The following is a 57,671-nucleotide window of genomic DNA, read 5'->3' on the forward strand; positions in this document are numbered from 1 at the left end:
AGTTAGAAAACTTTGAGGGTATAGAATTTATTTAAATTTAAAAAATATCATGCTGTTTTACTTCATATTCTGTTCGTCTCGTGCATAACTGAAATAAAGGTCTAACATAATTGATTTATCTTTAGTCGAAATATCATTCAGAGTTTGAACAGCGGTGGCGATCATCAAGTCATCTTCCATCGCTTCTTCAGAATGATAATACTCCTCTTGAATACCGATCGATTCGTCGAACCAATCGCCCATTCTAACAACGAATTTATAAAAATCATTGTCAAAATTTTGATTGATATAGTCAATCTGGGTGTCATTAAAGAGGTTGGCTAAATCAATAACTTCGTTGTACTTCAAGTTATTGACAAATGTTGCAACATTACCAGCTTTCCTAGCCTCATTCAGCAGTTTCTGGTCAATTCCAGTTAGTCGTTGAATTTCTGAGGCTGTAATAGAATCATCTTTCACTAACTCAATTGCGCGATCAATTTCTGATAACATAGTAACTACCTCGCTTTTCTTAAAGCTAGACTTTGTTGCTATCTATATTTTAAAACAAATCATTTTTTTCTGTCTGCAATTAGACTTATTCGAATGTAAAGAAATTATTACAATTGATTATGTTCTTTTAGATAATCATGAGCCCACTTTAAATATTTTTCATCTTCTGCGGCATCTTGGGAAGTCAAAATCTGCGGACCATTTTCAGTGATGGCCAAAGTATGTTCATATTGAGCTGACCATGAACCATCAGCACTGGCATAATAGATCCAGTCATCGTTAGGGTCTTTAAGTGACCGATCGACGATCTCCCAAGTACCTTCGTTGATCATTGGTTCAATAGTGATGGTCATCCCGTTCTTCAAGCGCAAACCTTTACCAGGTTCACCATAGTGCAAAACGTCTGGTTCTTCGTGCATCGTAGGTCCAATTCCGTGTCCACAAAGATCACGGACATCACCATAGCCATGCTCGTCTTCGGTGTAATGTTGAATTGCATAGCCAATATCGCCTAATCGTTTACCTTCAACGCTTTGAGCAATTCCTAAGTACAAAGACTTCTTGGTTACTTCCATCAAATCAGAAGTTTCTTGACTGACTGAACCGACCGCATAACTCCAGCAAGAATCACTTTCATAGCCTTTATAGTTCACCGTCATATCCACTTTGACGATATCGCCTTCTTGCAAAATCAGATCTTTTCTTGGTGTACCGTGAGCTACTTCATCGTTAACATCAACGCAAGTAGCATATTTATAGCCTTCAAACCCTTTTTCTGAAGGAGTTGCTCCATGGGCTTCAATGTAGTCGTTGGCGAACTCTTCAATCGAATAGGCGGAAATACCAGGTTTGATGATATCTCTTAAACCTAAATGAACTCCAGCTAAAATCTTGCCGGATTCACGCATTCCCTCAATCTCTCGTTCTGACTTTAATGTGATCATTAAATCTCTCCCTCTATCCTTTGTGATACTTTTTGTGAAAATCAGTACTTGCTAACGTAATTTTAATCGTCTGAGCCGTTGTCTTAGGAATACCTAAGTCAGTCAATTGCTCTATGGAAGCTTCTTTCATCTTCTTGACAGAACCAAATTTCTTTAATAATTTTGTCCTAGTCTTGGGCCCTACGCCTTGAATATTATCCAATTGTGACGACAAAGCATTCTTACTTCTGGTCTTACGATGGAAAGTAATAGCAAAGCGATGCACTTCATCTTGAATTCTTTGTAATAAGTAAAAGCCTTGACTCTTACGGTCGAGCGGTACTTCCACACCATCTTCTCCCACGATCAAATGTGAAGTATTATGGTGATCATCTTTGACCATTCCGGCCACAGGTATATCGATTCCCAGTTCATTGACTAAAACGTCCATCACAGCACGCAATTCAATGATACCACCATCCATTAGAATTAAATCTGGTAATGGCGACTTTTCTTTCAGCAAACGTGAATAACGTCGATAGATCACTTCTCGAGTATTGGCAGCTTCATCTGCTCCCGATTGATGCTCAACTTCACCTTTGATTTTATACTTCCGGTAACCACTCTTTTCAGGACGGCCATCTTTAAACATTACCATCGCAGAAACGGGATTGGTCCCTTGAATATGCGAATGGTCAAACGATTCAATAATATGACCATAAGGCAAGTCTAAAGCTTCAAAAATTTGCTTCTGGGCACCATAAGTTTGACGATTATCTAACTCCATCAAGCGGAATTTCTCTTGCAAAACTAATTTTGAGTTTTCTGCGGCCATATCCATCAAGTCTTTTTTCTGACCACGTTGCGGTGTTCGGAAAGGAATATTCAAAACTTGAGAAAGCGTCTTTTTATCCAAATTATCTGGAACTAAGATCTCTTTTGGTAAAACTTGGTTCCGGCGATTATAGAATTGCAAAATATAGGTCGATAATTCTTCTTCTGGCGTATTAATACAGGCAAAAACTTTCTTCTCTCGTTTCATTAAACGGGCTTGTCGAATAAAGAAAACTTGAATGGAAATCCAACCTTTTTCGACATAGTAATTAAAGATATCTCGCGGTGTACTATCATTAGAAATGATCTTTTGTTTCTCAACCGTAGTCTCGATATATTTGATCTGGTCACGCAATTCAGCTGCACGTTCGAACTCCATTTTTTTTGAGGCTGTTTCCATTCGCCGTTCTAGTTGATGCTTGATTTCACCAACATTGCCGCCTAGAAACTTCTTGATTTTTTCAATTTGTTTATCATATTTTTCTTGAGGAACAGTTTGGAAACAAGCTCCTAAACATTGTCCCATATGGTAATACAAACAAGGTCTACCTAAATGTCCCTGACAGCGACGCAATGGATAGACTTTTTGTAAGAAATTTAGAGTATTTGATGCAGCCCAAACATTTGGATAAGGTCCAAAATAATAGGCTCCATCTTTTTTGATCAAACCGGTGATCTCCATCTTAGGATCACGCTCGTTAGTGATTTTTATATAAGGATAGCCGGTCCCTCGTTTTAGTTTGATGTTGTAATAAGGTTGATGTTTCTGGATCAAAGTTATTTCCAACAAAAAGGCTTCTTTATCATTGGAAGTAATGATCGTCTCAAAGTCACGGATTTCCGAAACTAGTCGTGCTGTCTTACCTTCATGAGAACTCTTAAAATAAGACCGAACCCGATTCTTAAGATTTTTAGCTTTTCCAACGTAAATTATTTTAGAGTTGATATCTTTCATTAGATAACAACCCGGACGAGGTGGCAGCAGGCTTAGTTTATGTTCTATATATTCAGTCGCCAACAATAAACCTCCCTTTTAATTCAGACTCTGTTAATCATAAGTTATTCTTACTAATTGTCAACTTATATGCAACCATATGTTCTATTATACTTTTCTTTCATTAGAATGGTCTGCTAAAAAGATTATTGCTGATTGTTTGACAATTATTTTTCACCCTTTATGATTGGTTTTGTAAAATTAAATTAAATAAAATCAATCGGAGGTATCGTCATATGAGTCAAAAATATATCGCAGAGATCGTACCATTAAACGCCGAGTTTATCGGCAGCAGTGCTCACGGATCAGCTGAGTTTACTGTTGAAGAGAACAATTTGCACATTAAGATCGAAATGTTTGATACACCAAAGAACACCCAGCATTGGGAACATTTCCATGGTTTTCAGAATGGCCAAGATGCTCAAATTGCTACAATGAGTCAAGACGTAAATCACGACGGCTTAGTCGATTTGCCAGAAACTGAAGCGGTCTCAGGTACAACTATGGTGCCTTTCGACAATGCTCCAGAAAAAATCGATGTTCCAAATGATAATTATCCCGTCTCTGATGAGAACGGTCATTTTGCCTATGAAAAAGACGTTCCTTTGGATCAGTTACAATCTCAATTCAAGTCAGTTTTTGGAACAGACAAATTGGACTTAGATAAGAGAGTAGTCTATGTTCATGGTGTTCCTCAATCACTTGAGCTACCTGCTTCCGTAGGTGGCGTAGTTGGCAATTATGATGCTCATGTGACTTTGCCTATTGCTACTGGTAAAATTAAAAAAGTTAACTAAAAATTGCCTTTTGTGCACTTAGGTTCTATAATATAGTTAATTAAAAATGAAACTTGAAAGGGGCTGGTACCGATGGGCCTAACAGTGAAACGTGAAAGTAATTTTGGCAGTTTATTTGATAAGTTTGCCTCTCTTCCCGATGATGTAAAAGAAAACGTAAAACGCGTAGATTCTGCCGATAAGAAATCTTCAAAAGATCAAAAGAATCTGAAAGATAAAAAATAATTTCTCTTGTTTAATGTCACTTTGTTTAAAAGTGGAAGCCATTTATTTTTACTATTTCTTCAAAAAGAATCCTTTGAATTAGAAAAGCCTAGAACTCAATTGTCCTAGGCTTTTTTGGTATCTAAGTTAAATCGTGTTGGTAGAAAAGCGCTACCCAAATGATAAACTGTTGACCCTGTTTACAACTCATCTTCGTCTTCGAAAGGATTAATTAGCTGATTTTCCTCATTACGCAATTCCACTAATTCTTGATACATTAAATATTCAAAATAATCATCTGAAATATCCCTAAACAATTCCAAATTTCTCTCCTCCGTTTATCTTAGTCTGAATAAAGTCAGCCGATATTACCGGGCGAGAGGTTTTTAGACCTTTCTCACTAATATATCGCTCTGTCGTTTTGACATTGCCGTAAAATTTAATGGGTGTGTTTATTCTTAAATCAACATCGCCACGTTCAAATTTGGATTGTTCATATTTCAATTTGACAATCCTCGACTCGTCATTTCCATCCAACGCCACCAACAAATATTTGTGATTAAGATCGAACCTCTTTATGTGTCCCCATTGGTAAATCTTTGCGCCATAATACAAGCTGGTATTGATGTACAAATTTTCAAATGAAACATAATCATAATTCTTGCGTTCTCTAGAAAACTCCGAAACTGTTCTTTGTCTTGATTGATCGAGCATGGTAATTCTCAATTCTTGCAAATTGTTATTGATTTGAATCTTAAAAATGCCAATATAAAAAGATAAAAACATGATCCCACAGAATAAGACGATAAGGATTTCGCTTGGTACTTTTCTTATCATTTAATTCCCCCAATAACCACAAGATAACAAAGGTCTATACAAATTTCAATTGATTTGAACCATTTAAATATTTAAATTTTTTCATATTAATAAGCTGATACAAAAAGACAGAAATTATTCATATTCGAATAATCTCTGTCTTTTTTAAACGTTGATTGTTTCAACTTTAATGATATTTTCGTTCATCGACAAACCTTCAACAATATCAACGTAGTCTAAGCTTTTGCCAAAATCAATCGAATAAACATTCGTATAAACTTTTTCATTATTCAAACGTTCGACACTGAAACTGACGCCTTCGACAGTAATTTTATTTTTCTGAAAATAATCGTCGATGAATTTCTTCGATTCAATTTTATGAAGATACTCGACTTTCAGTTTGCGCACTGGACTGATGCGAATAATTTTTTTTAAAAATCCTAGAACCGCATAAACGACTAAAAATCCAGCAACTGCTATCAAATAATCTCCCATACCAACTGCTAATCCGATACAGGCAACGACCCACAAACTGGCCGCGGTCGTCAGTCCTCTGATTGAATGGTGCTCGACGATTATAGTTCCGGCACCCAAAAAACCGATTCCACTGACAACTTGGGCAATTAATCTGGCATCATCAGCCCGCAAAACTCCTTTTAATTCGGGATGATGCAGTGCCATCTCTAAAGCATTGAAGCCGATATTTTGCTGAATCATCGCAATAATACAAGCTCCCAAACAAACTAAAATATGTGTTCTCAATCCGGCTGGACGATGTTTGTAGGCCCGGTCGATCCCAATTATTCCTGAAAACAAAACAGAAATCAATAGTCTGATCATGACCGTTAAAACACTTAATTGACTCTGCAAAAAACCACTCCCATTAACATTTTTATTCGTCACCCTCTAGTATAATCCTCAAAAATTTAGCAATCAGGCTTTATCACTGAGAGATTTGTCTAAGAATAATTGAGCTATTCTCTCAGAATCAGCCGCCTTTTTCAGGGTATGGACAAATTTTGGGTCCGACAATAGTCGGGCAATACTCGACAAGTACGAAACATGTTGATAATCCTTTTCAGGATCGGGCATGATCAAGGCTAAAACGATTCGAACCTGATTGCCGTTTCCCCAGTCAAGAGGCTGTTTTAAAGTGACAATTCCCATCGTCAATCTATCAACCGAGCCATCTTGTGCATGAGGAATTGCGATACCTTTTTCCATACCAGTCGAACTTTCTGCTTCACGCTTTAAGTATTTCTGATAAACAGCTTTTGAATCAGTTGTATATCCTAATTTCTCAGCAAAATTTGCAAGATATTTCAATAAATCATCACGTGTATTTGCTTGAACATTTAAGGCAATATTATTGTCATTAATAATGTTACTTAATTCACTTTGAGGTTCTTCAACTGCATCATCACTATCCTCTGAATCTTGGGAATCAGAGACAACTGCACCTTCTGGAGTTACCAAAACTTGATCGTGGCGACTTTGACGTCCCGCTATGATTGATAGTAGGAAACCAGATACCAAAGCACCAATAACAATCCATAAGACCCATAAGAAAGGTTTATTAACTAATGGTAAAACGATGAATCCACCATGTGGGGCTGGTACAGAAATTCTGGTGACATAAGATAAAATTGCTGCAATGGCCGATCCAATCATGAATGATGGAATATTTAACAATGGATTTTTTGCTGCAAATGGAATAGCACCTTCAGTAATATGAGTTGATCCAAGTAAGAAGTTAACATAACCTGCACTACGTTCTTTCGCAGAATAAGCTTTCTTATTCAAAAGAACTGCAAAACCGGTGGCTAAAGGTGGTGCGATACAAGCTGCGGAGACACCTGCCATGAAATAATAATTACCTTGAGCAAGCAAAGCAGTACCTGTCAAATAGGCAGCTTTGTTGATAGGGCCACCCATATCAGCGGCACACATTATACCAACGATTAAACCAAGTAAGATGGGACTGGAATTTTCCATACTCTTTAGAAATGCCATCATACCTTGATTGATATCTTTCATTGGTACTGAAACATACCACATGATGGTTCCAGAAATCAGAACTCCCAAAACTGGAAAAATAAAAATTGATTTCAATCCATCTAATGACTTTGGCAAGGTCTTGAACAACTTTGTCAAAAGAACTGCGATATAACCAGCTAAGAATCCACCGACGATACCACCTAAGAAACCAGTACCATTTGTATAAGCAATCATACCAGTAACAAAGCCAATAACTAATCCAGTTCTTTTACCGATTGCCTCTGCAATATAGGCGCAAAGTACGGGAACCATTAAATTCATTGCAAAACCGCCAATAGTATTCAATAAAGCGGCGATAGCATTATATTCTGCACTTTTGGGATCTGCCGAATTAATTCCCCAGAAAAATGAAACCGCAGTGAGTACACCACCAGCAACAACTAAAGGCAACATATGGGAAACACCGTTCATTAAATAGACATATAATTTATGCCAAAACGATCCAGTTAATTCTGATTCTTCACTAGAGCTGGTAGTTGAACTACCAGAAGCATGATAAACTGGAACATTTTTATCATGTAAGATTTTTTCAATCAATTCATCCGGTTCCTTCATTCCTTTAGTTACCGAAACGTTTATTAAACGCTTACCATCGAAGCGATCAATATCAACATCCTTATCTGCTGCTATGATAACCCCATCGGCTTGTTCGATTTCCGATTTAGTAAAAGCGTGTTCAACACCTGATTGTCCATGAGTTTCAACTTTAATTGACACACCAATTTTTTTAGCTGCTTCTTCAAGCGCTTCTTGTGCCATATAGGTGTGTGCAATTCCGGTTGGACACCCAGTGGCAGCAATAATTTGATACTTTGTCATATTTCATCCCTCCAAATGAGTAATTTTAATCTGTCCTGACAAGTCTTTTACATCATGAAAATCCGTTAACCCAGCTGTAGCGGCAGTGGAACTGGCAGCAGCAATACTTCGTTTCAAGTTATCGTCAACATCTAATTGTTGTTCAATTCCAGCTAAAAAAGTTCCTAACATTGTATCGCCCGAACAAGCTGTATTAACTACTTTGATTTTAGGCGCATTACCAAAAATCACTTGCTGCTTATTAACTAGTAAAGCTCCCTTTGCTCCTAAGGAAACTAATACCTGACTAACCCCTCGATCAACTAATTTTTGGGCATCTTTGATCAAAACATTCATATCATCAGTTTGATCCTGTCCAAACCAACTCAAAAGTTCCGCATCATTTGGTTTGATCAAGTATGGTTGGTACTTAATTGCGTCGACAACTTCGGAATAACTGGTATCAATGATCAAATCAAAACGCTGTTGATGTGCCATCTGAGCGATGGTAACGATAATTTTAGGATCGATTCCTTTGGAAAAGCTTCCTGATACTACTAACTTATCGTCAGTTTTCAATTGTGAAACTTTTTCTAAGAAAGCTTTCACAGCCTCATCATTAACTTCAGGCCCACTGTTAACCTGTTTGAATTCTGTATCGCTATTGACTACTCGAGTGAAAACATTGATTCGGGAGATACCATCGATATGGGTAAAATCTGTTGAAATACCACGATCTCTTAACGACTGTTCGATGAATTCACTCGTAAATCCACCACCGACGCCCCAAGCTGTATTATTAACTCCTAAAGATTTCAGAATGAAAGAAACATTGACCCCTTTTCCGTTCGGTTGAATATCATAACTGTTGGTCCGATTGACGACCTCTGGTAACAAGTCATTTGTTTCAATAAATAAATCTATCGCTGGGTTTAAGGTACAAGTATAAATCATTTAGTTAACCCCTTTTCATTTGCTTAATTCCATGTTAACGCGTGGTATCATGTAAATGTTTACATAAAATAAAATTAAAACTAAATTTATGAAAAAGTTTTACAAAAAGGAGGCCGTCATTTGACAGCTAAGTTAAGCTCTTCCGAACAATATTTGTGGAATTATATTCAGGAAAATCTCAGTGACATCCCCAAACTGTCCATCATCAAACTAAGCGAAGTAGCAAATGTTTCCACTGCAACGATTGTTAGAGCTACTAAAAAAATGGGCTACTCAGGCTATACAGACTTTCGGCAAAGTCTATTAGTTCAAAACAAGGACAACTCACAATATAAGAATCTTGAAAAAGTTGACCGTGACATCAAAAAAGCTGTTCTAAAAAACAAATATGAAGTCGATAATACTCTCCAGGCTTTAAATGTCGGTACGATTGAAGACGCAATTCAAAAAATTCAAAATGCAGAGAACATTTATATTTTTGCACGGGGTTTTTCTGAATTTATTGCTCAGGAAATGCTCGTCAAATTACAACTCTTAGGAAAAAATTGCGTTTTGAGTTCTGATCCGAATATCATCGTCACGATGAGTAAACGAATCAAACGTGAAGATTTAGTAATCATCATCACCCTAAACGGCGAAACGAAGGAATTAGTCCAGGGAGCCAAAAATGCTTTTGAAAATGGTGTCAGTACTATCACCATCACAACGAATGAAAGTAGCTCAATTACAAAGTATTCCGAGATGGTGTTGCTTGGTTATAAATCTCAAACATCATATTTCCCCGATTACGAAGTCAGATCTCGTTTACCATTACAAGTCATCAGTCGCATTTTATTAGATTCATATGTAATTCGGCTTAAAAAATAATCCGACAAAAAAAATCGTCCGAGCACAAAATGTGTTCAGACGATCAAAAGTTTAATTACGTATTTTTAAGATGGAGCTTATTGCACTGAATCGACTGCTTCCCAAGTCCAGTCACTGACATATTTGCCTGGTGTTGAACCATTATTATTTGAACGGAAACTCAATTGGAGATTCTTTACGATATCATTGGTAAAGTCAGTCTTTTGTTGCCATTGTTCATTCTTTGGCCCACTAGTTCTTCCAACCAAGACATTTTTACTGGTAGCATGATGGCCTTCCCAAAAGACATCGTGTAATAATTGTTCTCTGTCTAATCTGAAATCATCATCATTATCACCATCATCATCTTCATCGTCGCCATTATTACCATCTACATTGGGCTTGTCATCTGACTTGTAAAAGGTATTGATAGCTAAACTTACGGCGACTGGATTTGAGCCGGGAGCCCTGAAATCGTCTAAAATTATCCGACCACCTTTTAGATCAGGACTTACTGGGTTACCTGCAGTTTGAGAGACTGATAAGCTACCAAAATCAATTGTCTCAGGAGCGGTCAAGTTTAAACGACCTGCTATATGTTGGAAATAAAATGTATCAGAACTGCTTTGACCCTTTTCATTGACAATGGTCACGACAACCTTATGTTTCTCAAAATCATTATATTCAGAAATGTTAATACTTGGTATCAGCCAGCTGACTGAATTACCAGGTTTTTTATTTTTAATATCAGTTTGAATGATATTGATTGGTTCTTCATCAACTTGATAAGACAGTGAAGTTATCTTATTAGACTTTTTATCTGACCAAGTCCCTGATAAGTGGATCGTGTCCGCAATTGGTGCAAAGGGGGATTCTTCAGTACTACTTGGCGAATTGACATCGATCAGTGGCCCACCATTCTTATCAGCCGTTTTAACTAATTTAAAATAATGTTCTGAAACTACTGACTCATTGCCATCACTGTCAATTGCCACCAAGTATACTTTGTGATTTCCCTTTGATAATCCCGAAAGATCGACTGGTTTTTCAAAACTATGAAAATCACCACGTTGTGCTTCTGCTGTCGTCTGAGTGCCGTGATGGAAAAGTCCCTTGATCATGTCTTCTTCGGCATCACTGTCGATTGCATAGTAAATCGTAACATCCTCACTATCAAAGTCGTACCATTGTCCTTTGAGTTTCAATTCAGGAGTACCTAAATCCAACACTTGAGGATTATCTTCGGTTCCTAAGTTATCATACTCAACGACCGGGTCAAAGGTACTACCAGGTACATCGGTTAAAGTCCCATACTGCATATGCACGGATTCACCGATTTCTAAGGTTTTAGACTTAGTCCGCATTGTCAAACCAGCATCCCAATTGGGATCTGATTCAGAATTAGTACCAAGTCGACCTCCGGCACCTCTCATATTAGCTTTATCGCCAGTATCATTGCGATCTTTAAAAGCATTTGGATAATGTTTGGGCGTCCAAGGAAAATTATAACGATGCTTGTTATCATCGAAATATTTACCAGATGGAGCTTTCCCTTTTTTCCAAGGATAGTAAGTCACACTACGGGCGGCTACTATTCCCAAAAGACCGGGATTATACAAATATCCTTTGTTGGCAACAAACGACTTACCAGCTGAACGTGCTGACCAACCAGCTGGTGCATCATCTTGATTCATATAAAAACTCGTTCGAACTTCATTATTTGGCGATTGGAAATACATGCCTCGATTATCAGACAATGAGCGCATTGGGATATAATTACCAATCTTTTTCCCATTAGTATCCGTCAATTCTTGACCATCTTTATTTAAAGACAAATCATGGTTAGAAAAACCAATGAAGTCCTTGAATGGAAATTGGCCGGTGTTCTTATAAGTAATATCAGTTATCACCCGACCTGTCTTGGTAAATGACATTTTAATGGTGGTGGTAATTTCGGGATTGATTCGACCCTTTTTCTCATCGTAAAAGGCTTTTTGTTTATAAACTAAACGTTGTTCTTCAAACCCAGTTCTCGGATTGAAACGGTAATACAGATTAGGCAAACCATACATCGCATATGACTTACCATTCTTATTTGGTCCTGAAGTACCGGGCTTCTCTGAATTATCAGTTTTTACGACATAATTAAACAGGTTGTTAGAAGTAAAACTGGTTGGTGCACCATATGGTAATAATTCTTCTTCTAACAAACCAGTTCCATAGTCTTTATTCTGAGAATCACCATAATGGATCGTGTAAATATGATTCTTGGGTGCATCTGGACCCGCTTTAACTGAACTACCTTCTTCAGCGTAAATAATGCCACTATTAGGTGCAGTCAAACTATTTTGGCGCGAATTGCCTCGTTCGCCCCAACTACTAGCAATAGTTGCGTTTTCGCGACTGGCTTGTAAGTAATCACCAAAATAAATAATTGGTTGTGTACTGGACCCATCCTCATGTTCGATAATGGGACCTTTTGAGACACGGAGATTAGAAGTCTTAGTCCAAGTTGATTCTTCAGCCATTTCATCATCGTCATCAACGGTTTCGACATATTTCTCAGGTTGATTGAATTGATAATGAAAAATTTCTTGTTCGTTGGCATCTGTTACCGTCAGCAAAAACGGTTTTTCATGATCGACATTCATCTTGAAACTGGCCTTATTTGGATCATCCAAAGTCAATTTGATTTCATTTTTTTCGGAATTTTCTTTGACCTTCTCGGTACCAAGCTCTTTTTCAAGGCTGGATGAATCAATCACGTCCTTTTGATCAGTTTTGAGATGCAATTCTTTTTTATCTTCTAAAAGATAAGTGATAATTACCTCGGCGTTGTCTTTTTTATCAACGATTGAATCTAGACCAGCGTCTGTAATTGGTTCATTTGCAGTTGTTTGAGCATTAATCGTGGTAGGTAAACAAGCTGAAAACAAGACCCAAAGACTGGCCAATATTAAAATTGGTCTCATCCTTCTCATTAAAACAAAACACCCTCCCATAAATTGATTTGGTAATCATATCATGGAGTTAAGTGCTTTCTAGCTCATATTTTCTAAAGTTATTTCTCGTGAAATGACGCAATTAATATTAATTTCACTATGTTTTGCATTAAAGAAAGCCTCATTATTCTTTAATTTATCTCACGACAATTTGGTAGTCATGGTATGTATAGACCATTCTTTAATCAGGGAACAGCTTGAGAATAATTTTCCAACAGATTGGGTAGCGCTTACAAAAAAAGGCTTTGCTTAAAAATATTCAGCTATTATTGATCTAACAACATTTAATTTGTTTAACAATATTTCAAGCCTGACAGCGGGCAAAAAAAATAAACTCAAGTTGAGTCGTAATCTAACTCATCTTAAATTTATCGTCTGCATTTTCTGCTATCGACGATTGAAAGAAATCGTCAAACTTCCATTGTTTTTGCAACTAAATTAACCCTAGTCTCTTCTTAACTTCTAGCAATTGTGCTTCGAGTACCGGATCTTTTCGACTCAATACATCTAGGGCATTCGCCTGCTTTTGAACGTTTTTTTTGGTTGTTTTAGTTGATTTGACGCTCTTTTGGGTGGACACGGTTGAATTCTTTTGGTACTTTCTCACCCAAGCAGCTACTTGCTGATAAGAAATATCGTATTTTTCACCCGTAGCTTTGTAATCCTTTTGATGGTCGATTGCATACTTTGCTATTTCTTTTTGCTGTTTCTCATTGTACTTCATTCTAAAACTCCTAAATGACTTGTTACTGAAAATTATACCATAGAAAAACGGCGGATTATTGCTGTTAATCAGTTTTAACACACTTAAAATCAAATTTTGAAAGAGAAATAGCCGTATTTTTTTAACGATAACTAAAAAAACCTCTGATTCCATTCCAAATCAGAGGTAATTTTGTGTTAAATAATTTTTTAAACTAATTCAAAGATCGTATGTTTTTCAGTATGTAAGAAATTACCACGCACATTTAGAATCGCATTGATGCGATTTTCAGCTAAATGGTCGGCAGCTTCAGCAGTAGTGATATTTTCCTTCTTGGCGATATCAAAGACCTCACCAATTTGATTATATATCATCGAAACTTTTTCCAAAGCACGAGCTTTATTGTAACCTTTCAATTCGTCGGAAACATTGATTACGCCACCAGCATTGGCAATAAAATCAGGGGCATATAAGATGTTTCTGTCTTTCAACATTTGACCATGGCGTTTGACATCTAATAATTGATTATTCGAGCTACCACAGATGGCCTTAACTTTCAGACGGGCAATCGTATCATCGTTCAAGACGCCACCCAAAGCACATGGTGCAAAGATATCAGCTTTAACATCATAAATTTCATCTGGTTCAACCGCCTTAGCGTTATACTGGTGAACCAAATGATCGACTGCTGCTTGATTGATATCAGTGACAATCAGTTTAGCACCATCTTCATTAAGATACTTGGCTAAACCTGTGGCAACATTTCCGGCTCCTTGAATCGAAATGGTTCGATTTCTCAAGTCATCATCGCCAAAAATCTCTTTAGCAGTACGTTTGAGGGCATAGTAAACTCCTAAAGCCGTCACCGGACTTGGATTACCTGAAGCTCCTTTAGCATCAGTCGTACCAGTAACAAAATTTGTTTCCATATAAATTTGATTCATGTCTTGAGTCGTAGTTCCGACATCTTCAGCGGTGATATAACGGCCATTCAAACTTTCAATATAGCGGCCTAAAGCTCTAAACATTGCTTCACTTTTATCGGTTTTGGGATCACCGATAATGACAGTCTTTGCACCACCAAGGTTTAAACCAGCAGCTGCATTCTTATAAGTCATCCCTTTGGCCAATCTCAACGCATCGATCAGGGCTTCTTCTTCTGAAGCATAAGGCCACATACGGCATCCACCAAGGGCTGGACCGAGAGTAGTATCGTGAATAGCAATAATGGCTTTGAGGCCAGAAACATTATCTTGGCAAAAAACCACTTGTTCGTAATCGCTCTTAATCATTTCATCAAATAATTTCATTGTTACACTCCTTAGTATCAGTAAATGTTGGTCGTACTATCGATTGTTTCCAAATTAGTTTTGACTTCATTCAAAAATCTTCCTGCGGCTAGTCCATCTAAAATACGATGGTCGATCGTCAGACAGAGATTAACTACGTCACGAACGGCAATCGCTTCGTCAGGCATAACTTTGACTTCTTTTCTAATTGCCTCGACTTGTAAAATTGCGGCTTGCGGAGGATTAATAATTCCTTTTGATTCTCGCGAGCCAAAACTTCCCGTATTATTGACCGTGAAAGTTCCATCGGCCATATCCGCACTAGTGAGACTATTCGTCTTGACTTTATCAACTAGTCGATTAATTTCACTGGCAATGCCTGCCACGCTTAAATAATTAGAATTTTTGATTACTGGAACAAACAACGCTTCTTCAGTTGCCACCGCAATTGAGGTATTGATGGCATCGTGATAGACAATGGTTTCATCTTGCCAGCTGCTGTTTAATTTCGGATGATTCATCAGCGCTTGATTGACGGCCTTGACAAAGAATGGGAAAAATGACAACTTAAAACCATTTTGTTCGAAAAATGCTTGTTTTAAATTATGGCGCAGTTTAACTAAATTAGTCACGTCGACTTCGATCATTGTCCAAGCTTGAGGAATTTCAGTTACACTCTGAACCAGATTCTTGGCAATCGCTTTGCGCAAAGGACTGATAGTTACGATGTCGTCAGTATTAATTTCAGTCGTTGGCCGGTCAAGCACTGGTTTTTCTGCCACCACTGTTTCAACTGTCTGAGGAATTGATTCACTTGGCTGATAACTTAAAACATCTTTTCTGGTGATCCGACCGCCCGTACCAGTACCTTTAACTTCGTTCAAATCGATTCCTTGTTCGCCAGCGATTTTTAATACTGCTGGTGAAAAACGTAACCGATTATTTGTCTCAGTCTCTGCCGGTTTGACAGCAGGTGTCGAATCGGTCTGCGTTGGTTCAGTCTTTTTCGAGTCGGTCTCCAGAGTTAAAATATCGCTGCCAATCGAAACGACATCTCCTTCAGTGACAAGTAACGTTTGAACGATACCATCTTCACTGGCTGGAATCTCGGTGGTGACTTTATCTGACATAGCTTCTAAAAGTGGTTCATACTTCTTGACGACACTACCTGGTTGAACTAACCACTGACTGACAGTGGCCTCGGTAACGCTTTCACCTAAAGGGGGCATTTTTACCATTATTTCCGACATTGGATTCCCTCCTAAAATTCTGCCAATTCAGTCACGGCTTGGGTGACATCGGCTTGATTTACTAGAAAAGCATCTTCTAAATTCTTGGCGTACGGCATACTTGGCGAATCTGGTCCGGCTAAGATTTTGATTGGTGCGTCAAGTTCAAATAATGCTTCTTCGGCAATGAGAGCGGAAACATTATTCATGACGCTGCCCTCTTTAGTATCTTCCGTGATCAGCAAAACTTTTCCAGTTTTTTTAGCAGCTTGAATGATTGTTGTCTTGTCCAATGGATATAGACTAACTAAGTCAACTACTTCAACTGAGACACCTTGATTAGCTAGTTCTTCACTGGCAGCCAATGCGTACTGCATCATCATGCCATAAGCAAAGATAGTCAGATCAGATCCTTCACGAACAACTTTGGCTTTGTCCAAATCGACTGTATAATCAGTGGTTGGTAATTCAGCCTTCAAAGCTCGATAGAGTCGCTTGTGCTCGTAGAATAAAACTGGATCATCGCTTCTGATAGCTGCTTTCAACAAACCTTTTGCATCGTAGACGGTTGAAGGTGTCACCACTCTTAACCCAGGCTGACCGACAAAAATCTTTTCGGTAGATTGGGAATGATAAAAGCCGCCACGAACTCCACCACCATACGGAGTCCGAAAGACTACCGGTACGGTATAATCACCAGCTGTCCGATAACGCATCTTGGCCGCTTCCGACATAATTTGATTGACTGCGGGCAAAATGTAATCAGCAAACTGAAATTCGGCAATTGCCCGATGACCCATTATGCCTAAACCGACGGCCAATCCAGCAATTTCAGATTCTCCTAAAGGTGAATTGAAAACTCTGTGATCACCGAATTGTTCAGCTAATTCCTTGGTAGCACCAAAGACGCCACCTTTATCGCCACCAACATCCTCGCCAAAGATAACTGTCTTAGGATCTCGTGACATTTCTTCTTGTAAAGCTTGATTGATTGCTTCTAAATACGTAACCTCAGCCATTGTTCAATCCTCCCGCATAAACATGTGTTGATATTTGGTCAGCACTTGGATCTGGCATTGCTTCAGCAGCAGTCGTTGCTTGATCAATTTCTTGAATGATCTCCTGATCGATTGTTTCAAGCTCGGATTGCGTTAAAATATTTTCGGCTAGTAACTGACTTTCAAAACCTTTGATACAGTCATTTTCTTTCATCGTATCAATATCAGACTTTTCACGATAAACTCGTTGATCGTCATCAGAGGAATGAGCTGTCAAACGATCGACGGTGATTTCTATCAAACTAGCACCTTGACCCGTCCGAGCATTCTCAATTGCTTCTTTGAAGGCTAAATATGTGCTAGTAAAATCATGTCCATCAACTTTTTTACCGGGCATTCCATAACCAATTGCCCGAGTGCTGAGGTCATTGGTAGAAAATTCCTCATGATTAGGCGTTGAGATTGCATAGCCGTTATTTTCGATTACAAAGATAACAGGCAATTTCTTAATACCGGCAAAATTCAAGGCTTCATGGAAATCGCCTTCTGCAGTCGAGCCTTCACCAGTTGAAGTCAAAACAATCCCTGGTTTTTGATCGATCTGTAAAGCCAAACCTACTCCGGTTGCCAGAGGAAATTGAGTCGTAACAGTTGAACTAAAGGATATTACGTGGTGCTCTTTATCGCCATAATGATTCGGCATCTGACGACCGTGAGAAGCAGGATCGGCCTCTTTACCTAAAGAACCCATCACGATACTCTTGGCACTAGTTCCAAAAACCATAACTGCTGCCATATCACGATAGTACGGTAAAAAATAATCAATCTCAGGGTCAAAGGCCAAACTCATTGCCACTTGAGCCACTTCCGCCCCTTGACCGGAAATATTAAAAGTAGATTTACCAATTCGATTAAGCTGCCAGAGACGTTCATCTAAACGGCGAGCTTTCTTGATGATTCGATAAGCTGAAATAATTTCACTATTGGAAAGTTGACTTTGCTTTAAATCCATTGCTCTACTCCTTTACTTATTAATTGCCCTACCAAAAATATCGTTATTAGCTTCCATAATGGCTTCACTTTGAGTGGGATGCGGATGAATCGTTTGACCGATTTCTTCTGGAGTGGCATTCAAATATAACGCCAAACTAGCTTCACTGATCATATCTGTGGCGTGCCCACCAACAATCGTCAAACCGATAAAGTCCTCGGTCATTTTGTCGCCAAAAGCTTCGACATAGCCAACGTCAAATTTTTCAATCATCGCTTTTCCATTGGCCTGCCAATCAAAACGACCTTGTAAAGCTTCCTGGGTGGAAATCGTTGTACCATCTGTCCGTCCAACGCTTGCAATCTCAGGATAAGTGTAAATACCTCGGGGAACATTTTGATAATCGAGTTTTTCAATCACTTGTCCAGCGATGTGTTCAACCGCTAATTCGGCTTCCTTAGCTGCCACATGAGCTAGCTGCAAAGTATTGATCACATCACCAATTGCATAAATATTGTCCAGATTAGTTTGATAATAATCATTCACGATGATCCCCTGCTGATCAAATTCAATTCCGGCAGCTTCTAAGCCAATATTTTCAACATTGGGGCGCCGACCGACCGCTACTAAAACTTTCTGGGCGGTGACATCAAAAAATTGATCCTCAGTTTTGGCAACGATTTTTAAATTTTCTCCGTCCAAATTGATTTCTTCGACTGAAGTACTCAAATCGACTTTGACACCACGTTTAGTCAATTCTGCTTGTAAAATTTTGGCTGCTTGGGAACTCTCACTAGCGATCAACTGATCTTGAAACTCAACTAATTCAACTTTGACACCTAAATCAGTCAACAACGAGGCCCACTCGACGCCAATCACTCCACCACCGATGATGACAATTGAGTCCGGCAATTCATTTAATTCCAAAACATCATTGGAACTGAGAATTCTTTCGCCATCGATCTCTAAGTTAGACAAGCTGCTTGGCCTCGAACCAGTCGCAATCAAAACATTCTTTGGTGTCAAAATCACTTCATCGTCACCATTATTAGGTTTAATCATCACTGAGCCTGCTTTAGGTGTGAAAATCGAAGTGCCCAAAACACTGGCTTGACCTGCAAAATAATCAATCTGATTCTTCTTGATCAGAAAAGCGACACCTGAACGAAGTTTCTCGACAATTTGGTCTTTGCGACGCTTGATTGAGGAAAAATCAACGCCAAATTCACCCGAATTAGTAATACCAAAGTTGTCAGCTTGTTTTACTTCTCTAAAGACTTCGGCTGATTTCAAATAAGCTTTGGTGGGAATACAGCCTCGGTTGAGACAAGTTCCACCTAAAAGGTCAGCTTCAACTAAGGCAACTTTTAACCCTAATTGACTGGCTCTAATGGCGCCACTATAACCGCCAACTCCACCACCGATCACCACCAAGTCATATGGATCTGCCATTTGCAAGTTCCTCCGCTTCTTTGACATAATTTTTTGGCTGCTCAATTTGTTGTAAAACTCTTTGAGCCCCTAAGTTTAAAGCTTGCATTTCCATCTGTCCGGGGATAACGGTCACAGGAGCAATCCAGTCCACCCTTTGCGTAAGCGCTTTCACTAACCGCCCAGAACGAGCCATCCCACCGGTCAAAACAATTAGATCAACTTGACCCATTAAAACTGTCGCTTGCTTGCCAATTTCTTTAGCAATCTGATAGACCATGCCATCAAAAATCAACCGCGAGTACTCATCGCCTTGATCGATTTCTTTTTCAATCGTCTTCAGATCATCGGTACCAAGGTATGATTTCAAACCACCTTCGTGAGTAATCAGTTTGACCACTTCGGACTTTTTTGGAGCTTGGTCATAAATATAATCGACTAAAGAGATGGCACTGACTGAACCTGTCCGATTCGGCGAATATGTTCCATCGCCATCGAGTCCGTTATTGACATCGACCACTCGACCTAACTTATGTGCCCCAACAGAAATACCGCCACCCATATGTGCCACGATCAGATTCGCATTCTCATAAGATTTACCAATTTGCTTTAGGGCTTGTCTGGCAACGGCTTTTTGATTCAATGCATGAAAGACACTCCGTCGATCCCAGTCTTTATAACCTGACAAGTAGGCCACAGGATCAAATTCATCAACGACGACCGGATCGACGACAAAGGCTGGACGCTGATACATTTCGCCAAAATAATCTGCAATAATTGCTCCCAAATTGGCCGCATGAATTCCGAAAAGCCCTTTAGTCAGATCAGAAATCATCTGTGTGTCAATCGTATAAGTACCTCCCGGGATTGCTCGCATCAGACCGCCTCGGCCAACGAAAGCATCGATACTTTGAAAGTCAAAATCATGCTTATTCATAAAATCAACAATACTTTTAATTCGAAAATCCTTTTGGTCCATCAAATCTACAAAATGCGCCAGATCAGCGGGTAAATAATTGATTTCCTGCTGGGCCAAAAGATGGGTATCTTCAAAAATAGCGATTTTGGTGGAAGTCGAGCCCGGGTTAATAACCAATGTTCGATAATTCATCATTTCACCTACTTTTAAATAACGTTAAACGCAAACTCTAACGAGGCCCGTTTATTTTCTAATTTGTCACCTCGTGAAGTTAACACGATCGGTACTTTTGCACCGACAATCAAACCACCAACTTGAGTCTTGGTAAAAAGTGTCAGTGACTTATATAACACATTGCCAACATCAAGATTGGGCACGACTAAAATATCCGCATCCCCGACAATGGGTCCGGTAAACTTTTTTTCGTGAGCAATTTTTGAAGAAAGAGCTAAATCAAATGAAATAGGTCCAAAAACGTCGGACTCTATCGGATAACTCTGATAGTGCTGGGTCAATTCCCGACCCCAGACTGATGATGGCATCTTGGGATTAAAGTTTTCCGCGGCACTCAACAGCGCAGTTTTCGGATGGTCAATCCCGAGATCATGTGCAACCGAAACGGCATTCTCAATGATGGCTAACGACTGCTCAAAATTAGGTTCGATGTTCATCGCCGCATCAGTCAGTAGAATCAGGCGGCTGATTTCCGGAATGTGTAAGATGGATACGTGCGATAACACAGGACTTTGGACCAACTCTTGCTTGTGTTGTAAAACAGCCTTTAACAAGGTGTGCGTCTGGATCAAACCTTTGAAAAGAATATCCGCACCTTGCAAAATATCGCTAACGGCCAAAGCTGCAATCTCATCATCATCTGAAGCTTTGATGACATTGACATTTTGACCAAAAACTCGATTGGGGATTTCAACCGTGAACAAGTCGAATTGGATCTCTTCGTTAAAAGAATCGATCATTTCATAAATCTTCTCTCCACCACCAGCAATCGCAACAACGGTCTTATTTTGCATCGTTACCTCCTATACCATTTGTGTGGAAAAAATTGGTTATGACAAAGTACACTCTACGGCACCATGATTATAACCGTTGTAATCGGTTTCAACAATTTATTTGCTCAATTTGTATAAACATATTTATTGACTTTTTGTAAATAGACCATTTATACTTTTCCTGGTTATGATAAAAGTCTTTCTCATGCGGCGATACCTCAAAACTTCCTACTGATGGAGGATACAATATGGAATCGACCCGTTTGTTAAAGAAAAAAGAATTTGAAATTGAATCAATCAACGAGTCACAGCTTAGTCGAAATCTTTCCGCTTGGGGATTAACAGCTATGGGTGTAGGAGCAATCGTCGGAGCTGGGATTTTTATTACTCCTGGAATCATCGCTGCTAATTATGCTGGTCCGGGGGCCATGTTCTCCTATATCTTGTCAGCTGCAGTCTGCGCCTTAGCTGCACTTTGTTACGCTGAATTTGCTTCGACCATCCCCTTGGCTGGGAGTGCTTATACGTACGTCTATACCGTCTTTGGTGAAATCGTCGCTTGGGTGATCGGTTGGGCATTAGTATCAGAGTACTTGTTTGCCGTCTCATCAGTGGCCGTCAGTTGGTCAGCTTATTTCCAAAATCTCTTAGCAGGTTTTGGGATAAAATTACCCGAATTTCTGTCAGCGTCACTAGGTACACCGGGTACCAAAGGTGGCATTAATTTAATTGCCGGAATCATTACTTTAATTATCGGTTTTATTTTGTCCAAGGGAACTAAAGAGTCAACTACCTTAAACACGATTTTGGTCGGCGTAAAAATTGCCGTGATCGTACTCTTCATCGCTGTAGCAATCTTTTATGTTAAACCAGCTAACTACAATCCAATGTTTCCTTTTGGCTTTAAAGGAGTATTGGCTGGTTCAGCAATCGCCTTTTACGCTTATATTGGTTTTGACGCCGTTTCAACAGCTTCAGAAGAAGTCAAAAAACCACAACGGGATATGCCAATTGGAATCGTGTCATCACTCATGATTGCTTCGGTTCTCTATGCCGCTGTGGCTGCTGTTTTAGTAGGTGTGGAACATTACACGAAGTTAAACGTTGCTGATCCAGTAGCCTATGTTTTGCAATTAATGAATCAAAACTGGGTCGCAGCTATCGTCTCCATTGGCGCAGTTGCCGGGATGACAACCGTACTTTTGGTAATGTCGTATGGTGGTACTCGTTTGATTTTTGCAATCAGCCGTGATGGCCTCTTACCCAAGAAACTTTCACAAGTTAATCAAAAAACGAAAGTACCAGTTTTTAATACTTATATTTTTGCAATCGTTGCTAGTTTAGTGGCGATGTTAGTTCCACTTGAAAAAATCACTGAATTAGTAAATATTGGAACCCTCTTTGCTTTCTCAGCAGTTTCATTAGGAGTAATCTTCTTACGCCGATTGAAGAATTACGACCAAATGCCAGTTGGTTTCAAAGTACCGTTCTTCCCAATCATTCCGATAGTTTCATTCATCATGTGTATCGTTTTAATGACCCAGTTGCAAGCATTCACTTGGATGGTCTTTGCCATTTGGTTTACGCTTGGCCTGATCATTTACTTTACATACAGTTTGCACCACAGTAAATTACACAAAAAGAAACTTTAAATTGTAACTAAAAGAGCCCCTACACAAAAGTGTAGAGGCTCTTATTTTTGTCTAAAAAAATGGTAGCTCAGGGAGGAACTACCATCAAACCAGTAATAGCTAAACTAATAACTATTATTATCATGAAATTCTCAAGAAGGTGTACTACGCAATAAGCAACCCTTCGATTAGTATAATACCATATTTTCAAATAAATATTGGCTAATATTTAAATTAGACATATTTTTATAAGTAAAGAAAAAAAGGTTGAAACCGTTTAACACAGCTTCCAACCTATAAAATGAGCGTTTTTTTTGAACTATCCCACAGATATCCACTCATTTTTATTTTAGAAAGTGATAATAACATAATAAAAATACAATTTATGGCCAAATATTGATGAGATATTTTTGCCATAGATAATACTTATCACCAAAATTCTCCGCCAATAAAAATCGGCAAATATATTGTAACGTGAATGGACTATACCTGTATACCTCGTTTTTTTTATATAAAAAATTATTATTTAAATATTTTTAAAAATATGCATTAATTCTGCCAATCTTTGGTTCCCAACCATACTGTGTCGGTAAACAAATAATAAGTAGAAAGAAGGTAACTTCAAATCAGGAATAGTTATCTCTTGAAGCCCTTTGATGCCTTCAATCGCTGTTTCTGTAACAAAACTGATTCCCTTATCAGCTTGAACCAAACTCAACATTAACTTGTAATCTGACGTTTGAAACATCGTATGCGGTGCCACATTGTAGTGCTCGATCAACTTTTGCAAAACAACATTATGAACTGAACCTTCATCCAAGGAAATAAAATCTTCCGCAAATAATTTTTGAATCGAATCAATTTTTGAAACATCACGTTGATCTGAGGCGATAAACTTAAAATGATGTTCTTGAATCAATTGATATTCAAGCTGTTCTTCTTGCGGCATAACCGTTGTTCCTAATAAAGACACATCCAAAGCGCCCTTTTTTAATTTCGATAATAGTTCCGCCGAACCATCACTGACTTGAACGATACTATCCAAGAGATCAGCATCTTTTAAGCGATCAAATACTTTGGGAATCAAATAGTTAGTAATTATCGGTGGCCAACCCATGACGATTTTGTCCCGTTTGATCCGCGAGATATCCTCATCGATCAAGTGCTCTTCCAACAAGATCCGCTCGATATGGCGTAAGACTTGCTGCCCGGCATAGGTCAGTTTTAAAGAGTTGGCATAGCTCTTTCGTTCGACAAGTGCCATCCCATAAGTGTCTTCCAAGCGTTTTAGGGCATATGTGATAGTCGGCTGGCTGACGCCAAAGAAAGTGGCAGTCTCAGAAAAGTTCTTTAATTCTGACAGTTTTTGAAAGTATTGATAATCTTTTAAATTCATTAGCTTCACCTATAAATATTATTTATTAATGATAACATATTTGACTATATTTTTTATAAGGGTTTATGATACATCACGAAAGTTAATTAACAGGCATTGGAATATTCCAATGTTGAACTAGATTCAATAAATTTAGGAGGAATTTTTTATGACATATGAAGGTTTAGATTTACTAAATAATCATTTTTTGAATAAAGGTACTGCCTTTACCAAAGAAGAACGTAAAGAAAATCACCTTGAAGGTCTTTTGCCACCATTCGTACAAACATTGGACCAACAAGTTGAACAAGCTTACGAAAACTATTCTAACAAGGATACTTTCTTAGCTAAGAGAATGTATTTAATGGACTTATTCAACGAAAACGTAACTTTGTTCTACAAGCTTTTCAGTGAACATGTTAACGAATTTATGCCCGTCGTTTATGATCCAACTATCGCTGACACGATTGAAAATTACAGCCACTTGTTCTTAGACCCACAAAATGCGGCTTACCTATCAATTGATGATCAAGATGATATCGAAGCAACTTTAAAGAACGCTTCTAAAGGTCGCAACATCAAGTTGATCGTTGTAACTGACGGTGAAGGTATTCTTGGTATCGGTGATTGGGGTGTCCAAGGTGTCGATATTTCAGTTGGTAAATTGATGGTTTATACTGCTGCTGCCGGCGTTGATCCTAAATCAGTTCTACCAGTTGTCTTGGATGTTGGTACTAACAGAAAAGAATTGCTTGCCGATGATCTTTATATGGGTAATCATCACGAACGTGTTACTGGCGACAAGTATTACAACTTCGTTGATAAGTTCGTTGAAACAGCTGAAAACTTGTTCCCAGATATGTATTTGCACTTTGAAGACTTTGGTAGAAGCAATGCTGCTAATATCTTGAACAAGTACAAAGACCAAATTTTAACATTCAATGACGATATTCAAGGTACAGGTATCATCACTTTGGCTGGTATCTTAGGTGCTTTGAACATTTCTAAAGAAAAATTAACTGATCAAGTTTACCTATCATTTGGTGCTGGTACTGCTGGTGCAGGTATTACTAAACGAATCTTCGATGCAATGGTTGAAGAAGGCCTTTCTGAAGATGAAGCTAGAAAACACTTCTATCTCGTTGATAAACAAGGACTCCTATTCGATGATACTGAGGATTTAACACCAGAACAAAAACCATTTACTAGAAAACGTAGTGAATTTGCTAATGCTGATGAACTTACAAACCTCGAAGCTGTTGTGAAGGCTGTTCATCCAACAATTTTGGTTGGTACTTCAACTCAACCTGGTACATTTACTGAATCAATCATCAAAGAAATGGCGGCTCACACTGACCGTCCAATCATCTTCCCACTTTCAAATCCTACAAAACTTGCCGAAGCAAAAGCTGAAGATCTTTTGAAATGGACTGATGGTAAAGCTTTGATTGCTACAGGTATTCCAGTTGAACCAGTTGAATATAATGGTGTTACTTACCATATCGGTCAAGCTAACAACGCTTTGGTTTATCCAGGTCTAGGTCTTGGTTCAATGGCTGTTAATGCTAAGATTCTTTCAGATGGTATGATTAACAAAGCTGCCCACTCATTAGGTGGAATCGTCGATCCAGAACAACCAGGTGCTGCTGTCCTTCCTCCAGTTTCTAAACTAGATGAATTCAGTATGACTGTTGCTGTTGGTGTTGCTCAACAAGCTATCGATGAAAAATTAACTGATGCTACTGACGCTAAGAAAGCCGTTGCTGACATCAAATGGGAACCTAAATATTAATTAAAATTTTTGTCAAATAAAGGGGTACATAATTATGGCTGCATTTATCACTTCATTGGAAAGTGTTGCTGAAATCGTTCTTGTCATCGCCTTGGGGTATTGGTTACGTGGCTCTGGCCGTTTAGGTGACGAGTTCAAAGGAAACATTTCATTCATTATTATGAAAATTGCTTTACCTGCTTCAATCTTTGTTTCAGTTTTGAAGTATTTGAACCGGGACAAATTAGCTAGTCTATCCGGTGGTTTGATTTTCACCTTTGCCAGTTTTACGATTGGCTACATCATCGCTTGGATTTTAACTAAAGTCTTCAAAATTAGAAAAGGTCGTCGTGGTACTTTCATTAACATGTTTGTTAACGCAAATACGATCTTCATTGGTTTACCTTTAAACATGGCTCTATTCGGAACTAAGAGTTTACCTTACTTCCTTATCTACTATGTTATGAACACAATCTCAACTTGGGCTGTTGGTATCTTCTTCATCTCCAATGATGATCCAACTGTTCAAAAAGGTGCTAAGAAAGAAAAATTCAATTGGAAGAAATTGCTTCCCGCACCATTAGTTGGTTTCTTGGTTTCACTTGTCTTCCTATTGTTGGCTATTCCAGTTCCAGAATGGATCAACAAGACCTTAGACATGGTCGGTGGTATCGTTACTCCAATGTCTTTGATCTACATCGGTATTATTTTAGCTGATGCTGGTTTGAAATCAATCAAGTTTGACCGTGACACAATCATTGCCCTACTTGGTAGATTTGTAATTGCTCCTGCAATCATGATCAGTATCATCTTGATTGGTGGTTCAATGATGGGTTCATCACTACCAACTATCGAATCAAACTCATTCATCATTCAATCAGCTGCTCCTGGATTAGCTGTCTTGCCAATCTTAGTTGATCAAGCACACGGTGACGTCGACTATGCTACTAACTTAGTTACTACTTCAACCGTTCTCTTCGTTATCGTTGTACCAATCTTGATGCAAATTGCCAATTTGATTTAATTCATTCACACATTCAAAGGAAAATTTGATCCTCCTCCAAAATAAATATTTCAAAAATAATACCCTCTGATTCAAATCCGAATCAGAGGGTATTATTTTGAATTGATATTCTTATATTTAGATGAATCTACGCTCTAATTAGACTTGTTTAGGTTCAATCAAAGCAATCAGACGATTGATCAAAGTAATGATTCGTTGAGTATCGGCCTCAATATCACTGCTTTGACGACTGCTGACCATTGTATGATTGACTTGCAATAAACCGACTGAATCAGTTTGATCATTGAACTGAGCAATTGGTAAATCCACTTGATGATCATACATCGGAACTTTTCCAGCCGAGACACTGACAATTTTAGTATCTTCGGGCATGCTAAGAATGTAGCTTTTGATTCGTTTGAGACTAAATTGATCTTGATAAAAACCATAGATAACGTTCAATTCATCTACAATAAATTTAATTTCATTATTCATCTGTTTCTATCACCTCGTATAAATATATCTATCTTAAGTATCCCGCAAATGCCATTAAAATGACAAGACTTGATTTCAGAATTCATCGATACTTTGTTGCAAGGCGCTCTCAAAGCTGGTGCCATAGGTTTCTCCAAAAAGATTCAGATGAGCGAGTAGATAATATGTCTGATACCAAGACATCCTTTTTTGCCAATCTTTTTTCAGTGGATAAACACTGTTATAGCCTTTATAAAAATCTTCTGTGAAACCACCGAATAACAAAGTCATCGCCAGATCCATTTCACGATCTCCATAAAACACATCTGGGTCAAATAAAATTGGCTGATGGTTACTTAGAAAACCGACATTGCCATTCCACAAGTCGCCATGCAACAAACTGGGCTCCACTAGATGATCCTGATAATAAGACTTCACCAAGCTTTCAAACTTGTGAATCAAATTATCACGATAATCATTCCAGTAAACTTTTTGTTTAACTTGGTCGACCAAAACCTTTATTCGCTGATCAATAAAGAAGTCGCCCCAATTGTCTTGCCAAGTATTGATTTTAGGATTCTTAGCGTTTAATACGCTGTGATCTAATCCAAACTGAGGACCCGTCTGTAGATGCATCTTTGCAACCATTTTTCCAAGTTCAAATTGTGACCCTGTACCGAATTCTAAATAATTGAGCACTAGATAACCGTTACCTTGAAAACTGCCCGCCTTAATTACCTTGGGGGCATTGATTACGTCTCCTAACAAATCTAACCCAGCTTTTTCATGCTCAAAAAAACTGGCATCATTATGCGGTTGAACTTTCAAAAAGTAGTTGCCACTTGTGGTCATAACTTCAAAAGCTTGATTAATATCGCCACCACGAACAGGCTTTATTTGTCGGATCGCACCTAAATTGAGTTCTTTACTCCAATTATCGTCAAGAATCATCGTGTCATCCCTTTCATTCTCACAATATCGTAACAAAAAAAACTGATTAACTTAAATGATTCAGCTTAATGACAAAACAAAAACCCAGTACCTAACTATTGGTCAGATACTGAGTCTCTATTTTAGTTTTTTAATTAAGCGACCGATATTTTCGGCGACTTGTTGTAAATTTGGGTCAGTTCTTTGAATGGCGGTAGGTAAATCTTGAACTCCCGGAACACAGGAGAAAATAGCATCAATTCCCAATGGATATAACTCAGAAATTTTTTCACCAATTGAACCAGCAACAGCAATGACCGGAGTCTTTGGACTGACGGACTTAGTAGCTTGGGCTACCCCAAAAGGTGTTTTTCCAAACTTAGTCTGAAAATCGATCTGACCTTCACCAGTTACGACTAGGTCAGCATCCTTAACTTTGTCTTTTAAATCAGTATAATCAATCACGATGTCAACGCCGGAACGAATTTGAGAGTTGGTAAAGGCTAATAAACCAGCCCCTAATCCGCCCGCAGCACCAGCACCGGAAACGTTTTTTACATCTTGGTTCAAATCTCGTTTTAAAACATCTGCATAGTGCGATAAAGCTGCATCAAGAAACTCAACCATATCAGGATTAGCGCCCTTTTGCGGTCCAAATACGTGGCTGGAACCATTAGGACCGGTCAAAGGATTAGTAACATCTGAGGCAATGATCACCTTGACTTGCGCTAATTCTGGCATCATTTCTGAAGTATCAATTCGATTCAGCTTCTCTAACATCGCACCACCATATTGTAACTCCTGACCATGACTATTCAATAAATGTGCTCCCAACGCTTGAGCCATACCAGCACCACCATCGTTCGTAGCTGAACCGCCCAGACCGATAATGATTGTTTGAGCACCGTGCTCAATGGCTGATTTAATTAACTGGCCTGTTCCAAAAGTGGTGGTAATATATGGATTTTGCGTAAATTTATTGATATATTGTATACCGCTGGCTTCTGCCATTTCGATCACAGCAACTTGACCATCATTGATCAGACCATATTGTGCTTTGGTCAGATGGCCTAGGGGATTGACTACCTCTTCAGTCACGAAGCGACCGTTCTTAGCATCAACTAGTGACTGAACTGTACCTTCGCCTCCATCAGCCATAGGTACTTTGATATATTCAGCTTCGGGAAAGACTTTGATAAAACCATTCTGCAAAGCTTGGGCAACTTCTTTAGCTGTCAGAGAATTCTTAAAAGAGTCCGGAGCTAAAAAAATTTTCATCTTTATTTCACCTCTAAAACAAATTTCCAACTATTCGACTTGAATTACTAGTATAAAAGCATAATGTTGTGCACATGACTCGAATATTCAATAACTGGTCAAAGACTCAATTCAACTCAACCATTATCTAGCAATCATAAATCACTTATATCATAGACCGAAAGACTAAATGACACAATGTGCAACTGCACAAATCTGTTCAGCAAACACGACTTTCAAAGTTGCAGGCTATTTTTACCGGAAATATTCCAAAAGTATAATATTAATGTTTTTATATTGTAATATTTTAACTATTTAAAGTAAAACATTGTAGAATAGTCATGTGGTATAGAGCAAATACTAAAAAAAAGGAAAATGCATATGAAATTAGATCCTGCCTTAGCTCAAGCCATCGTTGACAAAATGATGGAAAACGTTCCTTATAACATCAACATGATGAACGAGAAAGGCTATATTATAGCCAGCGGTGACAAGGAACGTCTCAACACTTTACATATTGGTGCAATTGACACTATCAAGAGCGGCAAAACTAAACCAATGGTTCAATCATATGGTATTTATGGCAAACCTGGCGTCAATATTCCGATTGAATTCAAGGGTGAAACTATCGGTGTAATTGGCATAACTGGAAATCCTCAAGAAGTCACTCCTTTAGCGTCATTGCTTAAAATATCAACCGAATTGTTGATTTCGCAATTGAATAATACTCAGATTGAAAATCAACACAAGGAATCATTGAATCACTTCCTATTTCAATGGATTGAAGCAGATGATGTCCAAAAAGATGATGAATTAAGATTACGGGCCAACACGCTAGGAATCGACCTGACTCTGCCCCGCTTCGCAATTATTATCAGTACCGAAAAGATCGATTCATTAACGGTTAAAGCTGGCGATTATCATTTTGAGAAATCTTCACATAACCAGTTGTTGATTACCAAAAGTGAGGAAAACGTCCAATTATACTTAGATTATGCCAAAAAGAATAATTTACAAATTGGTATCAGTAATAAGATGAATAATCTCAAAACCGCTGTTAAACAAGCTACCGACACCATCACAGTCAGTTCAGAGTTGAATATGAAAGATGTCTTCTACTTTAAGCAGATTAAGTTCTTGAATCATCTGTTAGAATGCAATTTACATTCAAATCGTATCTTAGAAGTCTTTAAAGGCTTATATAAAACCCGTGCTGGTCAAGAATTGCTATTAACGCTTGATTCATATTTCAAGCACAACGGTCAAGTCACCGATACTTCCAAAGATCTAAATGTCCATCGCAACACGACTAATTATCGGCTCAACAAACTGTCCGAATACTTCAGTCTTGATTTACATGATTTAAACGACACCTTGCAACTTTACATCAACTACTTATATTTTCAAAAATATCTCTACAATCGTCGCAAATAACGCTTTTTCCAAATTAATTTTATGAGGTTGTTATTATGGTACTAATGAATTTAAGCTATCGAACGAATTATTTGCATACTTATTTCAAAACCACTGTTGTCATTCCCGACACCAATCAAGACCATTACACCACTGTGTGGCTACTACATGGCTATACAGGTGACGATTCTAGCTGGATCAGGCATGTCAATATTGAAAAATTAGCTCGACAACATAATTGGGCTATTATTATGCCTGAAGCTCGAAACGCTTTTTATACTGATTCCGATTTCATTCCTTATTATTCATACTTCATCGATGAATTTATTCCTAAGATGCAACATCTTTTACCAATTTCTACTGATCGAAGTGAGAATTATCTTGTCGGTTCAAGTATGGGTGGCTACGGTGCCCTTAAAATTGGATTCTTAAACGATGACAAATTTAGCAAAATTGCGGCATTGTCCCCCATCACAGACATTGAACATTTTCGTGATAATCCCAAGTCACCAATGGCTAAGACTACCTTTGACAGTATTTTTGACAGTCCGCAAAAGATTGCTCAAAATCAGTTAACAAATATCTTCAACAATCTTCAGCCCAAACAAGAGCTTCTTACTCTCTGTGGCGATGAGGATTTTATGCACGAGGACAATATTATGTTTAAAAACTTTCTCTCGATCCATGCTAAAGGTCGATACACTTGGATGCCTGTCAGTGGTGATCATTCTTGGGATACTTGGAGTAAAAATATCGGCAAGGTTTTCACTTGGTTAGAGTAAATCACTATTCAGATTGACAATTAAAAAAATACTCTTTGATTCTGCACTAGAATCAAAGAGTATCTTTTTGTGAGTGGAATTAATTTCATCCACCTGATGATTTTTTTACCAAACAAACAATCCAACAAATGCGGCTGACAAGAGTGATACCAAGATACCAGACAATAACATGTAACCAACATTCTTAGAAATAATGTCGTTCTTTTCTTTATCAACGATTCCCTTGAAACAACCAATAATCATACCTAGAGTTGAGAAGTTAGCAAAGGATGTTACAAAGACTGTTAAGACAGCCTTGAAGTGAGGATCAAAGCTCTTAATAATTCCTGTTACACGCCCCATAACAACGAATTCGTTTGTAACTAACTTTGTTCCCATATATTGAGCCATTTGGAAAGAATCATGCCCATTCAAACCTAGTAACCAAGCGAATGGATACATGATAATTCCTAAGATGTGTTCCAAAGTTAGCCATGGGTTAACTAATTGAAGAACTTTATCGATCAAAGCAGCTAAAGCAACGAATGCAATAACATTAGCTGTAATGATCAAAATCAAACGACCAGCGCCTAAGATTGAATCGCCCAAGAATGAGAAGAATGGCTCTTTTTTGCCGCCTTCACCTTGACCACTCAATTTGGCAATCGTATCTTCTTCTGGTGTAACTGTGACTGGGTTTAATAAACTTGTCACAATAATAGAGTTAATGATGTTGATCGGAATTGCAGTTAAAATAAATCGACCTGGCATCATTTGAATGTATGCCCCAATAATTGAAGCTGTAACACAACTCATTGACATCATCGCCAATGTTACGTTACGTTGAGCTTTCATCTGTTTCAATTGTAAACTGGAAACAGCTAAAGCTTCAGTATTGCCAAGAAACATCATTTCTACGGCAAAGAAAGATTCAAATTTTGGTTGACCAGTAATAAATGATAAACCTTTACCGATCCATTTAATAATAAATGGTAATACACCGATATAAGTTAAAATATCAAACAATGGTACGATCAAAAGAATTGGTAACAATGCACTTGTAACAAAGTCCATACTTTTGACATTGACCCAACTTGGCAAAGCAAATTTGATTCCGACATATGCGACTTGGACTAACCAATTAAAGCCGTCCGCAGCACCAGAAACAATTGCTCGACCAGCATCGAAACCAGTCAAGAACCAAGCCAAAAACAAGTTCAGAACAACCATGATAGCAATCGATTTCCATTGAATCTTTGAACGATCCTTAGAAAAAAGGAAACCAATCGCTAAGAATGCGAAAACACCTATGATATTAACTAATAAGTACATACCCATACATACTTAACCCCTTTTTTTATTTGAAGCTCTTGTGTTCGTTAATTCTTTCACTTCATTTTAAATACTACCTTCGTGCTAAACGTTTGTAAATAATTTTTTACAAACAGTCCACACTAAAATCGTCTTCATTTTAAAAATAATAGGTAAGCTATATAATAGTAATGTTATCGTTTACAAATATTGATCAAAGAGAGGTATTAACTTGAAATCAATCACATTTAACCATCAAAACACCTCTGCCATTGGGATTGGAACATGGCATATTGGTGACGGCAGTGCGCAAAGAACGGAATCAGAAATGGCCGCAATGAGATATGGTCTGGATCACGGAATCAATTTGATCGACACCGCTGAGATGTATGGCGAAGGACGATCGGAAACTCTGGTGGGAAAAGTTCTCAAGGACTACCAGCGCCAAGACTTGCAACTGATTTCCAAATTCTATCCTTTTCACGCTACTCCTAAATTGATTGAGCAGAGTTTGAAGGCTAGCTTGAAACGTCTCCAAACCGATTATCTTGATCTTTATTTGTTACATTGGCGTGGCAATACTCCACTTTCAGAAACCGTTGAAGGCTTAGAACGGATGGTTCAAGCTGGATTGATTCGTAATTGGGGTGTCTCTAACTTTGATCGCCATGACTTAGAGGAATTAATCAGTATTGACCATGGTGACAATTGTCGCATCAACGAAGACCTTTACAATATCGGCAGCCGTGGGGTCGAATACTCAATCCTTCCTTGGCAAAAAGAACATCAGATGTCATTTGTTGGTTACTCTCCTTTTGGTTCTGATGACAGCGAGTATTTACAGATCAAACCGGTGCTTTCTGAAATGGCACACCAAAAACGAGTAACAGTTCATCAATTGTTATTAGCTTGGGTCTTGAGAAATCACGATTTGTTGAGTATCCCTAAAACGGGGTCAGTCGAACATATGCAAAGTAACCTTGCGGCAGTTGATCTGACTTTTAGCGATGACGAATTAGAATTACTTGATCAAGCCTATCCAGCACCTAAACATGAAGAACAGCTTGATACAATTTAAACAATTAGTTAGTGACGATTTATCACTAAGCTTCCAAATTTAACCTAAAAAATGAGGCTAGACATAACAATTTTACCTTCAATATTGCAGCATTAATAAATAGAGCGGTAACTCAAAATCGAGTTACCGCTCTTATTTTTTAATTATTTAAATTGAGTCAGTTGCTGGGATAATATTTTGTTCAAGAGCAATTGCGACCCCATCATGATCGTTATCTGGCACTGTTTGAGAAGCAACAGCCTTTACTTCACTTGTCGCATTGCCCATCGCCACACTGAGACCAGCAATTTTTAACATTGGTAAGTCGTTATCCATATCGCCAATCGCCATGACTTGTGAGAGATTTAACCCTAAATGCTTCACCAAATGTTCTAGCGCAGTCCCTTTGTTGACATCCTTCGCCATTAATTGCATTTCAGTATCGCTAGTCTGAACCACGTAGAACTTATCATCATACGTCGCATGAGCTAATTTTTTCAACTCTGCCAATTTATGCTTACGGGTCTTTAGAAGGACTTTTACAACGCCTAGTTTTGTATCAAGCATGTATTTTTCAATCCAGTCCTGATAGCCGTCATAAAGCGTCCCTTCATTATCGATCAGGCTAAATTTTACCTTCCGTTCCGATAAAAAGTCAGAAATTTTTTCACAATCTTCATTTCTTAATTTTTTAGAATAGATGACTTCACCAGCATAGTTTTGAATAATATTGCCACCGAGATAGATCAAATATTGATCCTTACCGCTTAAGCCAATCTGTTTAGCGTAGTCGATCAAACCGTTAAAAGGCCGAGCAGAACATAGCACCACTTTAATGCCCTTTTTGAGAGTATCTTTCAATGCTTGAAGATTCTTGGCCGAAATCTTACTGTGACTATTCAAAAGCGTGCCATCCATGTCAATTGCAACTAATTGATAATCCATACTTATGTCTCCCTTGTATCAATTCTCAGGAATATTGTAACGTAACCTACGGCAATTGTTACCAATAAGCAGCTAAATGGCTTCAATTCTAGCGACAAAATTCTTAAACAAAGTTCTTTGCTCATCATACTTAGGCCACATATTTTCCGGATGCCATTGAACACCTTGAATACTTGCATCAAAGTTTTCAACCCCCTCGATTACTCCATCTGGAGCGGTGGCAACGACTTTTAAGCCTTCGGCTACATCTTTGATTGCTTGATGATGTCTCGAATTGACGAAAACATTATCGCCAATCGTCTTGAACAGCTTCGAATCTCGATCGACAGCCACAAAATGAGTCGGTTGATCCCCAGGTGCATCTTGTTTGTGCTTAAGAACTTTCCCAGGAAATTGACTATTGAGATCCTGATAAACACTACCACCAAGTGAAACATTGATCATCTGCATCCCCCGACAGATTCCTAAAATGGGGATCTTCTTGGCCACAGCCGTTCGAATCAAAGCAATTTCAAAAATATCTCGATCTCGATTCGTTGCGCCTAATTGAGGAATTGGCTCCTCCCCCATAAAAGTTGGATCAATGTCCGGACCACCAGGAACGATCACTCCATCTAAATGAGTTAACAGACCATTGATCTGCTCTTTTGGTACATAAGGCAGACCCACCGGTATTCCTCCTGCATAGATTACAGCATCGACCAGTGGTCGGGGAACAAAGTCCATTAATATTTGATTTATTTTTTTAGTTTCCCCTGTAAAAATATCAGCCGAAATTCCAATTACTTTATTCATAGACAGACCAGCTTTCCAAAAAAATCATTTCATGAATATTTTACTAACATTATTAAATAATTTTTAATTTAAGTCCAGTATTAAATATTTTTTAATTCTTTTGGTTTAAGCCGTCTTCTTGAGTGATCCGTTGAATATGAATGACGAAATACAACATTTCCTTACTGTTTAATCGGACACCTCGCTGTTCAAAAATAGCATTGGATATTTGTTTAGCAATATCGGCAGAGCCAGGATAGTTTCGTTCCATCTCCAGTGCAAACCGGTGGTCAAACGCCCCATCAGCCGACATATTGTCTAACCTTTGTTCCAAATATTGCAGATGAATCATGAACCGATCGTAATAATTACTGTTGCTGCGTGTACGGAAGATATTATTTTTTATGAGAATTTTTTTAATTAAACTGCCAAAATCAATTTTGGCAGTTGGTCGGCTCAACTTGCTTTCGCCTGTATCTTTGGCATTAATAAAATGTAAGGCAATATTCTTAATTTCCGAATCTGGCAATTGTATTTTAAGATTTCGATTGATGATATCAAGACCCTTACTGGCAATTAAATACTCATCCAAGTATTGGTCGCTCATATCAGGAATCTTACTGGCTTGATAATCACCACTCCGATATCTTTGGTAAGCACCATAAATATGATCACTCAAGGTAATATATATATAATCCAAGGCGTGATAGTTCAACTTCTTTTTAGCATAATCGACAATTTCATAAGTTGTGGTGACGACATCGATTGGAATATCTTTTAATAAAAAATAAAGGTTCTTCTGCGAATCGGCTGTGTCCAAATAAAAAATCTTCTCTATTTGATCACTGTCGAGCTTAGAACCTTTTGATTTATTAAAAGCAATTCCCTTACCTTTGACAATCGCTTGTTGGTGGTCGCCCAAATCAACCACCGCCGTATTATTATTAAAAACCTGCTTTATAATTAATCGCATACTATCCCCCTATGCTTTTAATTATAAATTAACTTTAATTATTTGCCTTTAATCCAAAGCAAATTTTTCAATCGCTAAACCAACACCACTATGATTGTTGTCGGCGGTCAAAAATCCTTTTTCCCCAAAAAATATGTCTTTTCTTACATATCAATATCAACATTTTTCCTTGTCATTCTCATAATACCGTAATAGATAGCTCCAATAACTAGCCAAGCAAGTCCAATTTCTTTAGCTAACGGATCCAATCCAATCATCACAAATAGAACAATCAAGAATCCAATAATCGGTACAATTAGATGACGCAGATAATCGTGAGAATGATGTTTTATCAAATAATAGTTGATAACAGAAACATGAATTACTAAGAAAGCTGTTAGAGCACCACAATTAACAATTTCAGACAAAATATTACTATGATCCATGAATAATAAACCCACAACCAAAGAAACTAATGAGACTATAAGCGTACTAACATATGGAGTTTTAAATTTAGGATGTACCTTTGCTAAAATTCTAGGTAAATTATTATCTCGAGACATCCCAAAAAGAATTCTCGAGATGGCGGCCTGAGCTGCCAGAGCATTGGCAAAACCCCATGATAAGATCGTGGCAATTGTAGTGATATCCATCAGTGGTTTACCACCGACTTTTTCAGCAACCTCGTAAAAAGCAGTGTCTAAATCTGTGAATGAGTGCCAATCAGGAACAATCAGTGCCGCTAAATACGTTTGGACAATGAACAAAACTCCAACTAAAATTAGCGCCCACATAATACCTTTACCAACCGTTTTATTGCCACCTTTTGTTTCCTCAGCCAACGTACTGATACCATCAAAACCTAGGAAACTCAAAACAGCTACTGAAGTTGCAGTCATGACAAAATGGATATTAAAATTGGCTTTCTCATAAAATGGTTTCAAAGTGAATCCATCTCCTACCCCATGGGTAATTCCATAGAGAGCCATCCCAATAAATAGTGCCAAAACCAATAACTCACCAACTAGAAAGATCATATTAGTAATTGACGTAAATTCAATACCTACAACATTAATTACTGTATTGATCACGATAAACATCACCAACCAAATCCAAGTTGGCACTCCTGGTAAAAGTGACTTCAATGAATTAGCTGAGATCACATACAGCAATGACGGAACAAAAATATAATCGAGAATAATCATCCAGCCGGATAGAAAACCAACTGTCTTGTTGATTCCCCTTTGAGCATATGCATAAACTGATCCTGCGATTGGAAAAGCCTGTGCCATTTGACCATAGCTTAAAGCCGTAAAAAACATTGCGATGATTCCAATCAAATAAGTTAATGCAATCATACCCTTGGATTCAGAAATGACCGAACCGTAAATTCCCATCGGTGCAATTGGCACCATAAAAATCAATCCATAAATGACTAAATCCTTTAACGTCAGCGTTCGCTTTAATTCTTGTTTATAGCCAAAATTTGAAAGATCAGTATTCTTATTCACTTCCATAATATCATCGCCTAATTACTAAATTTTTATTTATTCAAATTTATTTACTCGAACATCATTAAAAAAATTTTTCAAATTCGTAAAGAATACACCAGGATTATCAATCATTTGATTGTGTCCTGCATCCGGGGTCACAACCAAACGTGAATTAGGAATATCCTTAGCCATTTGTTCAGCCGTACTCAATGGCATTGTTTCGTGATCAGCAAATGATAGTAATGTCGGGATTTTAAATTTTTTAATATTTTCTGAATAGTCCCAATCACCAAGATCACCAACGACAACAAACTCATTATCACCCTGAAAATGGTTGTAAACATTCTTAGCTTGAATATCGATTAAATGGGATTTCCTCTCCGGTTGACGACGATTGACATATTCATGATACAAATGAGTAATATATGTTTGATACTGTTTGTTTTCCCACTCACCGCGACGTTCAATTTCTTCCATAAACTTATTGATTGCGGGAGAGAATTCTTTATAACGAATTTCCTTCATGTGAGTTAAATAATCAGGAATATTGTCAATCATACTGATGATAATCAATCCTTTTAAGTGTTCCTGATAAGAATTGGCATACATCATCGAAAGCATTCCACCCCAGGAATGACCTGCTAAGAAGAATTTATCATATCCCAACTGCTTTCTAACTTCCTCCACTTCACCGAGGTAATATTCTTCATTCATGTACTTTTTAAAAATTTCCGGATCATCCCAATTTGGAGTATCCGAATACCAAGAGCCTAATTGATCGTATATGGTAACTTCAATATCAAGATCCTTTAATTCCTGGCCAAAGCGTTCAAAAACTTCATGTGTGTCACCAGGGCCACCATGTAGGCAAAGCAACTTATCTTTTCCACCAAGATTGAAGGTATGACTCCAAAGATGGTAGCCATTTTTCAATGTCAAAATTCGCGTAATGTTTTTCATAAACTCTTTCTCCTAATCAAAATTCTTTCTGCTTAAGAAATAAAATGGTACGGCAATCAACAAAGCTCCAAAACCCCAAACTAAGTTGACGAAACTTGTCTTATACAAAAGCCAGAGTGAAATCAAAACAGCGATAATTGGAATAACTGGGCCAAATGGAACTTTAAATCCAGGTTTTCTGTCTTTCATAGTTTTTCTAAAGACAATTACTGCAATGCATGTAGGTATGTATTGAGCAAAACGAGAAACAGCACTGATTTGGGCCAATGTATTAAAAGTACCTGAGAGAGCAATCATCAATCCTAATAAAGCCGAAACAACAATAGCCGCATATGGCGCATTGTAACGATTTTTATCAGCAAGAAAAGCTGGCATCATACCATGATTTGACATTGCAACACCCGAACGAGGTGTGATAAATGACGAAGCAACGCAAATACCTCCGATTGACAAAAGCGTTCCAGCAGCAATGAGATACTTACCAAATCCGCCAGCAATTTGAGCAAAGGCATCTTGAACAGGAGCGACACTATTTGAAAGTCCTGCACCTAAAACACCAATACAAACTGCTTGAATCAACATGTAAATTGCAGCAACGACAATAATGATAGCTAACAAAGCCTTTGGTAAGTTCTTTTCCGGATTTTTCATCTCCCCTGCAGCGACAACCGCGCCTTCGACGCCAGTAAAGGCATAAAACATCGTCATCGCAGCAAGAGCAAATGAACTTGTATTAGCTACAGAAGTTGGTAAAAATGGTGTGAAATTATTACCTCGAATGAACCAGATACCGATGGAAATGAAAAGCAATAATGGCAATAGTTTAGATACAGTAATGACATTGTTGATGATCGAAGAAATTTTTACTCCCATCAAATTCATCACCATCAAAGACAATGCCACTATCGTTACAATAATATCCTTAGAAACAGTGTTATTTAATTGCGGGAATATTCCTGCTAGAGCCGTGGCAAAAGCCACATACATTGTTCCCTCCGCAATGATTCTAATTGCCCAAGTAACAAAGCCGACCTCATAGCCAACAAAATTTCCAAAAGCTGCTTTCGCATAAATATAAGGACCTCCAGTTTCATCAAACAAACTGGCATCTTCTGCAAAACAAAGTCCAATAGTTAAAATTAATAGTGCGTCAAAACCAAGAACTGCCAAACTAGCGGGACCAAATAATTTCATTCCTTCATTTGGCAATAAAAAGATTCCAGAACCAATAATTCCGTTGATTCCAAACAAAAGAATCGTCCAAAAACCCATTTTATGATTCGTGTTGCTTGTTGATTTGGTATGTAGATGTGGAATAACCGCTTGTTTCATAAAATTCACCTTCTAGTTTAATTTTTAATCTAAGTTCGACTGACAAAATCCTTAAAGATTTCCAACTCCTTTGAATCTTGCTGCCACATATTTTCTGGATGCCACTGCACTGCTTGAACACTTGCATCACTATTCTCAATAGCTTCAATAACCCCGTCAGAAGCTGTAGCAACCACTTTCAAGTCCTCTGGAACATCTTTTATGGCTTGATGGTGTCTTGAATTTACGAAAATATTGTCACCAAATGCTTTAAATAATTTCGACTCGTGATCAACAGTGACAAAATGCGTTGGTTGATCACCCGGTGCAGATTGGTGATGTTTCAAAACTTTCCCAGGAAACTGTGTCCGCAAGTCCTGATAAACGCTGCCACCTAAAGCAACATTGATTATTTGTGCTCCACGGCAAATCCCTAAAATGGGGATGTGTTTTGCAACCGCTGTGCGAACTAAAGCAATCTCAAAGATATCACGATTGCGATTAGTAACACCCAATTGTGGAATTGGCTCTTCACCCATAAAAGTTGGATCAATATCCGGACCGCCGGTAAAAATCACTCCATCAAGTCGTTCTAGTAAACCATTAATCTCTTCTTTAGGTAGATACGGTAAACTAACTGGAATTCCACCGGTTGCCAAAACACCATTGACAGCTGGACGAGGTACAAAATCCATTGCTTTTTGATTGATCACAGATGTTGCTTCCAAATAAACATCTGCCGTAATTCCAATTAACTTACTCATATAAATAAAACTCCTTTGCAATTTTTTAATTTTCAGATTATCACTCTAAAAATCTCTGTCAAATGTTTTCTTAATAATATTAAATTTTGACTAATCATATTCTAATTCACGGACTTGACACTTGAAATAATCTGCAGTTATATTGAATTTGTATGGTTAATTTTCTCTAATAATTATCTAATGTTAGATAAAAAAAGCATTGTTTGAAGTTTTTCAAGAAAAAACAAACTTCAAACAATGCTTTTTGATATTGCTTATTGATTTTTTTAAATATTTTGTATTTTTACGGAATAATCTGAACACAATTCCACTAAGACTTAATTATTTGCCTTTAATCCAAAGCAAATTTTTCAATTGCTAAACCAACACCACTATGATCGTTGTCGGCAGTCACCTCATCAGCTACTTCTTTCACAGTTGGCAAAGCATTATCCATGGCAATACCTTTACCAGCAATCTCTAACATAGGAATATCGTTTTCCCGATCGCCTAATGTAATAACTTGAGATAAATCAATTCCTAATTTTTGGGCCAATGTTTTAACTGCTGCACCTTTATTAACATGTTGTGAGAATATTTCCAAGAAACCCACGCCAGTTCTAACTACGAAGTAATCTTTATCATAATGTTGGTGAACTGTTTCGGAAATACTATCAATTTCTTCTTCAGTCCCATTGATGATGGCTTTGACAATTTGAAAGTCAGCTGGCATTTGCGATGGTTCTCTCAAATAAAGACCATTATCGTTTTCAAAGGCTTGAATGATCGTAGAAGCGGAGATCCAATCTCGATGGCTGGTATAAGTATTGCCTTGATTATCGACTACGTTATATTGCAAGTCATGTTCATGGACAAAGTCGACGAATTCACGATAAAAATCATTGCTCATCAATTCTTCAGCAATAATATCGCCAGCCATATTTTCGATAATTCCACCGCCATTGGTAATCATATACTGATCACTTCCTGTAATACCTAGCTCATCAGTATATTCAGTCATAGCATTATGTGTCCGGCCCGAACAAAGAACAATCTTGATACCTTGATCCAGAGCACGCTTGATGGCCGCTTTATTGCGATCAGTAATAGTTTTTTTAGAAGTCAACAACGTGTCATCTATATCTATTGCAATTAATTTATAATCCATGATTTCCTCCTATTAGTCATACTTTTATTGTAATATTTTTTCTAAAAAAAGAACTCCAAGATGAGGAAATCTTGAAGTTCTCTTGTTTTTTAACAGTTAAGTAGAGTTTTTAATACCTAGGGGAAACAAATGAATGTTTCTTATTAAAAACTTTTTTTGAGGTAGAAGATATTAACGGCCAGAATCATTAATCTTCAATTTCGTGTGTTTCACTTAGTTTCTTAAACCAAAAGGCACTCTTTTTTACGTAGCGCTTTTGAGTAGGGAAATCAACGAAGAATAAACCATAGCGTTTGCTATAACCATTGGTCCATGAAAATTGATCTTGCAAGGACCAGATGAAATAGCCTTTGACATTAGCCCCATCATTTATGGCTTCGGCGATTGCCTTCATGTACTTCTTCAAATAATCAATTCGTTTTGGATCATCAATTATTGTGTCGGAAGTGGCATTCTCAGGTAGTTCTTCTTTCAAACCAATACCATTTTCTGTGACATAAATGGCAGGAACTAGTGGGTAGTCATCATGAATCCGCATAAGAATATCGTGCATCCCTTTTGGATAAATGGACCAATCCCAATCTGTTGTTTCAATCCCATCAGGTTTCTTTTCTTCGCCAATTCCATGTAATCGAGATACCGAACTGCCTTTAGCCCCAGTCCCATTATGGACCGTTTCGGAAGCTCCATCATAAGCTCTGATCCATTTGCTGAAATAATTATTTACTCCGACGAAGTCCAATTGATGAGCAGCTTCATTAATCTCACTCATTTCAGATTCAGTATATTTAAACATTGGTTGTTTATTTGCTTTCAAAATTTCATCAACTAACTGCAAAGTTTCTTGATGATATTCACCGGCCAAAGTTCCGTCCAAATATAATCTATTTTCAAAAGCATCTTGCAAAGCAGCGGCATGCTTATCCGCTTCACTATCGCTATATGGATAAACTGTTTGTAAAGCGTGAACTACACCGATCTCTCCACCTAAGTTCATCTCCTTATAGGCATTAACAATTCTAGCATGAACAACATTTTGATTATGCTCAGCTTGAAATGCATTATCAAATCTGCCTTTTTCACCAGGTGGAAATGTGCCGCTGACATGTTGCTGAATGGCCATTGATGTTGGTTCATTAATAGTTATCCAATATTTAACTTCGGGGAATTCTTTAAAGCAATATTTGGAGTATCTGACGAATGCGTCAAGCATTCTAGGACTTAGCCAATCACCAATTTCATGCATTTTTTCGGGTGTATCAAAGTGGTGTAAGGTTACGAACGGAATAATATGATGTTTTTCACAGGCCGCAAATAATTTATGATAATACTCAACACCGCGCGGCTCAACATCTCCATCACCGTCGGGGAATATTCTTGACCAAGCAATTGAAACTCGGATAGCTTGAACGCCATACTTTTCGGCTAATGCTAAATCTTCTTCATAACGGTGATAAAAATCAGCGGCGGGATCTGGACTAAAACGACCCTGTTTGGCGAGATAATCATCCCAAAGAACTTTACCTTTGCCGTCTTCTTTAGTAGCACCCTCTACTTGATATGCAGCACTGGCACCACCCATTAAAAAATCTTTTGGTAATTTAAGCATTCCATAAACCTCCTATAGATTGGCCTTTACAAATTGCAATGACTTTTCTGGATTACGTGTTAATTCAATATATTCTTTACCTGAAGTTGTAGCTAATTTAACACCATATTTATCGGTGATCTTTTGAACGTTACCTTTCATACTCTCCATTTGTGGTGCCAAAATAACTAGATCCATGTCTTGAATCATATTCATATCTTGCCCATAAGCACGAGCAGCTGCTGACAATGGTAAATTACGTTCTTTAGCAGTCTTATTCAGAGCGTTTGCCAGAATACCACTAGTTCCACCACCAGCACAGATAACCATTACGGCCGTGTCTTTCTTAAATCCAGAATCATCGGTCGAACTGTCGTCCGTGGATTGTGCGACAACGCCAACATCAGAACCATCATCAATATCAGTGTCACTAACTGTATCTGTTTCAGGTACTAATCCCTCAGCAACCGCATTCTTGTTTTCTTCATCAAGCAATTGTGAATCATAAACTTTCATAAATGGAAGCCAAATAAATACATCTAGTGCCAAACTCAAAATCACAAAGACAAATGCTAATGGAGCAAAGCCAGTACTAATCAAAATACCAATTGGTGCAGGAATAACCCATGGCATGGTGTACATCATACCGTTCATTCCCAAAACCGAAATGAAGAACTTGAATAGGCAAATATTAACCATTGGAGTAACTACAAATGGAATAAAGAAGATTGGGTTCATGATAATTGGAGCACCAAACAAAATTGGTTCATTAACTGAGAAACTGACTGGAATAAATGCTGCCTTACCTAAGGCCTTAAGCTGTTTAGATTTTGCTAGGAACAAAAATAGGAAAACTAAAACTAAAGTTGAACCTGTACCACCCATATTCATAACATAGTCTTGAGCATTTTGTGCCAAAACGTGAGTGGCCTGATGACCAGCTTGAATCAATTTCAAGTTCTCAGCTGTATTAGTAACTTCAATTGCGGCAACAGCAGGAGCAACAATTGATGGACCTTGAACACCAACAAACCAGAAGAAACCCATGGCACCAGCGATAATTGCCAAGCCTAAATATGAATCACTGGCTGAGAAAATTGGTGCTAATAATGAAATAATCAATTGGGCAAGATTTTTACCTGTGAAAGTTGCTAGTAATAAAGAAAATGCCCAGAAAACTGTAACTGATAAGAACATTGGAATAACATCTTTAAATGTTTGTGAAATATTCTGTGGTACTTGTGGAGGCATTTTAATAGTGACGTTATTCTTAATACATAAATAATAAATATTTGGAACGATCAAACCAACAAGGTATGAAGCGACCAAACCTTGTGTACCTAAGTATGTTAAATCTGCTCCACCTTTATTTTGAACAATGGCACTAATAATGAAGGCAATTTCAGCAGCTAAGATTACAGAAACTGCATTCATCTGATTTGTTTTTGGCAAATCCAAATTTTTGGTATCAGTTAAATTTTTAGCAGTCGTTGCGGTAACGAACAATGCCAATAGACCCATTGAATAGTTGTAAGCAATCATAATATTGTTTTCAACATTGGTTGGCCAGTGGTAACCCCAAGCATTTGGAACATATGCTACCAAAATAAATAATGATGAAAAGAGAATAATTGGCATTGCGGCAATAAAGCCATCACGGATTGCTGAGACATAGGCATTTGATGCAATTTTTTCAAATCCAGGTTTCATCTTTTCGATTTTACTCGTGAGAACATCCATTTTTAAAACTCCCCTCTAAATACTAATAATTTCTAAATAACTAATTCTCCATACCTAACTTCTTCTCAATCTTGTTAATACGTTCATATTCATCAATAAAGAACTTGCATTGATCCATCAACATCATGGTTGTCATCAATGTATCTTGTCCATGGACCATGATGAATGTAACGTCCATATCCATCCCACCAGCTTCATCGGCTAGTAGTTTAGTTTGTTCATTGTGGGCATCGTTAATTGATTGAGTTGCTTCTTCAACTAATTTCTTAGCTTCTTCGATCTTGCCTTCACGTGCATTGTCTAAGGCTTTAATTAAAGCTGTCTTAGCGTCTCCTGCATAAGCTACGATTGCAAATCCTGTCATTGAAATATCTTCTTTTGTAACTGCCATAATTCTTACCTCTACTTAATGTTTTTCTCTTGTGTTAATCGTTGGATGTGAATGATGAAATATAATAGTTCATTGCTGTTTAATTTCTTATTTAGTCTTGATTGCAACTCTTGATATATTTCTTTGGCAATCTCGGTCGAACGAGGATATTCTGATTTCATTTCTGTTTCCAACTTATTGCTAAAATCTTTATCCTCATCTTCGTTGCTATCAAGGCGTCCGGCTAAGTACTGTAAATGAATCATAAAGCGGTCAAAATAATTACCATTGCTGTCGATTCGATAAATTTGATGTTTATTCAAAATCTTAGTAACTGAATCATTGATCTCTTTGGTCGTGTCCTCTTTCAAGTCACTGGCTTTTGATTCTTCACCTTTAGCATTGATGAAATGTAGAGCAATACTTTTAATCTCTGACTTTGGAAATTGGACATGTAAATTACGGTTGATCACTTGCAATCCATGGCTAGCAATTAAATATTCGGTTGGATATTGTAGGCTCATATCAGGAATCAAACTTGCTTGATACGTGTGGGCCAATATACGCTGATAGGAACCGTAGATATGGTCGGAAAGAGTAATATAAACGTAATCTAAGATGTTGTAATTAAATTTTTCTCTAGCATAATCAATAATTTCATAAGTAGTTGTGACTACATCAATTGGAATGTCTTTGATCAAAAAATATAAATTTTCTCTTGACGTTTTTGTATTTAAATAAAAGATATTCTCAATCTTGTTCGAATCAACTTGTCCGCCCTTGGTCTTCTTAAAAGCTATTCCTTTGCCTTTCACAATGGCTTGGCGATCGTCTCCTAGGTTGACTAACGCACTATTGTTGTTAAAGACTTGGGCAATCTCTACCATCTCATTTCCCCCTTTCTGCAACAAAAAAGAGACCACCAACGTTTTTTCTTAACGATAGTCTTTGAGCAACTATCGTTAAGAAAAATACGTTGAGTGATCTCGCCTAATTTAATAGTAACAATTCACTGAAAATATATTCATCTTTCAACACCGATTAGTATATGACAGATTTTCATATTTGTAAACGGTTACAATAGATTATTTTTTAAATCAAATATTTTCAAATATCGTTATAACGAAAAGAATACCGAAATAATGGGCGTTATAACGGCTGACAAAATGTAAATTTTTTTACATAATTTTCGATCAGCAACAATTTTCAAGATGATATGAGACAAAATACGACCAAAAAGGTCTAATTAACTTAATATTTATTTATCGCCGATGTAAACCATTACATTTTGTTTCAAAAAATGATTTTTGAAGCTCACATAGCAAGTTTTTGAATATTTTTCAAGCAAAATACGAACTATTTACTATTTATTTACATAAACATTCATGTTATCCTTACCTATATAAAATTTAAGGAAGTGTTAGATTATCACCTATCAAATCGTTTTTGAAGGAAGTTATTTTTCTTCGGCTTCGTTTGACAAGGCGGATTTTACACCAGAATCACTTATATGTGTAGACCAGTCGGGAACCATTGACCGTGTTATATCCGCTAGCGATAGTGACTATCGATCCGTTAGACAAGCTGCAGCCGATAACCAAATTCTTCAAGAATTACCTCAAGGAAGTTACTTGTTACCAGGTTTTACTGATTTACATATTCACGCTCCACAATGGCCACAGGCTGGTCTGGCTTTAGATAGACCGCTCTTTGAATGGCTAAATACTTATACCTTTCCATTGGAAGCCAAATTCACTGACCTTCAATTTGCGGAAAAAGTTTATCGTAATCTGATTCAAACTTTGCTAGCTAATGGAACCACGACCGGCTTATTCTTTGGATCAATCGACAATGGAGCTAATCTTGTGTTGGCAAAGATTTGTGCTGAATACGGTCAACGAGCTTTTATCGGGAAAGTCGCCATGGATAATGTTGAACAGACACCTGATTATTATCGCGATGAATCTTCTCAAAAAGCTTTAGACGACACTGAGGCTTTTATCCATGCAATGCAAGAACTCCAACAAACCACTAAAACTACTTTAACTCCCGTTATCACACCTCGGTTCGTTCCAAGTTGTACAGACGAAACGCTACTTGGCTTAGGAAAATTAGCTAAAAAGTATGACTTACCGATTCAATCGCACTGCAGTGAAAGTATCTGGGAAGATCAATATGCGATTGACCGTTTCAACATGCGAGATGCGGAAGTTTTGAACCATTTTGGACTGCTGACGGATAAGTCGGTCATGGCTCATGGAACTCAATTGAGCAATACTGATTTAGATCTCTTTAAGAAAACCCAAACTGCCATCGCCCATTGTCCTATTTCTAATGTATACTTTGGCAATTCGGTTTTACCTGTTAAGAAAGCCTACCAAAAACAAGTCAAAATCGGTTTAGGGACTGATATTTCTGGAGGCTTTTCTCCTAGTATTTATCGTAATATGCAACAAGCTATTATGTCTTCGCAAATGCTTCAAGAAACTGGCGTTGACAATTCAAGAATTTCTGCCACAAATGCATTTTATCTAGCAACCGTGGGTGGAGCTAAAGCACTTCACCTTCCAACGGGACAGATTAAAACTGGTTTTCAAGCTGACTTTCAAATTGTTCAAGATAAATTTGCCAAGGTCGCTTCAAGTCAACCAGCAGCTGTCTTAGAACGGTTGATCTATCAGACCGAAACAGCAGATATTCAACAAGTTTATGTTTCAGGTAAATTAGTACATCACAATCAAGGGGAAAACAATAATGGATAATAATAAGAGTAGTTTATTAGTCGGTCCTGACGATAAGGTCGGCTATGGCGAAGCTGGTTTCTTAGGTCTACAACATGTTCTAGCTATGGATATTTATGTACCGCCAATCGTGTTGGCTAGTATGATGGCCATGGGATTGAGCGACCAAATGGGATTATTGCAGTCAACCTTTCTAGCTGCAGGGATCGGTACGATCCTCCAAACTTTCGTCTTTATGAAGATGCCAGTTTCACAAGGTCCTTCTTTCGTACCTCTAGGAGCCGCTGCTGGGGTCGTCTTGGCATCAGGTGGTCTAAAGGGTAATGGAATGGGCACTTTAATTGGTGCTTTATTAGTCGGTTCGATTATTTTAGTTATACTAGGTGCTATCGGAATCTTCCAAAAGATCATCAACCGCTTAGTACCTGCCTTGGTTGGTGGAACAATCATTACATGCGTTGGTCTGTCACTGATTCCTACAGCTTTGAATAGTAACATTTTCAACGCTCCTGGTAAGATCGACAATAATATTATCTTGGCTTCAGTAACAGCTTTAACGCTTTTAGTTTCTGTCGGAATCAGTTTGAAATTTCCTCGAGTACGTCGTTTCTTTAGAACTAGTTCAATCATCTTGGCTCTAGGTGTCGGAACAATTGTTTCAACTATGATGGGAATGTTTAATTGGAAAGAAGTTGCTGATGCTGCTTGGTTCGGTTTCCCTCAAAGAACCATTCTCCACTGGGGAATCAATTTCAGCCCTTCAGCTATTATTACTTTTATCGTCATCTATGCGGTGATCACGACTGAAACAACTGGTACCTGGTTTGCCATGGGTGCTGTCACTAATCACAAAATCACTGATAAGCAATGGAATCACGGTATCATTGGTGAGGGCTTAAGCTGTATGGTTGCCGCTCTCTTAGGAACAACTCCAGTTACTGGTTACTCAACTAATGCCGGTGTCATCTCAATCACTGGTGTCGCAAGTAAACGGGTTTTTCTATTTGCTGGAATCTGGTTCTCAGTCTTAGGCTTCTTCAGTAAATTATCGGCTTTCTTAGCTGCTATCCCAGCTCCCGTAATTGGTGGTGTCTTTGCCATTATCACGGTAACAATCATGTTAAACGGCTTAAATGTTATCCGTGGTTTGGAGACTACCGATCGTGATCTTTATATTATCGGTATTCCAATCGTTCTAACCTTGGCACTTGTCTTATTGCCAACAGCTGTGACAAAAAATGCTCCTCAAATTCTGCAATACTTATTAGGTTCACCAATCGCAGTCGCAGCAATTGCGGCTATCATCTTGAATCTCGTAATGCCTAAAACAAAAGAATTAAAAGTTAAGACAGTTTAAAATCAATAGTAAAGTTTTTAATAACCGCTGACTCCCCATCAGGAAATCAGCGGTTTTTTTTAATCCCATTAATTTACAATTCAACTGGAATATTTTTTTAAATAAAAAACGCATCTCACCAGTTGTGGTGGAATGCGCTATTTGTTTTGTAATTGCTCAAACGATTCGGGCAACTTGTCCGTTAACACCTAAAATCAATACTTGAGTCATTACATTTCTCATCTTAGTGGTAATTAGTCGTTTGCATGTACATCAAAAGCGGAAAGCAACATTTGTTCAACACCAGGATCATCTGGGTTGTGTGAACCATGGCCCTTATCGAGTGAACGCATTTGTTCCATTTCATCTTCAGTTAATTCGAAGTTAAAAATATCTTTGTTAGAAATCATACGAGACTCATGTGTCGACTTAGGAAGCACAATGACCCCCTCTTGATTTTCAAATCTCAAGATAATTTGTCCTGCATCCTTGTGATACTTCTCGCTTAATTTTTGGATAATTGGTTCTGAGAATAAATCAGCATTGCCCTGACCAAGTGGACCCCAGGCTTCAAGTTTTACATCCAATGGGTCTAAAATCTTACGAAGTTCTTTTTGTTGTGAGTATGGGTTGTATTCAACTTGGTTTACAGCTGGCATTACATCGAAGGAATCTTTGAATGAATTCCAAATCTTAGGAGTAGCATTGCTGATACCGATGGATTTGAGTTGACCAGCTTTTTGAGCTTCTTCCATAGCCTTCCAAGCACCAGGAACATCTCCATAAGGTTGGTGGATCAAGTATAAATCAATATAGTCTAAGCCTAATTTTTTCAAGGAAGTTGCAATTCCTTTTTTAGCGGCTTCATAACCATAATCTTGTAGCCATAATTTACTTGTGACAAAAATTTCATCACGAGGAATACCGCTGTCCTTGATTGCCTTGCCGACTTCATCTTCGTTGAAATAAGCAACCGCTGTATCAATGTGGCGATAGCCAACCTTTAGTGCTTCAGAAACTGCCTTGTAAGTTGAGCCGTCATCAGGAATCAAGAAAACACCAAATCCAACTGCGGGAATTTCATTACCATCATTTAATCTAATTGTTTCTGCCATTATATTTCTCCTCTGAAAAATTATTTTAGCTGTGCCAAGCTTGAACCAAAGATCTGTTCAATCGTAGTAAGGTCTCTGTGGTCAAAAAATTGACTTTCTTTCTTATCTAAAGTTGCCATTGTCTTCATTTCATCATCAGTCAACACAAAGTCAAAGACGTCAATATTTTCAGCAATACGTTCTTTGTGGACTGACTTTGGAATAACAATGATTCCACGTTGCAACAGCCATCTGAGCATTACTTGACCATTTGATTTGCCATACTTTTGACCAATTGCAGCGATTGTTTCGTTTGTAAAGATGTCATGTTTGCCTTCAGCAAACGGTGCCCAAGCTTCGACCTTAACATCTTCACTCTGGTTAAAATCAACCTCAGACTTTTGTTGATACCAAGGATTAACTTCAATTTGATTAACAACGGGTTTTACCTCATTGTAGAGTTCCAAATCTTTAAGTTGATCAGCGTAAAAGTTTGAAACACCGATGGCACGAATTTTTCCAGCCTTATATGCTTCAGTCAATGCCCGCCAAGCACCTGCTGTATCACCATATGGTTGGTGTAATAGGTACATATCCAAATAATCTAACCCTAGATTATTCAAGGAAGTTTCAATACCCTTCTTTGCCCGTTCATAATTCATATCAGAAACCCAAAGTTTTGAAGTGATGAATAAATCTTTTCGATCAACACCACTTTCCTTAATAGCCTCACCAACTGCAGTTTCATTTTGATAAGCTGCTGCTGTATCGATCAGACGGTAGCCGGCATCAATCGCATCCAACACTGCTTGTTTACATTGTGCTAAATCTGTTACTTGAAAAACTCCGAATCCTAATTGTGGCATTTCCACGCCGTTATTTAATTTCACTGTCTCCATATTTCTTACCTCGACAAACTGGACTAACGAACGTCCTCTTTAATTGATAAGTACAGCATAGTCCCAGGATCATGGTTTGAAAATTACTAGATAAGAATGCTACTATACGTATGACGTATACTAACGAGGTGAAAATATGATAGATAACTACTTATTAGAAGAGTTAGTTGCATTTAGCAAATATGGCACGTTTGCCGCCACTGCTGATCACTTAATGGTGACCCAACCGACCGTGACGCGGGGAATGCAGAAGCTTGAAGATGAATTAGGAGTAAAAATTTTTAATCGTCAACCCAATAATATATCTCTAACTGATACTGGAAATTTAGCTGTGACGGAAGCTCAAAAGGTTCTGGCACAAAATCAAACGTTTATCGACACCGTCCGACATTACGAAAACAGCCATCAATTCATTAAAATAGCTAGTGTTGCTCCTGGACCACTAATTTTTATCAATGACATTCGAAACCAACTATCATCCAAAATTAAAGTCGAGGATAGTTTAATAAAAGAAAACGATGTGTTGCCGAATTTAATGAACAACAATTTCTCCTTTATTATCACTGATAAAGAGATTTCTAACGATGAGGTCGAATCATATTTCATTGGCAGTGAAACACTATCAGTCAATCTCGATAAGTTCACCTATTTGGCAAACAAGAAGTCAGTCACATTTGCCGAACTAAAAGGTATGAGCTTTATCGTTATCGATCGAATCGGTATTTGGAAAGATATCATTCAAAAAAATATTCCTGGTGCGAAATTCATGTATCAGCAGCAAGCAGATTCATTTACAGAAATAACGAAATACTCCAATTTCCCTTATTTCAGTACTAATATCGCCAGATTTACGAATTATCACCCTACCAAAGATGATGATCGAGTGAACGTTAAAATATCCGATGATGCTAGTAAGATTGCCTTTTATGCAACATATTTAAAGAATAATAAAAAATTGGTAATGCCTACTATCGAAAATATCAATACCAATTGGGATTAAAATAAGAGTGAGAATTATCCCTTCATTAAAGGCGTTTCCAATTTCAGCCATGTATACCGTTATTTACAAACGTGATTGTCTTATCATTTTTAGAACAAAAAAATACTTTGGAGGCACATATTATGGAATCCCCAATTATAGCAATAGACGTTATGACAAAATTATTAGATGAGAAAACTTCATCTTGGCGACGACTATTAGTACCAGTTTCAATCAGATATGATCAACTACATGCGATCATGCAGTTAGTCTATGGCTAGAGTAACTCGCATCTGTATTCATTTACTACTAGTGCTGGACAAAGTTATGAGGCTTATCTGGATTAGGATTTTCAACCTTTTAGATCCGACGTAAAGAAACCAATTCTTTCTGATGAAGGTTATCTATATCCGGACTTACTCAATGGAAATGTGCGCTATGAGTACGATTTTGGAAGAAGTTGGCCTCATGAAATAATCCTTAAGGAAACTGTTACTGCCGACGAGCTAGACGGTCTTCCCATCCCATACTGCACCCACGGTACCGGGGGGAATCACGACGAAAATGGTGAACCAGATACAGTAGTTGGAAAATATAATCACAAAGAAATTGCAGATTTCTATTAAAATTAAAAAAAACTAATAAATACAGGATTAAAATTAATTTTGAATCTGTATTTATTGGTTTTTTTTTCAAAATTTATCAAATTAAAAATGAAGCATTGATAAATCAACAGAAAAATATCATTTACAAAACATATTTGCTATGATAATTTTATAAACATATTAAAATATTTTAATTATTTTTTAATAATGAAGCTTAAAGGGAAAAGGATGAAAAATATACTACGTAATTTTACAGACAATCATCAGTATTTTGAATCATTAAAGGAATCTAAAGGCAAATATATACCTATTAGAATTTCTTCTGAGCGACAAGATTTATTAGAAAAGATGAAAGAAATTAATACAAATAATTTTGAATTTCAAGAAAGGGAATTATGTGATTTTGGTTACGTAATATCCAATGAAGTAATCGAATATAATACGTATCCTTTTCTATGCAAAGATTGGATTGATCTAAAAAACATCAGCGGACGTGGACTTACGGGCAAGTCGTTATTGATTATCGGTCTATATAAAGATTTCACCCAGGAAAAAGTTTTAGATCTCCTAAACAAGGGATATAAAGCGGAAACAAACATATATTTTCTCTTAGGTAGAGATCTCAGTTCATTATCGTGGTTATTAGCTAAACAACTTATTGGCAAGTCAGTTGATTCTTGTAGAAAGGCAACATTCTCACTCCTAAACTTAAATAAATTTTCTATTGAAGATTGGGATATTTATGGGAGTAAATCCCTTCATGAAAAAAACATTAAAGAACTTGTAGAAAATAATCTTTGGGATACGTTAGTTTTCCATGGTCATGGAAAAGAAGATCATTTAAACCTGGATGATTACACTTTAACCGGATTAAACAAATATATTAATTATACTATTCCTAACGCTCCAGCAATCGGTCATAAGGGGCAATCATTTTTTAAAGATGCCAATAAGGCTATCGATATAAGCACTATAAAGGTTAATCGGCTTTTTCTTTTATCATGTAACAATTTGCCTTTTTTTGAATCAAGACTCTACGATTCTAAATACAGTCTTGTTTTGGACGCAATTGATGGATGGTCAAAAGAGATTATTGCATCAATTGCTGTACAGTCAGCAGACACTCCCGAACTGAAAATAGTTTTGAATAATTATAATCATTCTGACATTGCACTCCAATTAAATAAAAAGCTTGAGGATATTCAACCATTCATTTCGATTATTCATATCGGATTACCTGAAAAGATTAGCGATAATTCATTTGTGGAGCAAGCAACCCCCAGACTAAGCAAGCAAACGAGAACAGTTCTATCTCGAATTTCTAATTATTATTCTTCTACGATGTTGGATGATGATCATCCAATTACTAAGATGGCACATAAAATCATGGGAGATTATATGCAGTTAACAAGAAGAGGAACCGCAGGTTCTACAATTAAGGACATGCAGCAATTTGAATCTAATTTGACAAACAGAGTTAACCCGTTCTCTAAAAAAATGGCACAAATAATGTTTGAAGATCAAGATGATAACTTGCATAATTTCGACAGTTTTAATACCTATAGAGCAAGAATTGATTCAAATAGTATTAATAATCATACCTGCTCCTCATGTGGCGCAACAGCTACTTCCTGTACATATCTACCCGAAATATCTTCTATATTCCAGATAGATGCTGATTACTGTTACAAATGTGGAGATAAGTCTGCTCAGATGACTGGAATGCCATACATTGAATTTACTTGTGATGATTATAACAAGAAGGATCTATCTATTAATTATAAAATAAGCGTAACTTCCCAAGAATCAGGTGATGTTTTTATAGGTATTCAATTACCCAGCTATGTAGAAGGATACGTTAAAAACAAATTATCCATACAAAAATTAAAATTTAAGTCTCCTAATTTAACTAAGGAAATTGAAGGGACTATTAACTTTAGTGAAGAAACTGTTCTTCAAAGCTATTATTTAAAAATGTTTGCTATCCAAAATGGGGGTATAGCAGTCAACAGATGTTTCTTTAATTTAATTTGAGGTGGAAAGATGAGGAATTAATAGGTCTTTACGATATGATTCCGTCATCAAAAAATTTCTTTGATGACGATTTATTACTTCATTTTAGAAGATCCATATGTTCCTACCTTCCTCAGTTCCTATCTAAATACTTACATCACCCCATTCAAATGGTGATTCCCGTTGAAAAATTTAGTCAAATAAAAGCAATAACAAAAGCAAGAAAAATAAATCATGATATTGCTCCTAATATATATTTAGACATGCCTTCAATTACATGCAAAAATAGAATGCACCGTAGTCCTAATGGAAAAGTCTTCCTTTTCTCAGGAGAAATAGAAACATAATTTGATGAATCCTTTAAAAAATATATTAATAATATCCAACTTAAATGGATTTTCAATTCTTTCAGAACAAACGAGTTTTTAGTTCTATGCAATAAATTAAATGAGATGTGGGGTTAAGGTTATTGAATTATTCTATTAAATATTACTGTTATACTATTTTCACTCAATTTAGATTCACTAGAATTATTAATATACTTTTCATTATTCAATTTTTAAAGTTAAATTTAGTTCAATTTGCTCTATTACAATCTGTGTTCTTATTCTCTCAATTTTTTCCGAACTACCGAGCGGAATATTAGGAGATATTTTCAAGAAAAAAACAATCGTATTGTACGGATTGCTTATTCTGATTTTGACGCCCTTAATAACTGTTAGTGCCAGCCTCGTTGCAAAAAAATACGTTTTTTTTGTTTTAATAATGTCCTTTGTATTAGAAGGCATCGGAAATGCCCTATTAAGCGGTGCTGACGACGCACTTTTTTATGAAGGAATTCGAAAAGAAGGCAATGAAAAGCAATATGATAAAATTAGAGGAAATATGCAATTAATAAGTTCTATCATTTTAGGCATCGCTACATTCTCCGGTGGTTTTTTATATACACTGAATTTTGATCTTCCATATATATTCCAATCAATTACATTTGTTATTGCTAGTATTATCATTCTCAATACAAAGGAAATAAAAAAAGAATCTCTAGCTGATAAAAATTATAACCTTAACAATAGTGAATCAACTTTTATCAAAAGTTTGAAAAACGTTTTGTCTGTATTTAAAGAAATGGTTCTTTCTCCCAATATATTTTTTCTATTCATTTTCACAATAATTACCGTATCTGTCGTCAATGCTATTTTTGCATTACTTCCCGATTATATTTCAAAAATAGGATTCAATTCAGCCGAAAATGGAATTATATTTATGATATATAGTCTATTTGGTGGCATTATCGCAACCCAAGCATACAGGTTATCAAAATTAAAGTATTCCAATTTATCAATGCTGGTTTCAGCGATACTAATTATTTCAGCTGTACTTCAAATTCAAAATAATAAAATCATTTTTTTAATCGGGGCCGGACTTCTATATATAGTAGTGGATATTCTTGACCCAATTGTCATGCAAATGTTAAATCTATGGGTCAGGGATAATGCTCGAGCAACGTTTATTTCAGGATTATCTTTTGCAATCAGTTTAATTACTATGGTTGTTAACCCCTTAATAGGTTTAGTGGTTCAACGTTACGGAACAATTAATATGCTTACTATTACCTCTTCAGTAACTGTATTTTTAATTTTCATATCATACCTGCTTATTTTAGGTTCAAAAAAGAAAGAAAAATATACCACT

Annotated in this window: 52 protein-coding genes (1 of these 52 running past the window's edge); 16 read left to right on the forward strand and 36 right to left on the reverse strand. The window is 37.3% G+C overall.

The features are described 5' to 3' along the window. Window positions 1–57 precede the first annotated feature (57 nt). From ACG72T_RS03970 to uvrC, 3 genes are all read right to left on the reverse strand, one after another. Complete coding sequence (locus ACG72T_RS03970; RefSeq protein ID WP_395264776.1) at window positions 58–492, reverse strand: hypothetical protein; 435 nt, start codon at window positions 490–492, stop codon at window positions 58–60. A 107-nt stretch (window positions 493–599) separates the two neighbouring features. Beyond that, window positions 600–1,436: a type I methionyl aminopeptidase gene (gene map / locus ACG72T_RS03975; RefSeq protein ID WP_395264777.1), complete on the reverse strand. Its 837-nt coding sequence runs from the start codon at window positions 1,434–1,436 to the stop codon at window positions 600–602. Between the two features lie 13 nt (window positions 1,437–1,449). Further along, complete coding sequence (uvrC, locus tag ACG72T_RS03980; protein WP_395264778.1) at window positions 1,450–3,267, reverse strand: excinuclease ABC subunit UvrC; 1,818 nt, start codon at window positions 3,265–3,267, stop codon at window positions 1,450–1,452. A 212-nt stretch (window positions 3,268–3,479) separates the two neighbouring features. Here uvrC and ACG72T_RS03985 point away from each other — a divergent pair, with 212 nt between their 5' ends. After that, on the forward strand, window positions 3,480–4,040 hold the full coding sequence (locus ACG72T_RS03985; protein WP_395264779.1) for a hypothetical protein: 561 nt from the start codon (window positions 3,480–3,482) through the stop codon (window positions 4,038–4,040). A gap of 72 nt (window positions 4,041–4,112) precedes the next feature. Then, entirely contained in the window at window positions 4,113–4,265 is a 153-nt protein-coding gene (locus ACG72T_RS03990) for an SPJ_0845 family protein (protein ID WP_164480478.1), read from the forward strand. 179 nt (window positions 4,266–4,444) lie between these two features. Here ACG72T_RS03990 and ACG72T_RS03995 read toward each other — a convergent pair whose 3' ends face one another. The 5 genes from ACG72T_RS03995 to pfkB form a co-directional block, all read right to left on the reverse strand. Beyond that, a complete protein-coding gene (locus tag ACG72T_RS03995; protein WP_395264780.1) occupies window positions 4,445–4,567 on the reverse strand; it encodes a hypothetical protein in 123 nt (40 codons plus the stop codon). Beyond that, a complete protein-coding gene (locus ACG72T_RS04000) occupies window positions 4,554–5,081 on the reverse strand; it encodes a hypothetical protein (RefSeq protein WP_395264781.1) in 528 nt (175 codons plus the stop codon). Before ACG72T_RS04000 ends, ACG72T_RS03995 begins: the two co-directional genes overlap by 14 nt. Window positions 5,082–5,225: 144 nt before the next feature. After that, window positions 5,226–5,930 (reverse strand): MgtC/SapB family protein, encoded by a 705-nt coding sequence (locus ACG72T_RS04005; RefSeq protein WP_395264782.1) that lies wholly within the window; start codon window positions 5,928–5,930, stop codon window positions 5,226–5,228. A 63-nt stretch (window positions 5,931–5,993) separates the two neighbouring features. Next, window positions 5,994–7,937: a fructose-specific PTS transporter subunit EIIC gene (locus ACG72T_RS04010; protein ID WP_395264783.1), complete on the reverse strand. Its 1,944-nt coding sequence runs from the start codon at window positions 7,935–7,937 to the stop codon at window positions 5,994–5,996. A 3-nt stretch (window positions 7,938–7,940) separates the two neighbouring features. Then, window positions 7,941–8,870: a 1-phosphofructokinase gene (gene pfkB, locus ACG72T_RS04015; protein ID WP_395264784.1), complete on the reverse strand. Its 930-nt coding sequence runs from the start codon at window positions 8,868–8,870 to the stop codon at window positions 7,941–7,943. 120 nt (window positions 8,871–8,990) lie between these two features. On the opposite strand from pfkB, the gene ACG72T_RS04020 reads away from it, so the two are divergent. Next, window positions 8,991–9,737, forward strand: a complete 747-nt coding sequence (locus ACG72T_RS04020) for a MurR/RpiR family transcriptional regulator (protein ID WP_395264785.1) — start codon at window positions 8,991–8,993, stop codon at window positions 9,735–9,737. A gap of 77 nt (window positions 9,738–9,814) precedes the next feature. Here the strand turns inward: ACG72T_RS04020 and ACG72T_RS04025 are convergent, their stop codons facing one another. The 9 genes from ACG72T_RS04025 to ACG72T_RS04065 form a co-directional block, all read right to left on the reverse strand. After that, entirely contained in the window at window positions 9,815–12,688 is a 2,874-nt protein-coding gene (locus tag ACG72T_RS04025) for a hypothetical protein (protein ID WP_395264786.1), read from the reverse strand. Window positions 12,689–13,151: 463 nt separating this feature from the next. Next, window positions 13,152–13,442, reverse strand: a complete 291-nt coding sequence (locus ACG72T_RS04030) for a helix-turn-helix domain-containing protein (RefSeq protein WP_395264787.1) — start codon at window positions 13,440–13,442, stop codon at window positions 13,152–13,154. 188 nt (window positions 13,443–13,630) lie between these two features. Next, complete coding sequence (locus ACG72T_RS04035) at window positions 13,631–14,731, reverse strand: Glu/Leu/Phe/Val dehydrogenase dimerization domain-containing protein (protein WP_395264788.1); 1,101 nt, start codon at window positions 14,729–14,731, stop codon at window positions 13,631–13,633. Window positions 14,732–14,748: 17 nt separating this feature from the next. Beyond that, window positions 14,749–15,960: a dihydrolipoamide acetyltransferase family protein gene (locus tag ACG72T_RS04040; RefSeq protein ID WP_395264790.1), complete on the reverse strand. Its 1,212-nt coding sequence runs from the start codon at window positions 15,958–15,960 to the stop codon at window positions 14,749–14,751. 11 nt (window positions 15,961–15,971) lie between these two features. Next, window positions 15,972–16,958 (reverse strand): alpha-ketoacid dehydrogenase subunit beta, encoded by a 987-nt coding sequence (locus ACG72T_RS04045; RefSeq protein ID WP_395264791.1) that lies wholly within the window; start codon window positions 16,956–16,958, stop codon window positions 15,972–15,974. Next, a complete protein-coding gene (locus tag ACG72T_RS04050) occupies window positions 16,951–17,949 on the reverse strand; it encodes a thiamine pyrophosphate-dependent dehydrogenase E1 component subunit alpha (protein ID WP_395264792.1) in 999 nt (332 codons plus the stop codon). Before ACG72T_RS04050 ends, ACG72T_RS04045 begins: the two co-directional genes overlap by 8 nt. Window positions 17,950–17,961: 12 nt before the next feature. Beyond that, the gene (gene lpdA, locus ACG72T_RS04055; RefSeq protein WP_395264793.1) at window positions 17,962–19,380 is read right to left on the reverse strand and encodes a dihydrolipoyl dehydrogenase; all 1,419 of its coding nucleotides are present in this window, start codon (window positions 19,378–19,380) and stop codon (window positions 17,962–17,964) included. Further along, window positions 19,364–20,473 carry a butyrate kinase gene (gene buk, locus ACG72T_RS04060; protein WP_395264794.1) on the reverse strand — a complete coding sequence of 370 codons (1,110 nt, stop codon included), beginning with the start codon at window positions 20,471–20,473 and terminating at the stop codon, window positions 19,364–19,366. Before buk ends, lpdA begins: the two co-directional genes overlap by 17 nt. 11 nt (window positions 20,474–20,484) lie before the next feature. Continuing rightward, entirely contained in the window at window positions 20,485–21,306 is an 822-nt protein-coding gene (locus ACG72T_RS04065; protein ID WP_395264795.1) for a phosphate acyltransferase, read from the reverse strand. A gap of 227 nt (window positions 21,307–21,533) precedes the next feature. On the opposite strand from ACG72T_RS04065, the gene ACG72T_RS04070 reads away from it, so the two are divergent. Next, window positions 21,534–22,937 (forward strand): amino acid permease, encoded by a 1,404-nt coding sequence (locus tag ACG72T_RS04070; RefSeq protein ID WP_395264796.1) that lies wholly within the window; start codon window positions 21,534–21,536, stop codon window positions 22,935–22,937. Between the two features lie 505 nt (window positions 22,938–23,442). On the opposite strand, the gene ACG72T_RS04075 is transcribed toward ACG72T_RS04070, so the two are convergent. After that, the gene (locus tag ACG72T_RS04075; RefSeq protein WP_395264797.1) at window positions 23,443–24,312 is read right to left on the reverse strand and encodes a LysR family transcriptional regulator; all 870 of its coding nucleotides are present in this window, start codon (window positions 24,310–24,312) and stop codon (window positions 23,443–23,445) included. Between the two features lie 148 nt (window positions 24,313–24,460). Here ACG72T_RS04075 and ACG72T_RS04080 point away from each other — a divergent pair, with 148 nt between their 5' ends. Together ACG72T_RS04080 and ACG72T_RS04085 are read left to right on the forward strand one after the other, a co-directional pair. Continuing rightward, a complete protein-coding gene (locus ACG72T_RS04080; protein WP_395264798.1) occupies window positions 24,461–26,083 on the forward strand; it encodes a malolactic enzyme in 1,623 nt (540 codons plus the stop codon). Window positions 26,084–26,117: 34 nt separating this feature from the next. Beyond that, on the forward strand, window positions 26,118–27,086 hold the full coding sequence (locus tag ACG72T_RS04085) for an AEC family transporter (protein WP_395264799.1): 969 nt from the start codon (window positions 26,118–26,120) through the stop codon (window positions 27,084–27,086). A 138-nt stretch (window positions 27,087–27,224) separates the two neighbouring features. Here ACG72T_RS04085 and ACG72T_RS04090 read toward each other — a convergent pair whose 3' ends face one another. From ACG72T_RS04090 to ACG72T_RS04100, 3 genes are all read right to left on the reverse strand, one after another. Then, the gene (locus tag ACG72T_RS04090; RefSeq protein ID WP_395264800.1) at window positions 27,225–27,560 is read right to left on the reverse strand and encodes a hypothetical protein; all 336 of its coding nucleotides are present in this window, start codon (window positions 27,558–27,560) and stop codon (window positions 27,225–27,227) included. A gap of 75 nt (window positions 27,561–27,635) precedes the next feature. Further along, on the reverse strand, window positions 27,636–28,490 hold the full coding sequence (locus ACG72T_RS04095; RefSeq protein ID WP_395264801.1) for a fructosamine kinase family protein: 855 nt from the start codon (window positions 28,488–28,490) through the stop codon (window positions 27,636–27,638). A gap of 117 nt (window positions 28,491–28,607) precedes the next feature. Beyond that, complete coding sequence (locus ACG72T_RS04100; RefSeq protein WP_395264802.1) at window positions 28,608–29,747, reverse strand: glycerate kinase; 1,140 nt, start codon at window positions 29,745–29,747, stop codon at window positions 28,608–28,610. Window positions 29,748–30,107: 360 nt separating this feature from the next. On the opposite strand from ACG72T_RS04100, the gene ACG72T_RS04105 reads away from it, so the two are divergent. After that, complete coding sequence (locus ACG72T_RS04105) at window positions 30,108–31,160, forward strand: CdaR family transcriptional regulator (protein ID WP_395264803.1); 1,053 nt, start codon at window positions 30,108–30,110, stop codon at window positions 31,158–31,160. Between the two features lie 35 nt (window positions 31,161–31,195). Continuing rightward, window positions 31,196–31,921: an alpha/beta hydrolase gene (locus ACG72T_RS04110; protein WP_395264804.1), complete on the forward strand. Its 726-nt coding sequence runs from the start codon at window positions 31,196–31,198 to the stop codon at window positions 31,919–31,921. Between the two features lie 105 nt (window positions 31,922–32,026). Here ACG72T_RS04110 and ACG72T_RS04115 read toward each other — a convergent pair whose 3' ends face one another. After that, entirely contained in the window at window positions 32,027–33,232 is a 1,206-nt protein-coding gene (locus ACG72T_RS04115) for a NupC/NupG family nucleoside CNT transporter (protein WP_395265031.1), read from the reverse strand. 211 nt (window positions 33,233–33,443) lie between these two features. Between ACG72T_RS04115 and ACG72T_RS04120 the strand changes: the two genes are divergently transcribed. Next, a complete protein-coding gene (locus ACG72T_RS04120) occupies window positions 33,444–34,289 on the forward strand; it encodes an aldo/keto reductase (protein WP_395264805.1) in 846 nt (281 codons plus the stop codon). Window positions 34,290–34,436: 147 nt separating this feature from the next. Here the strand turns inward: ACG72T_RS04120 and ACG72T_RS04125 are convergent, their stop codons facing one another. From ACG72T_RS04125 to ACG72T_RS04180, 12 genes are all read right to left on the reverse strand, one after another. Beyond that, on the reverse strand, window positions 34,437–35,213 hold the full coding sequence (locus ACG72T_RS04125; RefSeq protein ID WP_395264806.1) for a Cof-type HAD-IIB family hydrolase: 777 nt from the start codon (window positions 35,211–35,213) through the stop codon (window positions 34,437–34,439). Window positions 35,214–35,285: 72 nt separating this feature from the next. Beyond that, on the reverse strand, window positions 35,286–36,008 hold the full coding sequence (locus ACG72T_RS04130) for a gamma-glutamyl-gamma-aminobutyrate hydrolase family protein (protein ID WP_395264807.1): 723 nt from the start codon (window positions 36,006–36,008) through the stop codon (window positions 35,286–35,288). A 91-nt stretch (window positions 36,009–36,099) separates the two neighbouring features. After that, complete coding sequence (locus tag ACG72T_RS04135; protein WP_395264808.1) at window positions 36,100–36,960, reverse strand: PRD domain-containing protein; 861 nt, start codon at window positions 36,958–36,960, stop codon at window positions 36,100–36,102. Between the two features lie 143 nt (window positions 36,961–37,103). Then, the gene (locus ACG72T_RS04140; protein ID WP_395264809.1) at window positions 37,104–38,456 is read right to left on the reverse strand and encodes an APC family permease; all 1,353 of its coding nucleotides are present in this window, start codon (window positions 38,454–38,456) and stop codon (window positions 37,104–37,106) included. Window positions 38,457–38,486: 30 nt separating this feature from the next. Continuing rightward, window positions 38,487–39,392, reverse strand: a complete 906-nt coding sequence (locus tag ACG72T_RS04145; RefSeq protein ID WP_395264810.1) for a proline iminopeptidase-family hydrolase — start codon at window positions 39,390–39,392, stop codon at window positions 38,487–38,489. 12 nt (window positions 39,393–39,404) lie between these two features. Continuing rightward, window positions 39,405–40,724 carry an APC family permease gene (locus ACG72T_RS04150; RefSeq protein WP_395264811.1) on the reverse strand — a complete coding sequence of 440 codons (1,320 nt, stop codon included), beginning with the start codon at window positions 40,722–40,724 and terminating at the stop codon, window positions 39,405–39,407. Between the two features lie 29 nt (window positions 40,725–40,753). After that, window positions 40,754–41,467, reverse strand: coding sequence for a gamma-glutamyl-gamma-aminobutyrate hydrolase family protein (locus ACG72T_RS04155; protein ID WP_395264812.1), 714 nt, complete (start codon window positions 41,465–41,467; stop codon window positions 40,754–40,756). A 331-nt stretch (window positions 41,468–41,798) separates the two neighbouring features. Further along, the gene (locus ACG72T_RS04160) at window positions 41,799–42,614 is read right to left on the reverse strand and encodes a Cof-type HAD-IIB family hydrolase (RefSeq protein WP_395264813.1); all 816 of its coding nucleotides are present in this window, start codon (window positions 42,612–42,614) and stop codon (window positions 41,799–41,801) included. Window positions 42,615–42,801: 187 nt separating this feature from the next. Further along, window positions 42,802–44,223 (reverse strand): 6-phospho-beta-galactosidase, encoded by a 1,422-nt coding sequence (gene lacG, locus ACG72T_RS04165; protein WP_395264814.1) that lies wholly within the window; start codon window positions 44,221–44,223, stop codon window positions 42,802–42,804. 12 nt (window positions 44,224–44,235) lie between these two features. After that, window positions 44,236–45,942, reverse strand: a complete 1,707-nt coding sequence (locus ACG72T_RS04170; RefSeq protein ID WP_395264816.1) for a lactose-specific PTS transporter subunit EIIC — start codon at window positions 45,940–45,942, stop codon at window positions 44,236–44,238. Window positions 45,943–45,982: 40 nt separating this feature from the next. Next, window positions 45,983–46,333, reverse strand: coding sequence for a PTS lactose/cellobiose transporter subunit IIA (locus ACG72T_RS04175; RefSeq protein WP_395264817.1), 351 nt, complete (start codon window positions 46,331–46,333; stop codon window positions 45,983–45,985). Between the two features lie 11 nt (window positions 46,334–46,344). Beyond that, window positions 46,345–47,199, reverse strand: a complete 855-nt coding sequence (locus tag ACG72T_RS04180) for a PRD domain-containing protein (RefSeq protein WP_395264818.1) — start codon at window positions 47,197–47,199, stop codon at window positions 46,345–46,347. 552 nt (window positions 47,200–47,751) lie between these two features. On the opposite strand from ACG72T_RS04180, the gene guaD reads away from it, so the two are divergent. Beyond that, window positions 47,752–49,074, forward strand: coding sequence for a guanine deaminase (gene guaD / locus ACG72T_RS04185; protein ID WP_395265033.1), 1,323 nt, complete (start codon window positions 47,752–47,754; stop codon window positions 49,072–49,074). Beyond that, a complete protein-coding gene (locus ACG72T_RS04190; RefSeq protein WP_395264819.1) occupies window positions 49,067–50,410 on the forward strand; it encodes a uracil-xanthine permease family protein in 1,344 nt (447 codons plus the stop codon). Before guaD ends, ACG72T_RS04190 begins: the two co-directional genes overlap by 8 nt. Before the next feature lie 233 nt (window positions 50,411–50,643). Here ACG72T_RS04190 and ACG72T_RS04195 read toward each other — a convergent pair whose 3' ends face one another. Next, window positions 50,644–51,504, reverse strand: a complete 861-nt coding sequence (locus tag ACG72T_RS04195; RefSeq protein ID WP_395264820.1) for an aldo/keto reductase — start codon at window positions 51,502–51,504, stop codon at window positions 50,644–50,646. Between the two features lie 20 nt (window positions 51,505–51,524). Further along, window positions 51,525–52,382 (reverse strand): aldo/keto reductase, encoded by an 858-nt coding sequence (locus tag ACG72T_RS04200; protein WP_395264822.1) that lies wholly within the window; start codon window positions 52,380–52,382, stop codon window positions 51,525–51,527. A gap of 136 nt (window positions 52,383–52,518) precedes the next feature. Between ACG72T_RS04200 and ACG72T_RS04205 the strand changes: the two genes are divergently transcribed. From ACG72T_RS04205 to ACG72T_RS04225, 5 genes are all read left to right on the forward strand, one after another. After that, a complete protein-coding gene (locus tag ACG72T_RS04205; RefSeq protein WP_395264823.1) occupies window positions 52,519–53,382 on the forward strand; it encodes a LysR family transcriptional regulator in 864 nt (287 codons plus the stop codon). A 122-nt stretch (window positions 53,383–53,504) separates the two neighbouring features. Then, window positions 53,505–53,642 (forward strand): hypothetical protein, encoded by a 138-nt coding sequence (locus ACG72T_RS04210; protein ID WP_395264824.1) that lies wholly within the window; start codon window positions 53,505–53,507, stop codon window positions 53,640–53,642. 150 nt (window positions 53,643–53,792) lie between these two features. Beyond that, complete coding sequence (locus ACG72T_RS04215; RefSeq protein ID WP_395264825.1) at window positions 53,793–53,987, forward strand: hypothetical protein; 195 nt, start codon at window positions 53,793–53,795, stop codon at window positions 53,985–53,987. Window positions 53,988–54,194: 207 nt separating this feature from the next. Next, window positions 54,195–56,000, forward strand: a complete 1,806-nt coding sequence (locus ACG72T_RS04220) for a hypothetical protein (RefSeq protein ID WP_395264826.1) — start codon at window positions 54,195–54,197, stop codon at window positions 55,998–56,000. A gap of 594 nt (window positions 56,001–56,594) precedes the next feature. After that, a protein-coding gene (locus ACG72T_RS04225; RefSeq protein ID WP_395265034.1) for an MFS transporter crosses the window boundary here: on the forward strand, window positions 56,595–57,671 show its 5' portion. The gene runs 9 nt beyond the window's last position; 1,077 of the gene's 1,086 nt are visible here — the first part of the coding sequence; its start codon is at window positions 56,595–56,597; its stop codon lies beyond the right edge, outside the window.

The sequence above is a fragment of the Companilactobacillus sp. FL22-1 genome, from assembly GCF_043951805.1.
In the GTDB taxonomy this organism is placed as follows: Bacteria; Bacillota; Bacilli; order Lactobacillales; family Lactobacillaceae; genus Companilactobacillus.

Excerpts from the sequence above, each read along its gene's own strand:
- ACG72T_RS04130 (WP_395264807.1), bottom strand. The coding sequence starts at position 36,008 with ATGAATAAAGTAATTGGAATTTCGGCTGATATTTTTACAGGGGAAACT.
- ACG72T_RS04125 (WP_395264806.1), bottom strand. The coding sequence starts at position 35,213 with ATGGATTATCAATTAGTTGCAATTGACATGGATGGCACGCTTTTGAAT.
- ACG72T_RS04180 (WP_395264818.1), bottom strand. The coding sequence starts at position 47,199 with ATGGTAGAGATTGCCCAAGTCTTTAACAACAATAGTGCGTTAGTCAAC.
- ACG72T_RS04155 (WP_395264812.1), bottom strand. The coding sequence starts at position 41,467 with ATGAGTAAGTTAATTGGAATTACGGCAGATGTTTATTTGGAAGCAACA.
- ACG72T_RS04030 (WP_395264787.1), bottom strand. The coding sequence starts at position 13,442 with ATGAAGTACAATGAGAAACAGCAAAAAGAAATAGCAAAGTATGCAATC.
- ACG72T_RS04070 (WP_395264796.1), top strand. The coding sequence starts at position 21,534 with ATGGAATCGACCCGTTTGTTAAAGAAAAAAGAATTTGAAATTGAATCA.
- ACG72T_RS04140 (WP_395264809.1), bottom strand. The coding sequence starts at position 38,456 with ATGGAAGTGAATAAGAATACTGATCTTTCAAATTTTGGCTATAAACAA.
- ACG72T_RS03990 (WP_164480478.1), top strand. The coding sequence starts at position 4,113 with ATGGGCCTAACAGTGAAACGTGAAAGTAATTTTGGCAGTTTATTTGAT.
- ACG72T_RS04170 (WP_395264816.1), bottom strand. The coding sequence starts at position 45,942 with ATGGATGTTCTCACGAGTAAAATCGAAAAGATGAAACCTGGATTTGAA.
- ACG72T_RS03970 (WP_395264776.1), bottom strand. The coding sequence starts at position 492 with ATGTTATCAGAAATTGATCGCGCAATTGAGTTAGTGAAAGATGATTCT.
- ACG72T_RS04200 (WP_395264822.1), bottom strand. The coding sequence starts at position 52,382 with ATGGAGACAGTGAAATTAAATAACGGCGTGGAAATGCCACAATTAGGA.
- ACG72T_RS04205 (WP_395264823.1), top strand. The coding sequence starts at position 52,519 with ATGATAGATAACTACTTATTAGAAGAGTTAGTTGCATTTAGCAAATAT.
- ACG72T_RS04160 (WP_395264813.1), bottom strand. The coding sequence starts at position 42,614 with ATGGATTATAAATTAATTGCAATAGATATAGATGACACGTTGTTGACT.
- ACG72T_RS04090 (WP_395264800.1), bottom strand. The coding sequence starts at position 27,560 with ATGAATAATGAAATTAAATTTATTGTAGATGAATTGAACGTTATCTAT.
- ACG72T_RS04115 (WP_395265031.1), bottom strand. The coding sequence starts at position 33,232 with ATGTACTTATTAGTTAATATCATAGGTGTTTTCGCATTCTTAGCGATT.
- map (WP_395264777.1), bottom strand. The coding sequence starts at position 1,436 with ATGATCACATTAAAGTCAGAACGAGAGATTGAGGGAATGCGTGAATCC.
- ACG72T_RS04210 (WP_395264824.1), top strand. The coding sequence starts at position 53,505 with ATGGAATCCCCAATTATAGCAATAGACGTTATGACAAAATTATTAGAT.
- lpdA (WP_395264793.1), bottom strand. The coding sequence starts at position 19,380 with ATGGCAGATCCATATGACTTGGTGGTGATCGGTGGTGGAGTTGGCGGT.
- ACG72T_RS03985 (WP_395264779.1), top strand. The coding sequence starts at position 3,480 with ATGAGTCAAAAATATATCGCAGAGATCGTACCATTAAACGCCGAGTTT.
- ACG72T_RS04040 (WP_395264790.1), bottom strand. The coding sequence starts at position 15,960 with ATGTCGGAAATAATGGTAAAAATGCCCCCTTTAGGTGAAAGCGTTACC.
- ACG72T_RS04025 (WP_395264786.1), bottom strand. The coding sequence starts at position 12,688 with ATGAGACCAATTTTAATATTGGCCAGTCTTTGGGTCTTGTTTTCAGCT.
- ACG72T_RS04145 (WP_395264810.1), bottom strand. The coding sequence starts at position 39,392 with ATGAAAAACATTACGCGAATTTTGACATTGAAAAATGGCTACCATCTT.
- ACG72T_RS04035 (WP_395264788.1), bottom strand. The coding sequence starts at position 14,731 with ATGAAATTATTTGATGAAATGATTAAGAGCGATTACGAACAAGTGGTT.
- ACG72T_RS04105 (WP_395264803.1), top strand. The coding sequence starts at position 30,108 with ATGAAATTAGATCCTGCCTTAGCTCAAGCCATCGTTGACAAAATGATG.
- ACG72T_RS04175 (WP_395264817.1), bottom strand. The coding sequence starts at position 46,333 with ATGGCAGTTACAAAAGAAGATATTTCAATGACAGGATTTGCAATCGTA.
- ACG72T_RS04150 (WP_395264811.1), bottom strand. The coding sequence starts at position 40,724 with ATGAAACAAGCGGTTATTCCACATCTACATACCAAATCAACAAGCAAC.
- ACG72T_RS04135 (WP_395264808.1), bottom strand. The coding sequence starts at position 36,960 with ATGCGATTAATTATAAAGCAGGTTTTTAATAATAATACGGCGGTGGTT.
- lacG (WP_395264814.1), bottom strand. The coding sequence starts at position 44,223 with ATGCTTAAATTACCAAAAGATTTTTTAATGGGTGGTGCCAGTGCTGCA.
- ACG72T_RS04085 (WP_395264799.1), top strand. The coding sequence starts at position 26,118 with ATGGCTGCATTTATCACTTCATTGGAAAGTGTTGCTGAAATCGTTCTT.
- ACG72T_RS04010 (WP_395264783.1), bottom strand. The coding sequence starts at position 7,937 with ATGACAAAGTATCAAATTATTGCTGCCACTGGGTGTCCAACCGGAATT.
- ACG72T_RS04100 (WP_395264802.1), bottom strand. The coding sequence starts at position 29,747 with ATGAAAATTTTTTTAGCTCCGGACTCTTTTAAGAATTCTCTGACAGCT.
- ACG72T_RS04220 (WP_395264826.1), top strand. The coding sequence starts at position 54,195 with ATGAAAAATATACTACGTAATTTTACAGACAATCATCAGTATTTTGAA.
- ACG72T_RS04045 (WP_395264791.1), bottom strand. The coding sequence starts at position 16,958 with ATGGCTGAGGTTACGTATTTAGAAGCAATCAATCAAGCTTTACAAGAA.
- ACG72T_RS04110 (WP_395264804.1), top strand. The coding sequence starts at position 31,196 with ATGGTACTAATGAATTTAAGCTATCGAACGAATTATTTGCATACTTAT.
- buk (WP_395264794.1), bottom strand. The coding sequence starts at position 20,473 with ATGATGAATTATCGAACATTGGTTATTAACCCGGGCTCGACTTCCACC.
- ACG72T_RS04050 (WP_395264792.1), bottom strand. The coding sequence starts at position 17,949 with ATGGATTTAAAGCAAAGTCAACTTTCCAATAGTGAAATTATTTCAGCT.
- ACG72T_RS04000 (WP_395264781.1), bottom strand. The coding sequence starts at position 5,081 with ATGATAAGAAAAGTACCAAGCGAAATCCTTATCGTCTTATTCTGTGGG.
- ACG72T_RS04190 (WP_395264819.1), top strand. The coding sequence starts at position 49,067 with ATGGATAATAATAAGAGTAGTTTATTAGTCGGTCCTGACGATAAGGTC.
- ACG72T_RS04065 (WP_395264795.1), bottom strand. The coding sequence starts at position 21,306 with ATGCAAAATAAGACCGTTGTTGCGATTGCTGGTGGTGGAGAGAAGATT.
- ACG72T_RS04095 (WP_395264801.1), bottom strand. The coding sequence starts at position 28,490 with ATGATTCTTGACGATAATTGGAGTAAAGAACTCAATTTAGGTGCGATC.
- ACG72T_RS04075 (WP_395264797.1), bottom strand. The coding sequence starts at position 24,312 with ATGAATTTAAAAGATTATCAATACTTTCAAAAACTGTCAGAATTAAAG.
- ACG72T_RS04080 (WP_395264798.1), top strand. The coding sequence starts at position 24,461 with ATGACATATGAAGGTTTAGATTTACTAAATAATCATTTTTTGAATAAA.
- ACG72T_RS04195 (WP_395264820.1), bottom strand. The coding sequence starts at position 51,504 with ATGGCAGAAACAATTAGATTAAATGATGGTAATGAAATTCCCGCAGTT.
- pfkB (WP_395264784.1), bottom strand. The coding sequence starts at position 8,870 with ATGATTTATACTTGTACCTTAAACCCAGCGATAGATTTATTTATTGAA.